General features: G+C 65.0%; 53 protein-coding genes, 2 pseudogenes and 2 riboswitches (1 of these 57 cut by a window edge). Of the genes and pseudogenes, 30 read left to right on the forward strand and 25 right to left on the reverse strand.

The window, feature by feature from the left end:
- Window positions 1–71 precede the first annotated feature (71 nt).
- The 20 genes and pseudogenes from DEM25_RS12400 (at window position 72) to DEM25_RS12490 (ending at window position 18784) form a co-directional block, all read left to right on the forward strand.
- Entirely contained in the window at window positions 72–1001 is a 930-nt protein-coding gene (locus tag DEM25_RS12400) for a flagellin N-terminal helical domain-containing protein (protein ID WP_109766048.1), read from the forward strand.
- 148 nt (window positions 1002–1149) lie between these two features.
- Window positions 1150–2781 (forward strand): flagellar basal-body MS-ring/collar protein FliF, encoded by a 1632-nt coding sequence (gene fliF, locus DEM25_RS12405; protein ID WP_109766049.1) that lies wholly within the window; start codon window positions 1150–1152, stop codon window positions 2779–2781.
- Window positions 2774–3604, forward strand: coding sequence for a hypothetical protein (locus tag DEM25_RS17805; protein ID WP_158585258.1), 831 nt, complete (start codon window positions 2774–2776; stop codon window positions 3602–3604). Before fliF ends, DEM25_RS17805 begins: the two co-directional genes overlap by 8 nt.
- Window positions 3601–4920 carry a MotB family protein gene (locus DEM25_RS12410; protein ID WP_158585259.1) on the forward strand — a complete coding sequence of 440 codons (1320 nt, stop codon included), beginning with the start codon at window positions 3601–3603 and terminating at the stop codon, window positions 4918–4920. Before DEM25_RS17805 ends, DEM25_RS12410 begins: the two co-directional genes overlap by 4 nt.
- Entirely contained in the window at window positions 4920–6347 is a 1428-nt protein-coding gene (locus DEM25_RS12415; protein ID WP_109766051.1) for a MotC family chemotaxis protein, read from the forward strand. The genes DEM25_RS12410 and DEM25_RS12415 overlap by 1 nt, the downstream gene beginning before the upstream one ends.
- On the forward strand, window positions 6344–7780 hold the full coding sequence (locus DEM25_RS12420) for a flagellar hook-length control protein FliK (protein WP_109766052.1): 1437 nt from the start codon (window positions 6344–6346) through the stop codon (window positions 7778–7780). The genes DEM25_RS12415 and DEM25_RS12420 overlap by 4 nt, the downstream gene beginning before the upstream one ends.
- Window positions 7781–7972: 192 nt before the next feature.
- Window positions 7973–8641 (forward strand): annotated as a pseudogene (locus DEM25_RS12425) (response regulator transcription factor); the annotation flags it as partial.
- A gap of 104 nt (window positions 8642–8745) precedes the next feature.
- On the forward strand, window positions 8746–9996 hold the full coding sequence (locus DEM25_RS12430) for a flagellar hook protein FlgE (protein WP_109766054.1): 1251 nt from the start codon (window positions 8746–8748) through the stop codon (window positions 9994–9996).
- 104 nt (window positions 9997–10100) lie between these two features.
- Complete coding sequence (gene flgK, locus DEM25_RS12435) at window positions 10101–11564, forward strand: flagellar hook-associated protein FlgK (RefSeq protein WP_109766055.1); 1464 nt, start codon at window positions 10101–10103, stop codon at window positions 11562–11564.
- Window positions 11565–11568: 4 nt separating this feature from the next.
- Window positions 11569–12612, forward strand: a complete 1044-nt coding sequence (locus DEM25_RS12440) for a flagellar hook-associated family protein (protein WP_109766056.1) — start codon at window positions 11569–11571, stop codon at window positions 12610–12612.
- A 20-nt stretch (window positions 12613–12632) separates the two neighbouring features.
- On the forward strand, window positions 12633–12980 hold the full coding sequence (gene flaF, locus DEM25_RS12445) for a flagellar biosynthesis regulator FlaF (protein ID WP_109766057.1): 348 nt from the start codon (window positions 12633–12635) through the stop codon (window positions 12978–12980).
- Window positions 12977–13432 (forward strand): flagellar biosynthesis repressor FlbT, encoded by a 456-nt coding sequence (flbT, locus tag DEM25_RS12450; protein ID WP_109766058.1) that lies wholly within the window; start codon window positions 12977–12979, stop codon window positions 13430–13432. Before flaF ends, flbT begins: the two co-directional genes overlap by 4 nt.
- 4 nt (window positions 13433–13436) lie before the next feature.
- A complete protein-coding gene (gene flgD / locus DEM25_RS12455) occupies window positions 13437–13835 on the forward strand; it encodes a flagellar hook assembly protein FlgD (RefSeq protein ID WP_109766059.1) in 399 nt (132 codons plus the stop codon).
- Between the two features lie 28 nt (window positions 13836–13863).
- On the forward strand, window positions 13864–14130 hold the full coding sequence (locus tag DEM25_RS12460) for a flagellar biosynthetic protein FliQ (RefSeq protein WP_109766060.1): 267 nt from the start codon (window positions 13864–13866) through the stop codon (window positions 14128–14130).
- 133 nt (window positions 14131–14263) lie between these two features.
- Window positions 14264–16351 (forward strand): flagellar biosynthesis protein FlhA, encoded by a 2088-nt coding sequence (flhA, locus tag DEM25_RS12465; RefSeq protein ID WP_245412895.1) that lies wholly within the window; start codon window positions 14264–14266, stop codon window positions 16349–16351.
- On the forward strand, window positions 16348–17103 hold the full coding sequence (locus DEM25_RS12470; protein ID WP_109766062.1) for a flagellar biosynthetic protein FliR: 756 nt from the start codon (window positions 16348–16350) through the stop codon (window positions 17101–17103). The genes flhA and DEM25_RS12470 overlap by 4 nt, the downstream gene beginning before the upstream one ends.
- A 1-nt stretch (window position 17104) precedes the next feature.
- Window positions 17105–17518, forward strand: a complete 414-nt coding sequence (locus DEM25_RS12475) for a hypothetical protein (RefSeq protein WP_109766063.1) — start codon at window positions 17105–17107, stop codon at window positions 17516–17518.
- Between the two features lie 8 nt (window positions 17519–17526).
- The gene (locus tag DEM25_RS12480) at window positions 17527–17925 is read left to right on the forward strand and encodes a hypothetical protein (RefSeq protein ID WP_109766064.1); all 399 of its coding nucleotides are present in this window, start codon (window positions 17527–17529) and stop codon (window positions 17923–17925) included.
- Window positions 17922–18314 (forward strand): hypothetical protein, encoded by a 393-nt coding sequence (locus tag DEM25_RS12485; protein ID WP_109766065.1) that lies wholly within the window; start codon window positions 17922–17924, stop codon window positions 18312–18314. The genes DEM25_RS12480 and DEM25_RS12485 overlap by 4 nt, the downstream gene beginning before the upstream one ends.
- The gene (locus DEM25_RS12490; protein WP_109766066.1) at window positions 18311–18784 is read left to right on the forward strand and encodes a hypothetical protein; all 474 of its coding nucleotides are present in this window, start codon (window positions 18311–18313) and stop codon (window positions 18782–18784) included. The genes DEM25_RS12485 and DEM25_RS12490 overlap by 4 nt, the downstream gene beginning before the upstream one ends.
- Before the next feature lie 13 nt (window positions 18785–18797).
- Here DEM25_RS12490 and DEM25_RS12495 read toward each other — a convergent pair whose 3' ends face one another.
- Complete coding sequence (locus tag DEM25_RS12495) at window positions 18798–19226, reverse strand: hypothetical protein (protein WP_147393319.1); 429 nt, start codon at window positions 19224–19226, stop codon at window positions 18798–18800.
- Window positions 19227–19293: 67 nt separating this feature from the next.
- Complete coding sequence (locus DEM25_RS12500) at window positions 19294–19770, reverse strand: Lrp/AsnC family transcriptional regulator (RefSeq protein WP_245412896.1); 477 nt, start codon at window positions 19768–19770, stop codon at window positions 19294–19296.
- 120 nt (window positions 19771–19890) lie between these two features.
- On the opposite strand from DEM25_RS12500, the gene hppD reads away from it, so the two are divergent.
- Window positions 19891–21015 (forward strand): 4-hydroxyphenylpyruvate dioxygenase, encoded by a 1125-nt coding sequence (gene hppD, locus DEM25_RS12505; RefSeq protein ID WP_109766069.1) that lies wholly within the window; start codon window positions 19891–19893, stop codon window positions 21013–21015.
- Window positions 21016–21024: 9 nt separating this feature from the next.
- Here hppD and DEM25_RS12510 read toward each other — a convergent pair whose 3' ends face one another.
- From DEM25_RS12510 to DEM25_RS12525, 4 genes are all read right to left on the reverse strand, one after another.
- Entirely contained in the window at window positions 21025–22077 is a 1053-nt protein-coding gene (locus DEM25_RS12510) for an ABC transporter ATP-binding protein (protein WP_109766070.1), read from the reverse strand.
- A gap of 10 nt (window positions 22078–22087) precedes the next feature.
- Complete coding sequence (locus DEM25_RS12515) at window positions 22088–24535, reverse strand: MGH1-like glycoside hydrolase domain-containing protein (RefSeq protein ID WP_120222732.1); 2448 nt, start codon at window positions 24533–24535, stop codon at window positions 22088–22090.
- A complete protein-coding gene (locus DEM25_RS12520) occupies window positions 24535–25863 on the reverse strand; it encodes a carbohydrate ABC transporter permease (RefSeq protein ID WP_109766073.1) in 1329 nt (442 codons plus the stop codon). Before DEM25_RS12520 ends, DEM25_RS12515 begins: the two co-directional genes overlap by 1 nt.
- 57 nt (window positions 25864–25920) lie before the next feature.
- A complete protein-coding gene (locus DEM25_RS12525; protein ID WP_109766187.1) occupies window positions 25921–27264 on the reverse strand; it encodes an ABC transporter substrate-binding protein in 1344 nt (447 codons plus the stop codon).
- Window positions 27265–27581: 317 nt separating this feature from the next.
- On the opposite strand from DEM25_RS12525, the gene ade reads away from it, so the two are divergent.
- On the forward strand, window positions 27582–29408 hold the full coding sequence (gene ade, locus DEM25_RS12530; RefSeq protein ID WP_428981885.1) for an adenine deaminase: 1827 nt from the start codon (window positions 27582–27584) through the stop codon (window positions 29406–29408).
- A 3-nt stretch (window positions 29409–29411) separates the two neighbouring features.
- Here the strand turns inward: ade and DEM25_RS12535 are convergent, their stop codons facing one another.
- Window positions 29412–30866 carry a TrkH family potassium uptake protein gene (locus tag DEM25_RS12535; protein ID WP_109766189.1) on the reverse strand — a complete coding sequence of 485 codons (1455 nt, stop codon included), beginning with the start codon at window positions 30864–30866 and terminating at the stop codon, window positions 29412–29414.
- 131 nt (window positions 30867–30997) lie between these two features.
- Between DEM25_RS12535 and ilvA the strand changes: the two genes are divergently transcribed.
- Window positions 30998–32266 (forward strand): threonine ammonia-lyase IlvA, encoded by a 1269-nt coding sequence (ilvA, locus tag DEM25_RS12540; protein WP_109766190.1) that lies wholly within the window; start codon window positions 30998–31000, stop codon window positions 32264–32266.
- A gap of 9 nt (window positions 32267–32275) precedes the next feature.
- Here the strand turns inward: ilvA and DEM25_RS12545 are convergent, their stop codons facing one another.
- Window positions 32276–33445, reverse strand: a complete 1170-nt coding sequence (locus tag DEM25_RS12545; RefSeq protein WP_109766074.1) for an AI-2E family transporter — start codon at window positions 33443–33445, stop codon at window positions 32276–32278.
- A gap of 166 nt (window positions 33446–33611) precedes the next feature.
- On the opposite strand from DEM25_RS12545, the gene DEM25_RS12550 reads away from it, so the two are divergent.
- Complete coding sequence (locus tag DEM25_RS12550; RefSeq protein ID WP_109766191.1) at window positions 33612–34817, forward strand: MFS transporter; 1206 nt, start codon at window positions 33612–33614, stop codon at window positions 34815–34817.
- Here the strand turns inward: DEM25_RS12550 and DEM25_RS12555 are convergent.
- Complete coding sequence (locus DEM25_RS12555; protein ID WP_109766075.1) at window positions 34804–35829, reverse strand: alpha/beta hydrolase; 1026 nt, start codon at window positions 35827–35829, stop codon at window positions 34804–34806. The genes DEM25_RS12550 and DEM25_RS12555 overlap by 14 nt on opposite strands.
- A 145-nt stretch (window positions 35830–35974) precedes the next feature.
- Between DEM25_RS12555 and DEM25_RS12560 the strand changes: the two genes are divergently transcribed.
- Both DEM25_RS12560 and aroA read left to right on the forward strand, forming a co-directional pair.
- Window positions 35975–36286 (forward strand): HlyU family transcriptional regulator, encoded by a 312-nt coding sequence (locus DEM25_RS12560; protein WP_158585260.1) that lies wholly within the window; start codon window positions 35975–35977, stop codon window positions 36284–36286.
- 72 nt (window positions 36287–36358) lie between these two features.
- Entirely contained in the window at window positions 36359–37621 is a 1263-nt protein-coding gene (aroA, locus tag DEM25_RS12565; protein ID WP_109766077.1) for a 3-phosphoshikimate 1-carboxyvinyltransferase, read from the forward strand.
- Window positions 37622–37631: 10 nt separating this feature from the next.
- Here aroA and DEM25_RS12570 read toward each other — a convergent pair whose 3' ends face one another.
- On the reverse strand, window positions 37632–38105 hold the full coding sequence (locus tag DEM25_RS12570; protein WP_109766078.1) for an Lrp/AsnC family transcriptional regulator: 474 nt from the start codon (window positions 38103–38105) through the stop codon (window positions 37632–37634).
- Window positions 38106–38243: 138 nt separating this feature from the next.
- On the opposite strand from DEM25_RS12570, the gene ald reads away from it, so the two are divergent.
- Window positions 38244–39362: an alanine dehydrogenase gene (gene ald / locus DEM25_RS12575; protein WP_109766192.1), complete on the forward strand. Its 1119-nt coding sequence runs from the start codon at window positions 38244–38246 to the stop codon at window positions 39360–39362.
- Window positions 39363–39460: 98 nt separating this feature from the next.
- On the opposite strand, the gene DEM25_RS12580 is transcribed toward ald, so the two are convergent.
- From DEM25_RS12580 to DEM25_RS12600, 5 genes are all read right to left on the reverse strand, one after another.
- Entirely contained in the window at window positions 39461–40036 is a 576-nt protein-coding gene (locus DEM25_RS12580; protein ID WP_109766079.1) for an OmpA family protein, read from the reverse strand.
- Window positions 40037–40112: 76 nt separating this feature from the next.
- Entirely contained in the window at window positions 40113–40724 is a 612-nt protein-coding gene (locus DEM25_RS12585) for a GNAT family N-acetyltransferase (RefSeq protein WP_109766193.1), read from the reverse strand.
- A gap of 4 nt (window positions 40725–40728) precedes the next feature.
- Window positions 40729–41586, reverse strand: a complete 858-nt coding sequence (gene sseA, locus DEM25_RS12590) for a 3-mercaptopyruvate sulfurtransferase (protein WP_109766080.1) — start codon at window positions 41584–41586, stop codon at window positions 40729–40731.
- A gap of 18 nt (window positions 41587–41604) precedes the next feature.
- Window positions 41605–42345 carry an alanyl-tRNA editing protein gene (locus DEM25_RS12595; protein WP_109766081.1) on the reverse strand — a complete coding sequence of 247 codons (741 nt, stop codon included), beginning with the start codon at window positions 42343–42345 and terminating at the stop codon, window positions 41605–41607.
- 1 nt (window position 42346) lies between these two features.
- Window positions 42347–43378, reverse strand: a complete 1032-nt coding sequence (locus tag DEM25_RS12600) for a cysteine synthase A (protein WP_420578747.1) — start codon at window positions 43376–43378, stop codon at window positions 42347–42349.
- Between the two features lie 214 nt (window positions 43379–43592).
- Between DEM25_RS12600 and DEM25_RS12605 the strand changes: the two genes are divergently transcribed.
- Window positions 43593–44240, forward strand: a complete 648-nt coding sequence (locus DEM25_RS12605) for a ChrR family anti-sigma-E factor (protein ID WP_109766082.1) — start codon at window positions 43593–43595, stop codon at window positions 44238–44240.
- 116 nt (window positions 44241–44356) lie between these two features.
- Window positions 44357–45181, forward strand: a complete 825-nt coding sequence (locus DEM25_RS12610) for an SDR family NAD(P)-dependent oxidoreductase (protein WP_109766083.1) — start codon at window positions 44357–44359, stop codon at window positions 45179–45181.
- Between the two features lie 4 nt (window positions 45182–45185).
- Here the strand turns inward: DEM25_RS12610 and DEM25_RS12615 are convergent, their stop codons facing one another.
- From DEM25_RS12615 to DEM25_RS18520, 6 genes and pseudogenes are all read right to left on the reverse strand, one after another.
- Window positions 45186–46529: an MFS transporter gene (locus DEM25_RS12615; protein ID WP_109766084.1), complete on the reverse strand. Its 1344-nt coding sequence runs from the start codon at window positions 46527–46529 to the stop codon at window positions 45186–45188.
- A 78-nt stretch (window positions 46530–46607) separates the two neighbouring features.
- Window positions 46608–47888 carry an SAM-dependent methyltransferase gene (locus DEM25_RS12620; RefSeq protein ID WP_245412897.1) on the reverse strand — a complete coding sequence of 427 codons (1281 nt, stop codon included), beginning with the start codon at window positions 47886–47888 and terminating at the stop codon, window positions 46608–46610.
- 78 nt (window positions 47889–47966) lie between these two features.
- Window positions 47967–48821 (reverse strand): DUF1365 domain-containing protein, encoded by an 855-nt coding sequence (locus DEM25_RS12625; protein WP_245412898.1) that lies wholly within the window; start codon window positions 48819–48821, stop codon window positions 47967–47969.
- 9 nt (window positions 48822–48830) lie between these two features.
- Complete coding sequence (locus tag DEM25_RS12630; protein WP_245412899.1) at window positions 48831–50192, reverse strand: NAD(P)/FAD-dependent oxidoreductase; 1362 nt, start codon at window positions 50190–50192, stop codon at window positions 48831–48833.
- A complete protein-coding gene (locus tag DEM25_RS18430; RefSeq protein WP_369406359.1) occupies window positions 50189–51064 on the reverse strand; it encodes a cryptochrome/photolyase family protein in 876 nt (291 codons plus the stop codon). The genes DEM25_RS12630 and DEM25_RS18430 overlap by 4 nt, the downstream gene beginning before the upstream one ends.
- Window positions 51065–51071: 7 nt before the next feature.
- Window positions 51072–51648, reverse strand: a pseudogene (locus DEM25_RS18520) (deoxyribodipyrimidine photo-lyase).
- A 183-nt stretch (window positions 51649–51831) separates the two neighbouring features.
- Between DEM25_RS18520 and DEM25_RS12640 the strand changes: the two are divergent.
- A complete protein-coding gene (locus DEM25_RS12640) occupies window positions 51832–52767 on the forward strand; it encodes an L-lactate dehydrogenase (protein WP_109766088.1) in 936 nt (311 codons plus the stop codon).
- Window positions 52768–52770: 3 nt separating this feature from the next.
- Here DEM25_RS12640 and gcvP read toward each other — a convergent pair whose 3' ends face one another.
- The 4 genes from gcvP to DEM25_RS12660 all read right to left on the reverse strand — a co-directional run.
- Window positions 52771–55614, reverse strand: coding sequence for an aminomethyl-transferring glycine dehydrogenase (gcvP, locus tag DEM25_RS12645; RefSeq protein ID WP_109766089.1), 2844 nt, complete (start codon window positions 55612–55614; stop codon window positions 52771–52773).
- A gap of 10 nt (window positions 55615–55624) precedes the next feature.
- Window positions 55625–55984 (reverse strand): glycine cleavage system protein GcvH, encoded by a 360-nt coding sequence (gene gcvH / locus DEM25_RS12650; RefSeq protein ID WP_109766090.1) that lies wholly within the window; start codon window positions 55982–55984, stop codon window positions 55625–55627.
- 15 nt (window positions 55985–55999) lie between these two features.
- Entirely contained in the window at window positions 56000–57109 is a 1110-nt protein-coding gene (gene gcvT, locus DEM25_RS12655) for a glycine cleavage system aminomethyltransferase GcvT (RefSeq protein ID WP_109766197.1), read from the reverse strand.
- Between the two features lie 71 nt (window positions 57110–57180).
- A riboswitch (glycine riboswitch) is annotated at window positions 57181–57241 on the reverse strand.
- Window positions 57242–57244: 3 nt separating this feature from the next.
- Window positions 57245–57332, reverse strand: a riboswitch (glycine riboswitch).
- A gap of 68 nt (window positions 57333–57400) precedes the next feature.
- Window positions 57401–57671, reverse strand: partial view of a citryl-CoA lyase gene (locus DEM25_RS12660; RefSeq protein ID WP_109766091.1) — the final stretch only. Its footprint extends 560 nt past the window's final position; the window shows 271 of its 831 coding nt (coding positions 561–831); its start codon lies off the right edge, out of view; it ends in the stop codon at window positions 57401–57403.

The raw sequence follows: 57671 nt of genomic DNA on the forward strand, positions 1-57671 counted from the left end.
TGAGGCTACGTCGTCGTACCGGTCGAAAGCCGGGATGTCGCAATGGTGCGGAGTGTGAGAAGGGGCCTTGTATGTCCAGCTTGATGACCAACGTTTCTGCGATGACGGCGCTGCGCGCCCTGCAGAACACCAACGATTCGATTGAGACGACGCAGGCCCGGATTTCCACGGGTTTTCGCGTCTCCGAGGCGTCCGACAACGCAGCATACTGGTCGATCGCGACGACGATGCGTTCGGACAATTCCGCGCTTTCGACCGTTCAGGACGCGCTCGGCCTCGGCTCGGCCAAGGTCGATATCACCTACACCGCTGTCGATTCGGCCATCAAGGTCGTCGACGAGATCAAGTCCAAGCTGGTGGCGGCCCGCGAGCCCGGCGTCGACCGCTCGAAGATACAGACCGAGATCGACGAACTGCAGAACCAGCTCACCTCGATCGCCACCTCGGCCGCCTTCAACGGCGAGAACTGGCTGAACATCGATTCGAGCGCCGCCGGCTATTCGGCCACTGAAAGCATCGTTTCCTCGTTCAACCGCGACGCGAGCGGCGCGGTTTCCGTCGGCACGCTGACCGTCGACAAATCGACCATTGCGCTGTTCGATGCCAACGCCGCTGCGGACGGCATTCTGGACGATGACTCGGTCACCACCGGTGGCGCCGCCAACGTGGCCGCTTCGGTGTCCAACCTCGACCTGAACACCGCAAACCTGAACGATGCCGACATTGACGGCATGATCACCATCGCCGAGACCGCGCTTCAGGCGATGACGACCGCCGCCTCCGATCTGGGCTCGGCGCAAAAACGCATCAAGCTGCAAAGCGACTTCGTCGGCACCCTGATGGATTCCATCGAGCGCGGCGTCGGTCAGCTGGTGGATGCCGACATGAGCGCCGAATCGACGCGCCTTCAGGCCCTGCAGGTGCAGCAGCAGCTGGGCATCCAGGCGCTGTCGATCGCCAACGGCAACGCCCAGTCGATCCTGTCGCTGTTCCGCGGATAACCGCGCAGCCATCCCACAATCGTCCTGATCGCGGGCCGTCCATGGGGCGGCCCGTTTTCGCTTTCGGTTCCGCAGCCGGTGGGCCCCTCATCACCTTCGCGCAAGTTTGAACCGGTAGGCTGGGCCCAGTCAGTTCCGGGGATGAGCCGTGCCAGAAAACCTCAAGATGCTCGCCGCCAATCTCAGCGCGCTTGGCCCGCGCCGGCTCATGTTGATGGCCGGCGTCTTCGTTCTTGTCCTGATGGCCGTCGGCATCGGCTCGGCATTCCTCAACCGCCCGGCCTACCAGCCGCTCTATGTCGGTCTTGAGCGTGACGATGTCACGCGCATGGGCATGGTGCTTGGTGAGGCGGGCATCGTCTACGACGTCAACGCCGAGGGAACCGCGCTGATGGTGCCGGCCGGCATGACCGGCCGCGCCCGCATGATTCTCGCCGAGAAAGGTCTGCCGTCCAGCGCCGGCGCCGGCTATGAGCTGTTCGACAATCTCGGCTCGCTCGGCCTGACATCCTTCATGCAGGAGGTCACGCGCGTCCGCGCGCTTGAGGGCGAGATCGCCCGTTCGATCCAGACGATCAGCGGCGTCAAGGGCGCCCGCGTCCATATCGTGATGGCCGAGCGCGGCAATTTCCGCCGCGCCGAACAGGTGCCGACCGCCTCGGTCATCATCCGCTTCGATCGCGCCGGTGTTGAAAGCCGGGCCAACGCCGTGCGCCATCTGGTCGCCGCCGCCGTGCCGGGCATGGTCGCCGACAATGTGACGGTGCTCGACTCCGCCGGCCGGCTGCTGGCAGCGGGCGAGGACCCGCTGACCAACTCGGCATCGAGCGCCATCGGCATCGAGGCGACGGTCGAAAACCAGGTTGCCGACGGCATTCACCGCGCGCTCGCCGCAACGCTCGGCGCCGCCAATTTCCGGGTCAGCGTCCAGGCCGACATCAACACCGACCAGCGGCAGATCGAGGAGACGATCTTCGACCCCGACAGCCGCATCGAACGTTCTGTCCAGATCGTGCGCGCCGAGGATGCGGCGACCGAGCAGCTTGCATCCGAGCCGGTGACCGTCGAGCAGGACCTGCCCCAGGACGCGCAGGCCGGCGCCGGCGGCGGCAGCACGAACGAGCGCAGCGAGCGCCGTGAGGAAACGACGAACTATGAGTTGAGTTCGACGAGAACTGCAACCATATCAAACGGTTACAATGTAGACCGGCTGTCGATCGCCGTCGTCGTCAACCGCGCGCGCTTGGTCGATGCCGAGGGTCAGCCGCTCAATCCCGCCGCTGTCGAGGAGCGGCTGGCGCAGATCCGGACGGTCGCGGCCGCAGCGGCGGGCATCGTCGAGGATCGCGGCGACGTGCTCAACATCACCGCGTTCGATTTCGTGGAAGGCGTGGCCGCCGAGGGCTCGTCGGCGCCCGGCGCGATGGCATCGCTCAACGAGCATCTTGGCACGGCCATCAACGCGTTTGCCTTCATCGCCGTCATTCTGGCGGTGATCTTCCTGGCGGTTCGTCCGATGATCAACGTGTTGCGTTCGGGCGAATTCGCCCAGCAGGTGGCGCGGGTCGAGGCAGGCGAAACGCCGCTTCTGGCCAATGAGGGCGCGGGCGGAATTGGCGATGGCAGCGGCGAGGCGCTGGCCGACATGGCCGCCGAATCCATCCGCTTGAAGCCCGCGCCAGAAGAGCGCCTGTCGCGGATCATCGACATGAACGAAGAGCGCGCCGCGCAAATCCTCCGCCGCTGGCTGAACAACGAGGCTGTGTCCAGCGATGCGTGAGGCGTTTCACGCCCTTCTGCCCGATTTCGGCGACAATGCGGTCCCGGCCCATGGCGCGCCGGCCGCCGCGCCGGCCGACGGGTTCGTGCCTTTCATCGGGGCATCGCGGCATCCCGCGGCTTTTGACGCGTTCGATGGACCGCATGTCGATGCGCCGCCGCGGGCACCGTCCCCCGAGTTTGCGGAGCCGGACACGCCGGGTGTGCCCGGCGATGCCGCGGCACTTCAGACCATGCTGTCGGCAGCCTTTTCGGCCGACATGGCGCCGGCGGCGGATGGGGAAACCATCGCCGGGCAGGCGGCGGCGCCGTCCGATACCGTTGTCTTGACGGAGCCGGAAGCGTCTGCCGTCCAGGATGCTCAGGTCGCGCCGCCGGCGGCCGATCCCGAACTTCTTGCCCGTGACGAAAGGATCGCCGAACTGACCGCGCGGATCGAAGCGCTGGAAAGCGCTCATGCGGCGGAAATCGCGCGGCTTGTCGAGCAGGCGGTTCCCGCCATGGCCGACGGAGTGTCCGCGGCCGTCCGGTCATCGCTCGGTTCGGTTCTCGCTCATCCGCTGATGGGCGTCATCGAGAAATCCTCTGTCGATCGTTTCTGTACGGAGCTGGCGACGATGGTGAAAGCCGGCGAGGGGGTTGCCGTACGCCTGAGCGGGCCGGAGCGCCTTCTTGAAGCCGTGCGCGAGGGTTGGCCGGAAGGTCTGGCGGCGCCGCAGATGCAGCCGGCCGAAACGGCCGAACTCGTGGCCATCGCCGACACCGCCGTCTTGTCCACCCGGCTCGAGGAAGCCCGCGCCCTGTTGTTTGGAGGTGGCCGGTGAGCGCCGCGCAGGACCATCAGGAAATCATCATCATCAAGCGCGGTCATGACGATCACGACGATCATCATGGCGGCGCCTGGAAGATCGCCTTCGCCGACTTCATGACGGCCATGTTCTGTCTGTTTCTGGTGCTCTGGCTGGTCAATGCGGCCAACGAGGAGACCAAACAGGCGGTCGCCAGCTATTTCAACCCGGTCAAGCTGGTGGACCGCAACCGGTCGGTGAAGGGCCTTTACGACGCCCAGGGCATCCAGGAGGTTGAAGTCATCGACGCCGAGGGCACCGGCTCGGGGGGCGGCGGCGAGACCGACGCGTCCGGCAGCGGGCAGGCCGAAGAGCAGGGCAACCCCACCGGCGATGCCGCCTTCTTCGCCGATCCCTATGAGGCGCTTGACCAGATTGCCAGCAGCTTCGAGGCGGGCAGCACCAGCGGGCTGGAACCGCAGAGCGGCGCCCGGTCCTGGTCCGCCGAGCAGACCGACGCCTCCATCGAGACCTTCTTCGACCCGTTCGCGCCCGAGCGCTGGTCCGACATGCCGCGCGAACCCTTGTCCGACGCGCCGCTTTCCGAAACCGGCGCGCCGCCGGCGCCCGCGCCCGGCGGGCAGACCGAGACGGCGCTGGCCGATATTGCCGCCGAGACCGAGATGCAGCCGTCCGAACCCGCACCGGAAGGTGCGCTTCAGGCGGAGCCGGAAGTGGCGATGGAAGCGGGCGAGCCGGTCGAGGCGGAACCCGCCACGGCCGAAGCAGCCGAGACGGCCGAATTGGCAGCCGAGACCATGGATTCGCCCCAGGCCGATTCCCTGGAAACCGAAACGCCGGAAACGGTGCCTCCAGCCAGTGAGCAGGCAGCCGAACAGTTGCGTACGGCGCTGACCGAGGTTTTGACAGAGGCGTTCGGCGCCGACAGCGTGCTCGTCGAACAGCTGTCCGTCGAGGCGCAGCCGGACGCGATCCTGATTTCGCTGACCGACAATCTGCAGATCCCGATGTTCGAGATCGGCTCGGCCGTGCCGTCGCCGCCGCTCGTCCTGGCGCTCGAAAAGGTCGGTTCGGTGATCGGCGAAAGGGCTGGCGGACTGCGCATCGAAGGTCATACCGATGCGCGGCCTTTCATCTCGGGCAGTTCCGACAATTGGCAATTGTCGGCGTCCCGGGCGCAGGCGGCCTATTACATGCTCGTGCGCGGCGGCGTCCCGGAAAACCGGTTCCGCGCCGTGACCGGCCGCGCCGACCGCGATCTTGCCGTGCCCGGCGATCCGTTCAGCGCCCGCAACCGGCGCATCGACATCCTGCTGGAGCTTGGCTCGTGATGGCTCTCGGCACGACACGTCCCGCCATGTGCCTGCCGCTGGCGGCCGCGATACTGGCCGGCATCGGTCTTCCGGCCCTTGCCGACCTGCCCACGCGCCCGCTCGGCGCGGTGCGGTCGTTGCACCACATACAGGACCAGATCGCGCGCGGCGATCCGTCCGCATTCCAGCTCCAGTCCAGTACGTTGCGTGTCATCGACGAACTGTTCGCCTCGCTCGACGCCGACGCGCTGGCCGATCCGGCCGAACGCCGCGCGGTGCTCGCCTATGCGGTCAGCGGCGGAAATCCGGCGACGTTCGCCCGGCTCTATGACACGCTGGCCCGGCAGTCAGATGAAGACGAAAAGGCGCTCGCCGCCGCGATTGCCGGAGCGCTGCTGGACAAATCGGTCAGCGACGAGGCGGCCGCCAGCCCGATGGTGCTCGGCGGCATGCTCGGCGCCGGTCTTGCCCTGATCAACGGCATCAACGCCGAAACGCCGCAGGAGCAGATCGGCTATCTCCAACAGGTCACGCTTCTGGCGCCGGGTACGCTGATCGAGGAATCGGCGCTCAGGCGCTTGATGCCGATCTTGTCGCAAGGTCATGATCACAAAGAGTTTTTGACGGCTGCCAGCCGCTATGCGCGAACTTTCGTCAACTCGCCCTACGCATCGGACTTCGCCGTCTCGCTGGTCAATGGCGGCATCGCGCTGACCCGATCGTCGGACCAGATGCGGCTTGCCGAGATCATCCGTTTCATGCCGCCGGCCCATCGGCGCAGCATCGTCGCCCGGCAGATGCGGGCTGCCACGATCGATGGCAATTTCGCACTCGTGCGCTTTCTGGAAGCCGAGTTCGTTGAAGAGATCAAGGCCGGCGAGGCCGCTGCGGCACGCCGCCGGGCGCCTGCCGCCGATCCGGTCGATGCCATGCGCCAGCGTCTTTATGTGCTGATGGCCAACATCGCTTCCGCCGACCACGAGGCGGTCGCCGCCGAACTCGACGCGATCGATGCCGGCCAGTTGTCGCCGGCCGACCGGCAACTGCTGGCCGTTGCACGCAATGTCATCCGCGAAATGACGCGATCCAACCGGCCAGAGCCCGCGCCATCGGCGCCGTCCGGTCAAGATACCGAAACGGCGGCGACAGACACCGATGAGGGCGGCGCGCAAGGCGGCCTCGGCCTGCCGATGCAGCCCGATGAGACCGAGGGCGTCAGAACCGTTCTGCCCGGTTATGGCAGCGCCGCACGGCCCGTCGAGCCGGCCGCGCTTCGGCCGTCGCCCGAGGCCGCGCCGGCGCGCCGCGAGAACGTTGCCGGCGATGCGGCGGCGTCGGGCAATGGTGAAGTCGAGGCGCTGGGCGACGAACATCGTGCGTTCATGTCCAGCACGCGTGACGTATTGCTGGAAATCGATTCAGTCTTGGAAGGAAGCGGCGGGTGACCCAGATTGCTGCCAATGCAAAAGCACCCCTCGATGCGGCGGCGATTGCCGAGCGCCAGGGCAACGCCAGGGGGCGGGACAAGGGCGAGGCCGACGGGGAGTTTGCCAGGCTCGTCAAGGATGCGGGAACCGGAACGCGCAAGCCGGCGCCGGACGCCGCGCACGAAAAGGCCGGGCGCATCGTCCAGAAAACGGGTCAGCCGGAGGGCCATGGGCCCGATGTGAAGACCGCCGGTGCGGTCGGCGCGCGCCCGCGCGAGACCGCCAAAGAAGGCGAACACGTCGCAGCCGACACCGATCGGACAGCGGACGGTCTATCCGGTGCGGGTGGATCCGAGACCGGAAACGGGCAGCCGATCCACGTCCCGCGTCCAGCCGGATCGTCGGCCGCTGCCAGGGAAAGCGAGGCGGCAATAAAACTTCAGGGCTCCGAACAGGCGCCGGAAGCGCAAGCGGCCAGACCGGCTGAGACGAACGGCAATGGACAGACCGACAAGGACGCCGAAACCGTTCAGTCTCCCGCCGCCGGTCCCGCGCCGGTCGTCGCGGTGATGGCCGTTGCACCCTATCTGACGGCGCGCACCATCTCGGCCGATATCGCGGCCAGGCCGGCAGCGCCACAGCCGTCGGCCATCGAGATCGATCGCGTTGCGAGCGCGGAGACCATCGACATGCCGGCGGGCAAGGGGCAGGCGGCATCGTCGAGGGCGGAAACGATCGACATGGCATTCGCCGCCGGCAAGGGCAGCAGGGAGGGCGGCACCGGCTTCGGCAACGCCCGGACCGGCGCCGGTCAGGCGCCCGCGGTCAAGTTGGGCGCGGCGTCCGGCGAAGGCCCCGCCATTCCGCCCGCCGGCAGCGCCGCTGCGCCGGCGGGCGGCGAAGCGCGGCCGTCGCAGCCCGTGGTCGTTCCGCTCGATCTCGGCCGGGCGCTTGCGGGCGAGGGCGATCTGCCCGCATCCATGCGCGAAGCGGTCTCCTCGCACGTCGCCCGCGTGATGGCCGTGCCGGCCGCGGCCGGGCAGCCGGTTTCCGTCTTGCGCATCCAGCTTCAGCCGGCCCATCTGGGCCAGATCAACGTGACAATGCGCATGTCCGGCGAGCAGATGACGGTCACCTTGACGCCCGACAGTGCCTCGGCGGCCCGCGCTCTCGGGTCCGATCAGGAGACGATCGCCACCGTACTTCGAGCGGTTGGCGGCTCGTTCGCGGGCGCCAACATCGAGATTGCCGGCGAAGGACAGATGCGCACCGGTGGCGACGACACCGCGTCGCGCAGCTTCGAGGGCCGTCAGGGCGACCGGTCCGGTGAGGGCGGTCGTGGCTCCGCATCGGGTGGTTCGGGCGGTTCGAGCGACGGCATCGAGACCGGCCCCGCCGGCGCCCACAACGGCGCACACCCGTCAAGCGCCGAGGGCCGAATCATTATCTGATGGTTAACAGCTCGTTAACGCGATCGTTAAGACTTGTCCGAGCCTTGCGGTTCAACGGCCCTTTGCCTTCAGTCAGCCCGTTTTTCGATTCGTTCCTGAAGTGCAATAGGTAAAAAACAGGGGGGTGAGAGGGGTTTCGGCTGGCCATACCAATAAGTCATCGTTTGGGGACTGATTTGGCGGGCAACACACATGATCGTAATTGTCGACGACCGGCGCGCCGTGCTGGACGCGTATCGGAGCATGTTTTCGCGTATTGGGTATTCCGTTTACGGGATGAATTCATCGGAAATACAGGACTGGCTTGAGTCGTCACCTTCGGAAGAAGTGCAGACGATCCAGTCTTTCTTGGTTGGACAAACAAACGACGAAGACACGCTGATCAATGCGCTGCGTGCCAAGACGCGCGTGCCGATCATCGCCATGCTCGAGACCGGCTCCCTTGACGAGACCCTGCAGCGCTTCGACATCGGCGCCGACGATGTGGTGCGCAAGCCCGTCCATGTCCGCGAGATACTCGCGCGCATCTCGGCCATCCGCCGCCGCTCCGAGCAGAGCAAGACCTATATCGACTGCGGCCGGCTGCGCGTCTTCATGGACGGGCGCGATCCGCTCATCGACGGCAAGCCCTTCCCGCTGCCGCGCCGGGAGCGCCGCGTTCTGGAGTATCTGGCCGGCAATGGCGAGCGCCGCGCCTCGCGCACCCAGGTCTACAACGCCGTCTACGGCGTGCTCGAAGACCATGTCGAGGAGTGCGTCATCGAGAGCCACATCTCCAAACTGCGCAAGAAGCTGACCCGCATTCTCGGCGTCAACGTCATCGATTCGCGCCGTTATCTCGGTTACCGGCTTTGCATGGATTCGCTGCGCACGCCGGTGCCGATCGCCCAGCCCGCCGCAGAGCAGCCTCAGGCAAGTTTGGTCGTGTAACCTTTCTCGCACAATCGCGAGAAGGGGGTCCGCCCATGAGTCTTTACGGTATGATGCGCACCGGCGTGTCCGGTATGCAGGGGCAGGCAAGCAAGCTTTCCACGGTCGCCGACAACATCGCCAACTCCGCGACGACGGGATACAAGAAGCTCGGCGTCGAGTTCTCGACGCTGGTCGTCAACAATCTTCCCAACAGCCACAATTCTGGCGGCATCGTCACCAATGTCCGCCAGCACGTCTCCCAGCAGGGCGTGCTGCAGTTCACCAGTTCGGCGCTCGATCTGGCCGTCGATGGCGGCGGCTTCTTCGTTGTCAAGGATCAGAACGGCAGTTCCTTCATGACGCGCGCGGGCGCTTTCGTTCCCGATGCCGAGGGCCGTCTGGTCAATTCGGCCGGCTATTTCCTGGCTGGTTACAGTTACGAGAACGGCGAACCGGCCGTGACCGCCAACAGCCTCGAAGGCACCGAGATCGTCCGCCTGGACAATACGGCAATGGACGCAACTCCATCCCAGTTCGGCACATTCCAGGTGAACTTCCCGTCCGGTGCGCCCGTCGTCACCGGTACGCTGCCGTCGGCCAACGCCGCCACCTCCGAATTCTCGCAGAAAACCTCGATTCTCGCCTATGGCAATCTGGGCGACTCCCAACTGCTCGACGTTTACATGACCAAGACCGCGGCCAATACGTGGGAGATCGCGGTGTTCGATCAGTCCCAGGCGGCCGCCGGCACCAACTTCCCCTATGGCGCCGGCCCGCTGGCGACCCAGACGGTCACCTTCGACGGCACGACCGGTCAGTTGAGCGGCGCGACCAGCTTCACCGTACCGGTCCCCAACGGCCAGCCGCTAGAGTTCGACATGACCAACTCGACGCAGCTTGCCACCGACTTCACGGTCGCCGAAGTCAGTGTTGACGGCAATGCGCCCGCGACCGTCAAGCAGCTCAACATCGGCGCCGATGGCACCGTCTATGCGCAATTCGAGAACGAGACGCTGCGCGCCCTGTTCCGCGTGCCGCTGGCCAATGTCGTCAGCCCCGACCGGCTGACCTCGCTTTCGGGCAACGTTTTTGTCGCCAATCAGGAAAGCGGCGATGTGCGCCTCGGCTTCCCCGGTGAGGACGAGTTGGGCACGCTGGTCTCCGGCGCGCTCGAATCCTCGAACGTCGATATCGCCGAGGAATTGACCGAAATGATCCAGGCGCAACGCAACTACACCGCCAACTCCAAGGTATTTCAGACCGGATCGGAGTTGATGGACGTCTTGTTAACACTCAAGCGTTAACCTTTGGCGTGTCGCGCTTTGTTGCGCGGCTTGCCGGCACATATGCCGCTCAATGATTGGGATGGGACGACGCCCGAACCGGGAATGTCTGGCAGGTAGATGAAATGACGCTGACAGCGGCCATCAAGATTGCGCAGTCATCGCTGTTCAACGTGTCTCAGCAGACACAGCTTGCCTCGCGCAACATCACCGATGCCGGCAACGAGGATTATGTCCGTCGCCAGGCGCATGTGTCGACCGCGCCCTACGGCGCCCGCACCTACTCGATCGGCCGCGCCGAACAGCCGGCCCTGTTCAAGAGTTCGCTCGCCGCCCTGTCCGACAGTGCCGGCCAGGCGGTGATCGGCGATGCCGCCTCTCGGCTCCAGACGGCGGTGAACGGCGTCGACAACCAGAATTCGGCGTCGGTCAAGATCGGCGCGCTGCGCGACGCTCTGCAGATCTACTCCGCCGATGCGTCCAATCCCATTCTCGGGTCATCGGCGATCGATGCCGCCCGCGACCTTGCGCGCTCGATCAGCAGCGCATCGCAGGGCATCCAGTCCTACCGCGCCGAGATCGACCGCGACATCGCCGCCGGCGTCGATGATCTGCGCAGCCTGCTCGACCAGTTCGAAACCGCCAACAGCCTGGTCGTCCAGGGCACCCAGCTTCGCACCGACGTCAACGACGCGCTCGACCAGCGTGATGCGCTGCTCAAGCAGATGTCCGAATATGTATCGATCTCGGTGGTGCAGCGCGACAACAACGACTTCGTGCTCTACGCCGGCCAGGGAATCACGCTGTTCGAAACGGTGCCCAGAAACATCAGTTTCGACCCGCAGACGGCCTATTCGCCGACGACGACCGGCAATCCCTTGCGGATCGATGGGGTTCCGCTGACCGTCGGGCAGGGCGCCAACACCTCCGCTTCCGGCAAGCTGTCCGCGCTGATGCAGGCGCGCGACAGTGTCGCCGTGCAGCAGCAGTCCCAGCTCGACGAGATCGCGCGGGGCCTCGTCGAGACCTTTGCCGAAACCGACCAGATAGGCGGCGGCGCGCCGGCGCAGGCGGGCCTATTCACCTATGCCGGCGGCCCCGGCATCCCGCCGGCGGGCACGCTGGTGCCCGGCATGGCCGCCTCGTTGACCGTCAGCGCCGCCTTCGATCCCGAGCAGGGCGGCGATCCGACGCTTCTGCGCGACGGCGGCGCCAACGGCGCGGCCTATGTCGCCAACACCACCGGCGGCGCGGCCTACTCCGACAATCTGCTGGCCCTTGTGCAGGGTCTCGACACGCCGCGCGCGATCGATGCGACCGCCGGCATTGCCGGAGACCGCTCTGTCAGCGGCTACGCCGATGCGTCGATCGGCTGGGTGGAGAATCTGCGCTCGACCGCGAACATGGCCTCGCAGAGCAAGAAGGCGCTGCACGACAAGCTGTCGGGCGACTATCTGGCCAAGACGGGCGTGTCCATCGACGAGGAGATGACCAAGCTGATCGCGCTCGAACAGTCCTATGAGGCGTCGGCCCGGATCATGAGCGTGGTCGACCGGCTGTTCGACACCTTGTTCGCGGCGGTGAGGTAACCCCATGAAGGTCACGCCGCACGTCGCCACCTATTCAATGTTCAACTCGGTGCGCAACGCAACCGCGTCGATGCAGATCGATCTGGTGCGCCTGCAGCAGGAAGTGGTGACCGGCAAGCTCGCCGACAGCGGGCTGGTCCTGGGTGCCCGCTCGGAGAACCTGGCTTCGTTCAAGTCGGACATTGCCCAGCTCAAGCGCATCATCGACACCAATGGCGTGACCGCTTCGCGCCTCGACATGACGCAGACCGCGCTCAGGCAGCTCAACGCGATCTCCGACGATCTGGTCAACACGCTCGGCCTGTCGCTGGGCGACGAGGCGCAGAAGAACGTCGTGCTGACGGAGTCGCAGAACGCCATCGAACAGATCACCAGCCTGCTCAACACCCAGGTCAACGGCGTGCACATCTTCGGCGGCGTGAACACCGCCAGCGCGCCGATGGCGGCCCATACGGGCGGCGCCGGGGAGGCCGCTTTCGACACCGCCTTCGCAGGCCATTTCGGCTTTGCCAAGACCGATGCCGCCGCTGCCGGCATCACCGCCGCGCAAATGACCGACTTCCTCGAAAACGTGCTCGAGCCGCAATTCATGGGCGCCGGCTGGACGACCGACTATTCGTCCGCCACCGACGAGACGATCAACGCGCGCATCGGCATCGACACGGTGGCCAGCGCTTCGGTCTCGGCCAACGAGGACGGGTTCCGCAAGCTCATGCTGGGCGCGGTCGTCGCCAAGGAGCTTTATGCCGCGCCGCTGTCGCAGGAGGCGCGTGACACGGCGGCCCTGTTCGCCATGTCCAGCGCCAAGACCGGCGGCACGGGCATCACCGGTCTCGAGAGCAGCGTCGGCCTGATGGAGAACCGCATCGACCGGCAGAACAAGACCATGACCAGCCAGATGGATGTGTTGACACGTCTGTCCGACAATCTCGAAGGGGTCGACCAGTATGAGGCGTCGACCGCGCTGACCAATCTTCTGACCCAGATCGAGGCGTCCTACGCCACGACCGCCCGCATCCAGCAGATGAGTATTATGCGCTATCTGTGACAAGAGCCAGGAAGGCCATCATGATCCGAGTAAGTTACGCCGAAATCGAGTCCGATTCCCTTGTTGGTTCGCGTGAGCGGGAACAGCAATTGCTCGACCAGTCCATTGCCCTGATGGATCAGGCGCTCAAGGACGGGCCCAACTCGATGGCGACGGTCGAGGCGATGCATTTCACGATGCGGCTGTGGACCCATCTGATGCAGGACCTGGCCGAACCGGAAAACGAACTGCCCGACGATCTGCGCGCCAGCCTGATCTCGATCGGCATCTGGATCCTCAAGGAGGCCGATGCGGTGCGCATCGGCGAACAGGGATCGATTTCGGAAATCCGCGACATCACGGCCATCATCCGGGACGGGCTGAAATGAAGGGCACGTTCAAACTTTTCCTCAAGGCCAACGAACGCGTCTTCATCAATGGCGCGGTGCTGCGGGCCGACCGCAAGGTCGGCATCGAACTGCTCAACGATGTCGACTTCCTGCTCGAAAACCACGTGCTGCAGGTCGAGGACGCCGACACGCCGCTCAAGCAGCTCTATTTCATCATCCAGATCATGCTGATGTCGCCGTCCGAAAAGCCTGCGGCAGCAAAGCTTTACAAGGATTCGGTCAAGGCGTTGCTGGCGACTTTCGACAGCGCCGAGGTGCTCAACGGCCTCAAGCAGATCGATGTGATGATCGCCGAGGAGCGCACCTTCGAGGCGCTCAAGGCGCTGCGCGCCCTTTTTGAGGTCGAGGCGGGCATTCTTGCACGCAAGCGTGGCGAAAGCCTGGGATGCGATAATCCTGCCCAAGAGGACCGACACGCAGCGGCAGGATGAAGCCATGACCGACGTCAGCGCAGTTACAGGTGTCCAGGGAACGACCGGCACATCGCAGACCGGCAGTGCCCAGACGGTGGACTATGACGCCTTCCTGAAGCTGCTGACGGCGCAGATGCAGAACCAGGACCCCACCGAGCCGATCAGCGACACCGAATACATCGCCCAGCTTGCGTCCTTCTCCAATGTGGAGCAGTCGACCAAGCTCAATGACAAGCTTGACTACCTGATCCAGATGACATCGTTCCAGCAGGCCGGCTCGCTGATCGGGCGGACGGTGACATCCGCCGACGGCCTGACCTCTGGCACCGTGGCCGAGGTGAAGATCCTCAGCCAGGGCACCGTCGCCATTCTCAGCGACGGCACCGAAGTGCCGGTGAGCGCGGGCCTGACCGTCAGCTGACCGCTCTGCGGCCACAAAAGGCATCAAGATGGCCGAGGCCGACGTCATTGAAATCGTCCAGCTTGCGATCTGGACGACGCTGGTCACCGCCGGCCCGTCCGTGTTCGCGGCGATGTTTGTCGGCATTGCGATCGCGCTGTTCCAGGCGCTGACCCAGGTTCAGGAAATCACGCTCACCTTCATCCCCAAGATCGTCGTCATCCTCGTGACGATCTCCTTTTCCGCCGCCTTCATGGGCGCACAGATCGGCCGCATGACAGAGGTGCTCTACGGCCGCATCCAGACCGGCTTCTGAGCCCGGATTTCCGGCTTTTGGGCAGCAGTTGACCGGCTTGCCGCCAGCCCCGTGCAAGCCCCGGATTCGATGATCGCGGATATGACCGGCGCACGGGTCACGCGCGCTGGACCTCTCGGTCTCGGAGACGGCTTTGGCCAACGTGCAAATCCCGGCGGCATCGGCGCCATCGTCCTACGGCAACGACATCACCTTCGCCATCGGCATCATGATGGTGCTGTCGCTTCTGTTCCTGCCGGTCCCGGTCTTCATGATCGATGTCGGACTGGCCGTGTCGCTGGCTTTTTCCGTCCTGATCCTGATGGTCGCGCTGTGGATCCCGCGGCCGCTCGACTTCTCGTCCTTTCCGACGATCCTGCTGATCTCGACCATGCTGCGCCTGTCGCTGAACATCGCGACGACGCGGGCGATCCTGTCGGACGGCCATGAGGGCGTCGATGCCGCCGGCAGCGTCATCGCCGGCTTTTCCAGCTTCGTGATGAGCGGCGATTTCGTCATCGGCTTGGTCGTCTTCCTGATCCTGGTCGTCGTCAACTTCGTCGTCATCACCAAGGGTTCGACCCGCATCGCCGAGGTGGGCGCCCGGTTCACGCTCGACGCCATTCCCGGCAAGCAGATGTCGATCGATGCGGACCTTTCAGCCGGTGTCATCGACGAAGCCGAGGCGCGCCGCCGGCGCAAGGAGCTCGAAGAGGAAAGCTCCTTCTACGGGTCGATGGACGGTGCCTCCAAGTTCGTGCGCGGCGACGCAATCGCCGGCCTTCTGATCACCGCCATCAACATCGTCGGCGGCATCATCATCGGCGTTACCCGCCACAACATGTCGATGGGCGAGGCGGCCGATGTCTTCACCAAACTGTCTGTCGGCGACGGGCTCGTTTCGCAGATCCCCGCACTTGTCGTGTCGCTCGCCGCGGGCCTGCTGGTTTCCAAGGGCGGCAACCAGGGCTCGGCCGACAAGATCGTGTTCGACCAGCTCGGCAACTATCCGCGCGCCCTGTTCGTCGCCGCCGGCCTTCTGACAATCCTCGGCCTGATGCCGGGCCTTCCGGCCGTACCGTTCCTTATGCTCGCCGCCGGCATGACGGCGATCGCCTATCTGCGGCCGCTGTTCCGCTCGGTCGAAGCCCAAAAACAGCAAAAGGTGATCGACGACGAGGAAGAGGCCAAAAAGCGCGAGACCCGCGATTCCGTCAAGAGCTCGCTCGCCGTGCCGGAAATCCAGCTTTCGCTGGGCAAGCAGCTCGCAACGCAGCTTCTGCCCAAGCAGAAGGACATGGCGCACCGGATGAAACAGATGCGCAAGCGCTTCGCTCAGGAGTACGGGTTCGTCGTGCCGGACGTGCAGCTTGTCGACGAATATGACGTGCCGCCCAAGGCCTATCGCATCAAGATTTACGGCACGACCGTGGTCGAGCATGAACTGCGTGTCGGCGAGCTTCTGGCGTTCGCCGATCCGCAGGCGATCCGCGGCATCCCCCACACGGCCGTGCGCGAGCCCGCCTTCGGAGGCGAGGCGCTGTCTGTGATGGAAACCTTCCGTGACGATCTGCGGCGCATGAACATCGCCACCGCCGACAATGTCAGCGTCATCCTGACCCATCTGAGCGAGGTGGTGCGCAACAACCTGCCGCAGCTCTTCTCCTACAAGGCGATGAAGACGCTGATCAACGACATGGAGCCCGAATACCGCAAGCTCGCCGACGAGATCTGCACCACGCATGCCACCTATCCCGGCTTCCAGGCGGTGCTCAAGCTGCTTCTGGCCGAGCGGGTTTCGATCCGCAATCTGCCGCTGATCATCGAGGCCGTGGCCGAGATCGCGCCGACCACGCGCAAATCCGAGACCATTGTCGAGCATGTGCGCGCCCGCATGGCCCAGCAACTGTGCGGGGATCTGACCGTCGACGGCGTGCTCAGCATCGTCCGGCTCGGCAATCGCTGGGAGCTGGCCTTCCGCGAGGCGCTCAAGCGCGACTCCACCGGCGAGATCGCCCAGTTCGACATCGACCCCCGCCAGCTCGAGGAATTCGGCACCGAGATCGGCAGGGAGATCACCGAGCAGAAGGCCCGCCACGACCGGATCGCCATCGTCACCACGCCCGAGGCGCGTCCCTATGTGCGCATGATCGTCGAACGCATGCACCCCGATGTCGCGGTCATGTCGCATCTGGAGATCGGCAAGGGCATCGAGATACGGATCGTGGGCACGCTGTCGTGAACGCGCTGATCGAAGCCAACCTGATGGCGGGCTTCCTTCTGTTCTGCCGCGTCGGCGCCGTCCTGATGATCATTCCGGGCTTTTCGAGCGCCCGCGTGGCGGTTCGGATCCGCCTCCTTGCCGCCGTCGCGCTGACGGTGGCGCTGTTCCCGCTGATGGCGGCCGATCTTCTGGGGCGGGTCGATCCCGACAGTCTCGACAATGTCTCCCGCGCCATTGTCTCCGAACTGATGATCGGCGCGGCCATCGGCCTTGTCGCGCGCATCTACATTCTGGCGCTCGAATTCATCATGTCGGCGGTCGCCATGTCGGTCGGCTATGGCGGCATGCTCGGCCCCAACATCGAGGGGCAGGAACCGCAGGCCGCTTTGACGACGCTGGTCTCGTTTACCGCGCTCCTGATCCTGTTTGCCGCCGACTTCCACCACATCGTCCTGCGCGCGGCGCTCGCCTCCTACGACATCTTCCCGGCGGGAAGCTTTCCCGACCCCGCGGTGCTGCTGGCCGATCTGGTCGACACGCTGGCGGTGACATTCTCGATCGCGCTGCGGCTGGGAAGCCCGTTCATCGGCTTTGCGATCATCGCCAACATGCTGGTCGGCGCGCTCAACAAGCTCGCGGTACAGATCCCGATCTATTTCGTCGCGCTGCCCGCCATGCTGCTGGGCGCGCTGGCAATGCTCTATTTCAACCTGCCATTCATTCTCAGCGTCTTTGGCGGCAATTTCGCCGCGCTCTACACGGGCAACTGACATGAAGCGATCCTCGTCCGACATCAAGCGGCTGATCCGCGCCCAGGAGGCGATGGCCGCCATGGCGCGCGTCGAGCATGCCGCAACCGCCGGCGCCCTCGATGCCAAGTCGGGCGAGATCGCCTCGCTTGAGCGCTGGGCCGCCGAGCCCGACGCGCGTACGCTGCCGCTGCTCGACTTCTATGTCGAGCGGGCCCGGTCGCTGAATGCGGAAAAGGCCGCGCTGGCCAGACGCGAGCAAACGGCTCGCGAACGGCTGGCCGGAGAAACCGCACGCGTCAGGCCGCTCCAGCGCGCGGCCGCCAAGGCGCGCCGGGCCGAAGAGCGCTCGGCGTCCGAAAAGCAGTTGGGCGAGATGCTTGACCGGCAGTTTTCGGCAGCGAATCAAGTTTCCCGCAAGCCTCGCCGTCCATAGTCGACATCATGGATGTTGCTCCCCTGACACCAGCCGCCGCCACCGGCGATGCGGCCCGTCCCGATTCCGCCGCAGCGGCGGTAAGGCAGGCGGCTTCCGCCGGCGATGTGGCGTTCGCCAGGGCGGTCGATCAGGTCGCGGCGCAGGACGCGGCGTCAGGCGCCGAAACGGTTCGTGCGCAGCCGGCGGAAAAACCCGGCTGGAAGCAGCTTGAAACGCTGCTCGTCCAACAGATGCTGCAAAGCGTGATGACCTCCGAGGAGGGCGGCTTCTTCGGCGAGGGGCTTGGCAGCGACTATTACGCATCATTCATGGCCGAACAGTTCGGCGCCCGGATTGCCGAAGGCATCGATCTGGGCATCGCATCACAGCTTGAGGGGCATTATGGATCGGGAGATGGGACATGATCGCTGAACAGGCGGCGCCGGGCGGGGGCGCCGACACCGAGACGGTCCTGCGCATCGTTGCGCGGCTGACCGGGATCATCAGGGGCGAGTGCGCCGCGATCAGGGACAATCCCGCCGCCGACCTGTCGGGGTTCGTCGAGGCCAAGAACCGCTGTCTCTACGAATTGGAGCTTGCGGTTGGCGACGATCGCTCCATTCTCACTCACGCCCATGCCAAGACCGCGTTCGGCCAGTTGCGCGAGGCGGTTGCGCTCAACGAATCGCTGCTCCAGGCGCACATCGTTGCCGTGGGCGACGCGATCGGCGTCGTCGAGGAGCTGTCGGGCGCCATGCCGTCGGACGGAACCTATGGGAATCCGGCGCGCGCCAAACCGGCTGCCTATCTGTGATCGCCCGGTTCGCCGTCGTTGCGGTCGCAACCACCGCCTCGCTCGGCGGGCTCTATGGCGGCGCCACAATGGCGCCGGGCACCGATGGTGCCGTCAACGAAAAACACGCCGAACAGGCCTCGACAACGCTGCGCACCGACCTGATCGCCACGCCGCTGATCCTGCCCGGCCGGATCAACGGCTACATTATCGGCCGTTACGTGATCTCCTATGACGGTGCCATCGTCGACGAACGGCAGCTTCCGCTGACAACGGTGGTCACCCACGCGGCCAACATCTTCTTCTACCGCAACGCTGCCGAGACTTTCTGGGTCGGCGGTCCGATGGGGGTGGACGAACTGGCGGACGGGCTGAAAGTGGCGATCAACGAAACGGCCGGTGCGCCGCTGGTCAGCGCGCTTTCGGTGCGGCAGCTCGACTATCTGCAATCGCCGGAAATCCGGCAGCCGGTGATTTCCTTCGACAATTGATCGGATCGGATCGTCAGGACGCGCCGGGAACGGCACGCACGGTCTGGAAATATTCAGACTTGACGATCGTGTAGGCGTCCGGCGCCTGGTCGAGTTGCGCGGCGCAAAGGGCAGGAACGTCTTCGCCGACAGCCACGACCGACAATTTGCGCAGCATGGAGTCGGCGACGCTGGTGACCGCCATCTGGAAATCTTCATCCGAATAGCCGTTCGGCAGGTCCACCGATGCGGTTACCACGCAATAGCCGACCCGTGCACGGTCTTGATAGATGGGAACCGAGACCGGCGGCAGTTCGACGGTTCGCGTCAGGGCGATGACCGGCGCCGGCGTGCCGCTGTCACCGAACAGATTGTCCCAGAAAGCGCCGAGATAGGCGCCGCCCACTGCGAGAAGGGCAACGGCAATCCCGGTTCCGATCGTGCTGACGGCCTGCATCGCCACTCCGCATCCTTTGACGGTGCGACCATGGCGTACCAGCCTTGCGCGGGGCGGGTGGCGGGAGCGCGCCTCACTCCGCCGCGAGCGGCAGTGCCGACGTGTCCTTCACCGTGTTGAGCACGATCGCGGTCTTGACGTTCTGCACCGCCTCGTGGGCGAGCAGCGTGCGGTTTATGAAGTCGGACAGCGCGTGCAGGTCTTCGGTGACGACCTTGATCGAATAGTCCATCTCGCCGGTCAGCGCGTGCGCTTCCAAAATGTTGGGCGAGGCCCGGACCAGCCGCGCGAAGCGCTCCGCATTGCCCTCGGTATGTGTCGCAAGCGTCACCGATATGATCGAGACCAGCGCAAAGCCCGCGCGCTCCCGGTCGATGACGGCATGATATCCAGAGATCAGGCCGGTCTCCTCGAGCCGTGCGCGGCGCCGCGAGCATTGCGACGGCGACAGCCCGATCTGGTCCGCCAGTTCGTTGTTGGTCAGCCTTCCGTTTTGCTGCAATGCCGCGAGAATTGTGCGGTCTTGGCGATCGAGTGCTGGATCGTTCACGCAATTCCTCCAATTCATGCAAACATCGTGCGTATTCTTATGCCTGGACGCGAAGTTTGCAAGCATCTTGCATCCCGATTGCGGTAGACTGGAGCAAAACAACCATTTGGGAGAAGTGTCATGGGTCCGTTTCCGCACGACGCGCAGACAGCCGAGATCACCGAAAAGAATCCTGCCGGCACGGACGGCTTCGAGTTTGTCGAGTTCGCCCACCCGGAGCCGGCCGAGCTGGAGCGGCTTTTTGCCAGGATGGGCTATCAGCCCGTGGCCCGTCACCGATCCAAGGCGATCACCGTCTGGCGCCAGGGCGACGTCAACTACATCGTCAACGCCGAACCCGGCAGCCACGCCATGCGCTTTGTCGGCGAGCATGGTCCGTGCGCGCCGTCCATGGCCTGGCGCGTGGTCGATGCCGAGCACGCATTCGCGCACGCCGTCAATCTGGGCGCCGAACCCTATAACGGCGCCGACAAGGCGCTCGATGTTCCGGCAATCGTCGGCATCGGCGGCTCGCTGATCTATTTCATCGACCGCTATGGCGACAAGGGTTCGGCCTATGATGCCGAGTTCGAGTGGATCGGCAAGCATGACCCCGCGCCCGAGGGGTTCGGCTTCTATTATCTCGACCACCTGACCCACAATGTCTATCGCGGCAACATGGACAAGTGGTGGGCCTTCTACCGCGACCTGTTCGGCTTCACGCAGATCCACTTCTTCGACATCGAGGGCAAGCTGACGGGGCTTGTCAGCCGCGCGATCACGTCGCCTTGCGGCAAGATCCGCATCCCGCTGAATGAAGGCACGGACGACAAGAGCCAGATCGAGAGCTATCTGCGCAAGTACAAGGGCGAGGGCATCCAGCACATCGCCGTCGGCACCGATGCAATTTACGATGCGACCGACCGGCTGGCCGACAACGGCCTTGAATTCATGCCCGGCCCGCCGGAGACCTATTATGCGATGTCGCAGACCCGCGTGAACGGCCATGACGAGCCGGTCGAGCGGATGAAGAAGCACGGCATCCTGATCGACGGCGAGGGCGTGTTCGACGACGCCAATGGTGACAGGATGACCAAGATCCTCTTGCAGATCTTCTCGAAGACGGTGATCGGTCCGATCTTCTTCGAGTTCATCCAGCGCAAGGGCGACGAGGGCTTCGGCGAGGGCAATTTCCGCGCCTTGTTCGAGTCGATCGAAGCCGAGCAGATCGCGACCGGCGAACTGGCTGTGGAAGCGGCCGAGTAGCGCCCAGGGTCAAACCGCCAGCTCGTTCTCGTCAAAAAAGTGCAGGTGGGCCGGATCGAACGCCAGGCCCACCGTCTTGCCGCGCAGATCGTTGTTGGCGCCGGTGGTGCGCACGACGATCTGCCCGAGTGCGCCGCAATCGACATAGAGGAACGTGTCGGCCCCCAGATATTCGGTCACTTCGACCCGGCCCGTCACGGTGCCTTCGGCGGCCCCGACGACCTGGATGTGCTCTGGCCGCACGCCCATCTTGACCGCGCTTCTGCCCGCCTCGCGCTCGAACGGTCCGGTGCCGTGGCCGTCGAGATGGTACAGATTGCCGTCGGTCTCGCAGTCGAAAACGTTCATCTTGGGCGACCCGATGAATTGGGCGACAAACAGATTGTCCGGCTTCTCGTAGAGGTCGCGAGGCGTGCCCACCTGCTTGATGACGCCGAAATCGAGGACGACGATCTTGTCGGCCAGCGTCATCGCCTCGACCTGGTCGTGCGTGACGTAGATCATCGTCGTGCCGAGCGTCTCGTGCAGCTTGGCGATCTCGAACCGCATCTCGACACGCAGCGCCGCATCGAGGTTCGACAGCGGTTCGTCGAACAGGAAGCCGACCGGCTCGCGCGTGATCGCCCGGCCGATGGCGACGCGCTGGCGCTGGCCGCCCGACAGCGCCTTGGGCTTGCGGTCCAGATAGTCTTCGAGCTTGAGGATGCGGGCCGCCTCTGCAACCTTTTGCCGGATTTCGGCACGCGGGGCGCCTGCCGTCTTCAGGCCGAACCCCATGTTTTCGCCGACCGACATGTGCGGATAGAGCGCATAGGACTGGAACACCATCGACAGCTTGCGCTCGGACGGCAGCCGGGAGGTCACGTCTTCGCCATTGATGAAGACCTGTCCGTGCGACGCCTCCTCAAGGCCTGAAATCAGCCGCAGAAGCGTGGACTTTCCGCATCCGGACGGGCCGACGAAGATGACGAACTCGCCGTCGCCGATCTCAAGGTCCACGCCTTTGATGACCTGCAGTTCGCCGAACCACTTTTCCACCTTGTGCAGCGTGATCGAACCCATGGTGCGTCTCCTATGCCGCCGCGGCCGCGCCGAATTCGTGCTCGAGCGCCAAGTGGATCGCCGCGGTCCAGGTGAACTCGGGCCCGCCCAGCCCTTCGCCCGTCAGCGGGTCGAAATATTCAAAAAAGCCCGACTGCGCGACGAGCTTCCGGCAATCGTGCCGCAGCCGCATCGCCAGATCCTGATGGCCGTTCATGTCCAGACCGGTGGCAATCATCCAGTTCATCATGTTCCAGACGGGCCCGCGCCAGTAGCGGCGGGATTCAAAACTGTCATGGCGCGGATCCCAGCTGGGAAAGGCGAACTGGCAGATGTCGAAAATGGCGCGCGCCTGATCGGCCATCTCATCGCGCTGCTCTCTTGTGCCCGCGCCGGCATACCAGGCCAGCATGGATGCATTGGTGATGGCGGTCGACTTGTACCCGCCATTGCGCAGATCGACCGCCACAAAGCCGCGCGCCTCATCGCTCCACATGGCCTGAGCGCCGTCGAAATCGCGGGCGATCCACTCCCGGATCATCTTCATCGCCCGGCCATGCTCGAACCGTTCGGCCAGCTTGAGCAGATCGCGGTCCGCCCGCATCAGGACGAACTGCACGCACGGATCGGCCATCAGGAACGGGCCGTCGCGCGTGATCTTCTCGTGGTCCCAGCCGCACTCGCGGCCGAATTTGACGATCGTCAGATAGCGGTCATAGGTGATCTTGGTCGGCCGTTCGGACGGATCGACCCAGTCGGTGTCGCGGCGGTGATATTCGCCCAGATCGTCCGGCACCGTGATCCGGTTCATGCCGATGTCCCAGTCCGGGCAGTTGTCGCGGCCTGATTCCCACGGATGGACGATGCCGACCAGCCCCGTGCCGTCGGGATCGCGATAGCGGTGCCACCAGTCATGCCAGGCCAAAAGCCGCTCGAACAGGTCGTGGGCGAGCTTGTCGTCGTCGCGGTCGCCGGTCTCCACGAGCCAGCGCATGACGGTTGCCGCGACCGGCGGCTGAGAGTGGCCCGATGTCTGCGGCACCGTGTCGGACTGCCACACATCGGGGCCGGGAAAATAGCACGGATCATGGTTGCGGAAAATGATGTGCGGCACCATCCCGTCGTCCCATTGCCCCTCAAACAGCGTCTCGATCTCGCGCCACGCCCGGTTCCGGTCGAAGGCGGCAAAGCCGAGCGCCGCGAACGCCGAATCCCAGTTCCACTGATAGGGATAGAGCCCCTTGGTCGGCACGGTGTAGCCGCCCCGGTCGTTGGCGTGGAGGATCGCGATGGCGTGTTCGGAAAGCGNCAGCACCAGCACCGGCACGGTCGCGATCACCGCGCCGGCCATCAGATGCTGGCGCGGCACCTCCGAGGAATCGAGTGAGTAGACGCCGCGCGCCAGCGTGAACAGGTCGATATTGTCGAGGAACATGAAGGCGAACAGGAACTCGTTCCAGGCGATCATGAAGACGTAGAGCGCCACCGAGGCGAGCGCCGGCAGCGACAGCGGCAGGGTGATCTTGCCGATGACGCCGGCGCGCGTCAGCCCGTCCATCAGACCCGCTTCCTCGAGCTCGGACGGAATGCCGCGGAAATAGCCCTGCAGCATGTAGAGCGCGACGGGGATGGTCGTCGCCGGATAGACGATCAGAAGTCCGGTCAGCGTGTTGCGCAACCCAAGCTGCGAGAAGACGGCGTAAAGCGGAATCACCAGCACGATCGCCGGCACCATGTAGATCATCAGGATCGAGCGGGAGAGGAACTCCTGGCCCGGAAAGCGCAGCCGGGCCACCGCATAAGCGCCGGGCACGGCAAAGGCGAGCGTGATGATCACAGTGCCGACCGCGACAATGGCTGTATTCAACAGGAAGGTGCCGAAATTGTAGATGGTGAACAGTTCGATGTAGGAGCGGAACAGCCCGGCAAAGCCTTGGCCCAGGTCAATCGAGAAATCGAGCGGGTTGGCAATCAGTTGCGCCTGGTTCTTCAGGCTCGTCATCACCATCACGTAAAAGGGCAGGGCCACCAGCACCGTGAAGAAGACCAGCCCCAGCCCCTTGGCGAGCCGGATCACGATCACCTCGAACTGGTAGCGGGTCAGCCGTCCGGACGGTTGCCCGTGCACGCTGGAATGAACGCCCAGCCAGGTCAGGCCGACAAAGGCGGCGAACGCGACCAGTTGCGCGATCGGCGCCGTGCCGAGCGGCAGGCCGAGCGGAGCACCGAAGGTGAAAAGGACCAGCACGATCCCGACCGTGGCGATCGCGGCGATCGTCAGCCCCGGCGTGCGTGCATCGGTCCGGAACGCCATGATCAGCGCGCCGCACGCGGCACCCGCCAGCATCGCCGCGCCGACCGGTGGCGCCGTGATCGCTCCGGAGACCAGCATGAAGGTGACCGCGATCACGATCATCCAGACAAGGCCCCAGATGGCGCCCGCCACGAGTCCCGTCAGCGTGCCGAACCCCGGTGCCATCAGCCCTCGTCCTGCGGCGAATATTTGAAGATGATCAGCGAGAAGCACAAAAGGACGAGGAAGACGACCACCGCCACCGCAGCGCCGGCGCCCAGGTTCGAGACCGCAAAGGCCTGCTCATAGACATTGACCGTCATGGTGCGAGTGCCGGCCGCGCCGCCGGTCAGAAGGAAGATGTCGTCGAAATTGTTGAACGTCCAGATGAAACGCAAAAGGAACAGGATGGCCAGAATGCCGACGAGCTGCGGCAGCGAGATGTACCAGAACTGCTGCAGCGGCGTCGCGCCGTCCATCTCGGCTGCTTCGTACATGTCGGACGAAATCGACTGCATCCGCGCCAGGATGAACAGGAAGGCGAGCGGAAAGCTGCGCCACGCTTCGATGCCGATCACCGCCGATAGCGCCACGGGGAAGTTGATCGTCAGGCCGAAGAAATCGAGCGGCACCGCCCGCTGGCCGAGGAAGTTGATCGGCGTTTCCAGCACGCCCATCTGCCGCAATATGGCGTTCAGCGTGCCGGAGAACGGATCGAGCAGCAGCACCCAGGTGAAGGCGACGGCGATCACCGGCGCCACATAGGGGAACAGGAACAGGCCGCGCAGCACGGTGCGCCCCCGGAAGGCGGTGTTGAGCATCTGCGCGGCAAACAGGCCCAGCACCAAAGCGCCGAGCGTGGCGAAGATCGTGTAGTAGATCGTCACGCGCAGCACGTGCCAGAACTCGGCCGCCGAAAACACCTTGGTGAAATTCTCGAACGTGAACTCGAGGCTGGTCAGCACATTGTCCGATGTGGCGCGGCTGGCCGCTTCGCTGTCGCGCGGCCGGACAGGATTGTCCAAGTAGGCTTGCGTCGCCGTCACCTCGATGCGGATCCGGTCGCGAAAGCGCGGTTCCACCTCGCCGAGTGCACAGTCCAAAAGCCGGCCGTCCAGCGTGCATCGCGGATCGAGATCGCCGGTTGGCGCGAGCCCCTCGGGGATCGTGTCGGAAAAGCCGGCATCGCGCAGCGGCGCATCCTGCGACGAGTTGCGGACGCGATATTCCAGCGTCGCCACATCGCCCGCCGCCTCGAGATCGCCGCGCAGGCGCTCATTGACGAACAGGCTTGCGGGCCGCAGATCGCCCAGCCCGACCGGTTTGAAGGATATCCAGAAATTGGCGAGCAGCGGCATGAGCACGACCGCCATCACGATGCCGAAAGTCGGCAGCAGCATCGAATAGGCCAGGTTCCGCTCGCGGCGTGCTAGCGGTCCGAGCGTTTTGGGCGGCGCTGCCGCTGACGATGGCGCTGCGGTCGTCACCTGATCGGCGTGGTTGGTGGTTGCCATGGCTGGGCTGCCGGCGAACGGCCGGGCGGATTCTGGTCCGCCCGGCTTTGAACGCGCTTAGTCGATGGCGCCGAGCTCTTCGTTCATCTGCGCGACGGCGGCCGCGCCGTCGAGCTCGCCGTCGATGTACTGGCGCACGATGCGGTTGATGATTTGGCTGTTGATCATCTTGGACGCGAGCGACAATTGCCCCTCGGTGACGCCCCAGCGCGCCGCGGTTTCAAGTCCGCCGGTGATCCGCGCCACCGTTTCGGCCGGATAGACGTCCGACAGCGGCGCCTTGCGGTCGACGCCGACCGGCAACTGCGCCCAGCCGTCAACGAACTTGTTGGGTTCCTCCGCCGTGCCGGTGCGCACCGGAAACTTGCCCTCGGGCGCGATCGACAGCGTGTCGAGATAGCCTTCGTCCATCGAGAACTTGACGAACTCGGCGGCGACATCGGTGTTTGCGTCGGCCGTCACGCCGAAATAGCGTACGTCGGCCCATGCCGCGCCGTCCGGATTGGACGGGCCGGAGAAGGTCGTCACCACATCGGTTTTGGACGCCAACTCGGCCGAGGTCGGATCGTCGTTGATCGTCGGCGGCGCCGAATCGCGCAGGCCGGCGAGCTCGTCCAGAATGAAGGGCGACCAGATGATCATCGCCGCATTGCCGGAAAAATAGAGTTCGCGCGACTGCTGCCAGAACAGTTCGCCCGGCGGGGAGGCTTCGGCCAGCGCCTTGTAGAAGTCGAGCACTTCCAGCGTCGCCGCCTCATCGAGCGGTGCGAAACCGTCCGCGCCGACCGGCGAGACGCCGTTGGCCAGGAACACATGCTCGAGCACCTGGCTCATGAAGTTCTCGTCCACCTTTGTGGCCGCAACGAAGCCGTACATGTCCGGCGGATTGTGCAGCGCGTCGATGGCCGCCGTGATGTCGGCGTAGGAGTCCGGCGCTTCCAGACCGGCTTCGTCGAACAAATCCTTGCGGTAGACGATCATCTGCGTCCAGCCGTCCACCGGCACGGCGGCGGTGGACCCGTCGAACTGCGCCATCGCAACGGCGCCGGCCTGGAACGTGTCGGCGCCCAGTTCCTGGACGATCTCGTCATTGGTCTCGACGTCCAGAATGCCCGCTTCGGCCCAGGGCAGGACATATTGCAGCGTGTGATAGATCACGTCCGGCAAATCGTTGGCGGCGAAGGCCGCCGTGGCACGGGTGCCCAGCTCGGATTCCGACACCGGAATGACTTCCACCTCATGGCCGGTCTGTTCGGCAAAGGTCGCCGCCATCTGTTCCTGGATCGCCAGCCGTTCGGGCTGCTCCTCGGTCGTCCAGAAGCGGATCGTATCGGCACTCGCCATCGCGGTCATCGAGACCGTGACGAGAAGGGCTCCGGTCAGTGTCGTCAGGTTTCTCATTCGCTTACCTCCCAGTGCGAAAGGCCCGTTCGTCAGCGCAGCAAAAGGCTCTGCCGCGTCTTCGTCGGGGCTGGACAGCTCAAATCGTGGATGCGGGAGAAACATGTGCGGCTCGACCGAACGGCCCGGCAAGGCAGGCAACGGCGCTGCAGCATATTGTCATCCTCCCAGATAGCCATTTTGTATACTTAAAGCGCTTTGGAAATCAAGGTTCGATAGCCCCGATGACCCCGGATCGGGTGGTGAATACCGGTCGTGATCCTTGCCACGTAGCGCTTTGCAGGCGCCCCGAGGCGTGACACAGTGGGCGTGAACCGATGACGAAGAGGCCGCCGATGAATGCCGAAATCCGCGACACGCTCAAGCCCTGGCAGGACAGCCAGCGCGATCTTGTCAATGTCGCCATGGGCCGCAAGCCGGCCGATCTGGTCGTGCGCGACGGGCGCTGGGTGAATGTCCATTCCGGCGAGATCATCGACGGCACGGATCTGGCCGTCATCGACGGGCGTTTTGCCTATTGCGGGCCCGATGCAGGCCATTGCATCGGTGAGGACACGGTCGTGGTCGACGCGGGCGGACGTTATCTGGTGCCTGGCCTGTGCGACGCGCACATGCACATCGAGAGCGGCATGCTGACCGTGACCGAATTCGTCCGCGCCGTGGTCCCGCATGGCACCACGTCCATGTTCGTCGATCCGCACGAGATCGCCAACGTCCTCGGGCTCGACGGCGTGCGCATGATGCATGACGAGGCGCTGGACATGCCGGTCAATGTCTTCGTGCAGATGCCGTCCTGCGTGCCGTCGGCGCCGGGGCTCGAACATGCCGGCGCGTCGCTCGGCCCGCAGGAGATCGCCGAGGCCATGGCATGGCCGAACATCATCGGCCTTGGCGAGGTGATGAACTTTCCCGGCGTCGCCGCCAACGACCAGACCATGGTCGGCGCGATCGCCGCCACCGTCGGCGCGGGCAAGACAGTCGGCGGGCATTACGCTTCGCCCGATCTCGGCATCCCGTTCCACGGCTATGTTGCCGGCGGGCCCGAAGACGATCATGAGGGCACCCGCGCCGAAGACGCCATCGCCCGTGTGCGTCAGGGCATGAAGGCGATGCTGCGGCTTGGCTCGGCCTGGTACGATGTCGCCGAACAGATCAAGGCGGTGACCGAACACGGGATCGATCCGCGCAACGTCATCCTTTGTACCGACGACTGCCATTCGGGCACGCTGGTGCATGAAGGGCACATGGACCGGGTCGTACGCCATGCGATTGCGCAGGGTCTGAACCCTGTCACCGCGATCCAGATGGCGACGCTGAACACGGCGCAGCACTTCCGGCTGGAGCGCGAACTGGGCTCGATCACGCCGGGCCGACGCGCCGATTTCCTGATCGTTTCGAACCTCGCAGACCTGGCGATCGACGAAGTCTGGGCGCGCGGCGTGAAGATGGCTGTGGACGGCAAGCTGGCCGGCGAGATCGCGCCCTACGACTATCCGGCGGCGGCCAGGAACACGGTCCGCCTCGGCAAGGGCCTTTCCGCCGACGACTTTGTCGTCGAGGCGCCCGTCAATGAAGGCGCCGTCGATGTCCGCGTCATCGGGGTCATCGAGAACCAGGCGCCGACGCGGGCGCTCGAAGCCACCCTTCACGTGAAAGGTGGCGTGGTGCAGATGGACCTGCAGAACGATGTCTGCCAGATCGCGCTGGTCGAGCGCCACAGGGGCACCGGCGCGGTCACCAACGCCTTCGTCTCCGGCTTCGGCTATGCGGGCGACTGCGCCATGGCGTCGACCGTCGCCCATGACAGCCATCACATGATCGTCGTCGGCACCAATCATGACGACATGGCGAAAGCCGCCAATGTTCTCGGCGAAGTGGGCGGCGGCGTGGTCATGGTCTCGAAAGGCGAGGTTCTGGCGCTGGTCGAGCTTCCGATCGCCGGCCTGATGAGCGACGAACGCGCCGAGACCGTCGCCGCCAAGGCCGAAAGGCTCGGCGAGGCGATGCGGCAGATGGGCTGCACGCTCAACAACGCCTACATGCAGCATTCCCTGCTGGCGCTCGTGGTTATCCCCGAACTGCGCATCTCCGATGTCGGGCTGGTGGACGTGCGCACGTTCGAAAAGGTGGATGTGTTTGTGTGAGGGTCAATCCCGCCAGAACGCCGGGGACAGCAGCACCAGGACCGTGAACAGTTCCAGCCGGCCCAGCAGCATGCCGAAGGCGAGGATCCATTTGGCGCTGTCTTCGAGCGGGCCGAACGTGCCCGTCGGGCCGATCACGTCGCCCAAGCCGGGGCCGACATTGGAAAGCGCCGTCAGGGCGCCCGAAAAGGCGGTGACCAGATCCGCGCCCGTCATTGCCACCAGCACCGTGCCGATGCCGGCCAGCATGAAGAAGGTGCCGAAATACATCATCGTCACATATTGCGTCTGGTCCGGGATCGAGACCGAGCCCGAGCGCACCGTGCGGATGGCGTGCGGATAGATGAAGGTCTCCAGCGACCGCTTGATGATGCCGAACAGGACGATCCAGCGTGTCGCCTTGATGCCGCCCGTCGTCGAGCCCGCGCAGCCGCCCAGGACGGTCGCCATGAGGATCAACGCCACCGTGAAGGTGTTCCATTCCATGTAATTGTCGACCGCATAGCCCGTCGTCGTGACGATGGAGACGACGGTGAAGACCGCCTTGGTGAACCCCTCCCGGAACTCGATCGTGTCGGAGATGTCGAGCTGCATCGACAACAGGATCGCCAGGAAGAGCGTATAGCCGAGAAAGACCAGCACCTGATTGTCGCGGAACGCATCGAACCGCGCCCGCAATGCCAGAAGGATCAGTGCGGTGAAGGGCAGGGCGGCGATGATCATGAAGACGATCGCGACCCAATGGGTCCATGGGTTGGTGAAAAAGGCGAACGACCTGTCGTGGGTCGAAAAGCCGCCCGACGCCATGGTCGTCATGGCATGGTTGATCGCGTCGAACCCGCTCATGCCGGACCATGCATAGAGCGAAGCGCACAGCAGCGTCAGCGCCGCATAGATGCCCACCACCGAATAGGCATAGGTGGAAAAACGGGCAAACGGCCGGTCGTAGCGGTCGGACGATTCGATCTTGAAGAAGCTGGCGCCGCCGATTTTCAGGAACGGCAGGATGAACAGGCCCAGGACGATCACGCCCAGACCGCCGATCCATTGCAGCATGGACCGCCACAGCAGAATGCCCGGCGGCATCGTGTCGAGGCCGGTCAGGACGGTCGACCCCGACGCCGTGGCGCCGGAGACCGCCTCGAAAAAGGCGTCGGCGATGCTGATGTCGATGGTGGCGAACATGAAGGGCACGGCGGCGGCCGCCGAAAAGGTCAGCCACAACAGGTTGACGACCAGGAATGTGAAGCGCGTCGAGACGACCGGCGGGCTGGAGCGCGTGGCCACGGCGACGAGCGCGGCGATGCCGCCGATCATTGCTGCCGAGGATGCGAAGACCTTCCAGTCCTCATTGTCGTAATAGAGGTCGACCAGGCCGGGGATCAGCATCATGGTCGCCAGATAAAAGGCGAAAATCGCACTCACATGCACCGCGCTGCGCAGCATGTTGGCATTCATTGGGCCGTTTGCTCCCCGGTCCGGTTCCCGCCATGCGCCCCTGCCATTGGCAAAGCGCGTCTGGCGCGTATACACGGTGCGTCGCGCCAATGCCAAAGACTTTCGGCGGCGCACAAAGGGGACAAGGCGCCATGCAGATCGACGACCCGGCCCATTTCGAAAGCGGCGTGCGTGCCGCGCGCGATGCCATGCGCGCATTGTTTCCGCCGACGCCGCTGCAGGAAAACGCCTTCCTGTCGGAGCGCTACGGTGCCCGCATCCTGCTCAAGCGAGAGGACCTGTCGCCGGTACGCTCCTACAAGATCCGGGGTGCGTTCAACTTCCTGCGCAAGCACATGGGCGCCGATGCGCCGTCACGTTTCGTCTGCGCTTCTGCCGGCAACCACGCCCAGGGATTTGCCTATGTCTGCCGCCATTTCGGCCGCCGGGGCACCGTCTTCATGCCGGTCACCACGCCGCAGCAGAAGATCGACAAGACCCGCGCCTTCGGCGGCGATTTCGTCGAGATCGAACTGGTCGGCGACATTTTCGATGTCTGCAACCAGGCCGCGCTCGACTATGCCGATGCCAATGACGCGATCATGGTGCCGCCCTTCGATCATCCCGACATCATCGAGGGGCAGGCGACGGTGGCGCTGGAGATCGTCGAGCAATTGCCGGCAGGCGCGACACTCGACCGCCTTCATGTCGCCGTCGGCGGCGGCGGGCTGGCGAGCGGCATGACGCTGCTGTTCCAAGCCCTGGATGTGGCGCCGAAGATGATGCTGATCGAACCGAAGGGCGCGCCGAGCCTGAAGACGTCCCTCGCGAAGGGCGAACGCGTCCGTCTCCCGCGGATCGACAGTTTCGTCGACGGCGCCGCGGTGGCCGAGATCGGCGCGCATACGCTTGACGTGCTCAAGCGCTACCGGCCGGACGATGTGACGCTCATCGACGAGGACCGGCTGTGCGCGACGATTATACAGATGCTCAATGTCGAGGGCGTGGTTCTCGAGCCGGCCGGCGCGCTTTCCATCGACGCATTGCAGGACGTGCCCGCGCGAGACCTGCGCGGCAAGACGGTGGTCTGCGTGGCATCGGGCGGCAATTTCGACTTCGAGCGGCTGCCGGATGTCAAGGAACGGGCGCTTCGTCACGCGGGGCTGAAGAAATACTTCATCCTGCGCCTGCCGCAGCGGCCGGGCGCGCTGCGTGACTTTCTCGATCTGCTGGGACCCGACGACGATATCAGCCGGTTCGAGTACCTGAAGAAGTCCGCGCGCAATTTCGGCTCGATCCTGATCGGCATCGAGACGCGCGACGCCGTCAATTTCATCGGCCTGATGGCGCGCATGACCGATGCGGGCTTTGTCTGGCAGGACATCACCGACAACGAGTTGGTCGCCGGCGTCCTGGTCTGACCGGGCAGCCTATTCCGCCGCGTCCCGGTCGGGCAGGATCAGATTGTCGCCGGGCGCGCCGGGCTTTCCTTGCACCTCGTCGCGGATCGGCCTGTCGTGGCGCTTGGGCGGAATGCGCCCGTTGCGCGACAACAGCACCGCGACCGGCCGCGTGCCGTCGAACTCCGACAGGATGATGACGAGGATCGCCATGATCGGCACCGACAGGAGCGCGCCCGCAATGCCCCAGAGCGACGCCCAGCTGGCCAGCGACATGAGGATGACGAACGGGCTGAGATTGAGCGAACGGCCCATCAGCGAGGGTTCGAGCACGCTGCCGACGAAGATCTGGCACGCGGTCAGGGCGAGAAAGATGCCCAGAACCGTGCCCCAGTCGCCGAACTGGACGATGGCGATGGCCACCGGCAACAGGACACCGAGAAACGAGCCGACATAGGGCACATAGTTCATCAGCGCGATCAGCACGCCCCAAAAGGCGGCGAAATCGAGCGCCATGAAGGCCATGATGAGGTAGCACATCAATCCAAGGATGAGATTGATCAGCGTCTTCGTCGCCAGATAGTCGCCGATGCGGGCATTGATCACCGAAACGATCTCGACGACGCGGCGCGAATCGTCAGGATTGTCCGTCATCCGCATCGACTTGCGCTCGAAAGCCTGCCGCTCGGCCAGCGCAAAGCCGGTATAGACGAACACCACCATCATCGTGCCGACGAGCACGCCGACCGACGTAACGGTCGAGCCGATCAGCGATTGCAGCGATACCCCGCCCAGAATGTCGCGTCGCAGCGTGTCCCAGGTCGGCTCGGTCTCGAAGCCGAACTCCTCGCCGAAGCTGCGCCACAGTCCCTGGATGATGCCGAGCAGGCGCTCCTGATAGATCGGCGCCAGCGCCAGAAGCTGGTTGATGTTGGAGATGATCAGCCAGACGAATGCGCCGACGATCAGCAGGATGACCAGGATGGAAATCGCAAAGCGAAGCGGCGAGGGGATCAGCGGCCCGATCGCCGGAATACGTTTCATGTATTGGGCGAGTGCCGTGACGATATAGGCCAGAATGATGCTGGCGATGACCGGGATGATGATGTTCTGGCCGATATACAAGATCCAGCCGATCATCAGCGCGAGCGCGAGCCCGAAGACGAAGTTGCGGAACCGGTCGTGGCGTTCTGAGATCATGGATGCTCCTGCACGATCATCTTTCCAGATCGCCGCCTCTTTGTGCAAGTGCACAATCGTATCGCCCGCGCGGCCGCCGCGCGGGCGAACAGGTGGATGCCGCCCTGCGCTTGCCAAGCGCCGGCCAGACCCATAAGGGCGGTGGCTCGCGGTGGGAGGAATGAAGATGGCCGGACTGGCGGCACTGTGTCTTGCCTATGTTTTTTCTCAGTTCTACCGCAGCTTTCTGGCGGTGCTCACACCGGCATTGGGTGCCGATCTTGGCATGACCAAGGCGGACCTGTCGCTGGCGTCGGGCGTCTGGTTCGCGGCGTTCGCGCTGATGCAGTTCGCCGTCGGCGTCGCTCTCGACCGGTTCGGTCCGCGCCGCACCACGGCGCTCTTCATGCTGGTCGCGGCGGCGGGCGTGGCGCTGTTTGCTGTCGCATGGACGCCGACGGCCATCGTCGCGGCCATGGCGCTGATCGGCATCGGCTGCGCGCCGGTCCTGATGGCGTCCTATGTGATCATCGCGCGCGGCTACGATGCGGCGCGATTCGCGCTGATGGCCTCGGTCTTCATCGGTCTTGGCAATCTGGGCAACATCATCGGCGCCGCGCCGATGGCCACAGCCGCCGAGGCGTACGGCTGGCGCCCGGTGGTCGGCCTTCTCGGCGCCGCCACCGTGCTGGTCGCGCTGGCGATCCTTCTTCTGGTGCGTGATCCCGAGCGGATCGACGATCCCGACGGTCCGCCCGGCTTTGCCGGCTTTCTCGCCGTGCTGCGCATCCGTGCACTGTGGTTCATCATCCCGCTGACGCTCGTCTACTACGCCACCGCCGGCGGCATTCGCGGCCTGTGGACCGGTCCGTTTCTCGCCGAAGTCTATGACGCCGACACGATCCTGATCGGTCAGGTCACGCTTGCGATGGCTCTTGCGATGGCGATGGGCAGCTTTGTCTACGGCCCGCTCGACAACTGGCTGAACACGCGCAAATGGGTGCTGTCGGCGGGCGTGATCCTGGCCATCGGCGCCTGCATTTTTCTCGCCGCCGCGCCGCAGAGCGGGCTTGCCGCCGTCACCGCCGCACTGGTGCTGATCGGCGCGGCGTGCGTCGGCTACGGCGTGATGACCGCCCATGCCAAGAGCTTCATCCCGCCGGCGCTGATCGGCCGCGGCGTGACGCTGATGAACTTCTTCTCGATCGGCGGCGTGGCGCTGATGCAGTTCCTGACCGGCACGATCGTCACGGTCACCGCCGATCCTGCGGCGCCCGAGACAGCCTATCAGTGGCTGTTCGGCTTCTACGCGCTCACGCTGGCGCTGGCGCTTGCCGTCTACCTCTTCTCGCGTGATGCCAGGCCGCGCCCGGATGCGGTCACAGCGCGCTGACCCAGCGCGCGATCGTGTCGGCCATCATCTGGTTGTTGGAGGGCGAAAGCGCGTCGCCGGCGATGACGTGGTTGTAAGGGTCGTCCGATTCCGCAACGGCGACGATCTCGGCAGGTCCGCCCCACCGGTCCGCGATCTGGCGCGTCACCGTGTGATCGACCACCCGATCATCGTCCGAGAAGACGAACAGCGCCGGAATGTCGGTGTTCTGGTAGAATTGCGCATTGGCATGGGCCACCGATGCTGCCATCGGCAGCAGCGCGACGGACGGGTAGCGCTCGGTCCAGAACTTGGCATGCAGTTCGTTCTCGGGCTCGAAACTGCGCTCCGCACCGGCGACCAGCGGCACCAGCTGGCGCGCGAACGGCGCGGTCAGGATCTGGCTTCCGCTCGCCTGCACCTTGAAGTTGGGTGATACGAAGACGATGCCGGCGATCCGGTCCTTGAGGTCCGGATGAAGCGCCGCGATGGCCGCGAGCGTTCCGCCGGTCGACGTTCCGATCAGCACCACCCGTTCGCCCAGACGCTCGCCGATCGCAATCGCTTCGGCCACATCGTCGAGCCAGTCCTGAACGGTCGGTTCGGCCATCGCCTCGTCCGAGCGCCCGTGTCCGACGAGCCGCGTGTAGAACAGATTTGCGCCGAGAGCCTCGGCGGCCATGTCCGGCGCGGGCCGGATTTCGCCGGGCGACGCGGAAAAGCCGTGAATGTAAACGAGCGCCACCGGAGTCTTGGCCTTCGATGCGGGAAATGCCCAGATGAGCTGCATCTCGGCGCCCTCGACAATGTCGTCGAACTGGGCTTCATGCGCGGCCATATAGGCGTCGATGTCCTCGCCGATCGTCGCCGGATCGAAACGCAGCGCCGTATCGACCGGTTCGCGCGGGCCGAACACCCAAAGACCGGCCAGAACGATGATCAGGGCGATGATGATGTAAAGCACGGTCTTGATCCGGGAGCGCTTCCTGGGCGGCCTGTCGGCGCGCGGCGCCGGCTGCGGCGTGTCTGTCATGGCGATGCGGCTCCCTTGTACCGGTTTTCGGCTCCGATGTGGTAGCGCCGCGTCCGGCGCTTGGCAATCGCGCCCGGACGGGCGCGGCCCCCGCGTTGACAGCGGCGCTCCGAAACCCGATCTTCGCGCGCAAAGGGAGTGTGAAATGGCGGGTTTGTTCAAGCGCCTGTTCGGCGGCGGCGAAGCGACGGACGATCCGGCGGGCAGGGCGCCCGACGAAGAATACAAGGGCGTCGAGGTCCGTGCCGCGCCGGTCAAGGAAAGCGATGGCCAGTGGCGTATTGCCGGCACGCTGACCCGGACCGCCGACGGCACCACGATCACGCGCCGCTTCCTGCGCGCCGATCTTCTGGCCTCGCGCGATCTGGCGGTGTCATCGACGCTGGCCAAGGCACGGCTGATCATCGACCAGAACGGAGACGATCTGTGGAAGGGCGACACGGGCCGCCCCGCCTGACCGCCGCTTGACGGCACGGGCGCGGGTCCTCAAAAGGACGCCACCCATTCGCTGTGCCATCCGGTTCCGTCCATGCCCGACCATCTCGCCGCCGAACGCCTGACCGTTCACCCCGTGAACGCGCCGCTTGTCGGCCGCGCGGCGGTCCCGGGCTCGAAGTCGATCACCAACCGCGTGCTTCCGCTCGCCGCGCTCGCCAAGGGTGTCAGCACGATCACCGGCGCGCTCAAGAGCGACGATACGCACCATATGGCCACGGCCTTGCGCGCCATGGGCGTGACGGTTGAAGAACCGGATTTAACCTCTTTTCGCGTAACGGGAAATGGCCGCTTGACTGCGCCGCCTCAACCGCTGTTTCTGGGCAATGCCGGCACGGCGACACGGTTTCTGACCGCGCTTGCCGCGTCGGTCGACGGCACGGTCGTCATCGATGGCGATCAGCACATGCGCAAGCGGCCGATCGCCCCGTTGGTCGACGCGCTGCGGTCGATCGGTATCGACGCCGAAGCGTCGACCGGCTGTCCGCCCGTGACGGTGCGCGGACGGGGGATGCTGCCCGGCGGGCGGATCGCTATCGATGGCGGCCTCTCCAGCCAGTATGTCTCGGCGCTTTTGATGGCCGCGCCGCTGGCCGATGCGCCCGTCGACATCGTTCTGACCGGCGATGAGATCGGCGCGCGCGGCTATATCGACCTGACGCTTGCGGCGATGGCTGCCTTCGGCGCCAGCGCGGAACAGATCTCCGAAGGCCATTGGCGCGTCTCACCGACTGGCTATGCGCCAGGCGACCATCATGTCGAACCCGACGCCTCGGCCGCGACCTATCTGTGGGCTGCCGAAGCCTTGACCGGCGGTGCCATCGACATCGGTACGGCGCCGGGTGCCTTCACCCAGCCTGACGCCAAGGCACATGCCGTCATCGCCCGCTTTCCGAACATGCCGGCGGAAATCGACGGATCGCAGATGCAGGACGCGGTGCCGACGCTGGCCGTCCTCGCCGCCTACAATGAAACGCCCGTGCGCTTTGTCGGCATCGGGAATTTGCGCGTGAAGGAGTGCGACCGCACCGCAGCGCTCGCCCAGGGCCTCAATCGTATCAGGTCCGGTCTGGCAACGGAGGAGGGCGACGATCTGATCGTCCATGCCGATCCGTCGCTGCGCGGGGCAACGGTGGCCGCCGGGATCGACAGTTTCGCCGACCATCGCATCGCCATGAGCTTCGCGCTGGCGGGTCTTGTCACCCAAGGGATCACCATCCTCGACCCCGGCTGCGTGGCGAAGACGTTTCCCGCCTATTGGGATGTGCTGGAAGGGCTTGGCGTAACGCTGAGCTAGGGCACCGCAGCTACGCCAGCGCCGGATCGATTCCGACATTGGGCCGGTCGATCACATCGCGCAGCGCGAACGAAGAGTTGATCTTCACCACATGGGGCAGGTTGGACAGCCAGTCCCGGTGGATGCGCTCATAGTCCGCCAGATCCTTGGCGGCGATGCGCAGCATATAGTCGTATTCGCCGCTCATCAGATAGCAGACCAGGACGTTCGGGCAGCGTTTGACCGCATCCTCGAACTCGCGCAGCGTCGTCTGGAACTGGCCCGACAGCGAGATGTGCACGACCGCCGTCATCTGGTGGCCAATCGCCTTGTTGGACAGGCGCGCGTGATAGCCGCGGATTGTGCCGGATTTCTCCAGCGCATCCAACCGCCGCGAACAGGCAGACGGCGACAGGCCCACCTTGTCGGCCAATGCCGCATTGGGCATCCGGCCATCCTGCTGGAGTTCGGTCAGAATCGCACGATCGATCGCATCGAGAGCCATGATTGCAAAAATATCCATTCGAACATCGGTTCGTTTGGATATTATTGCGCGAGCGTTCGCACGTCCAGCACTCTTTGCACGGACATTGCGCAACGTTTCTGCGATGCTTGCATTAACACGAAAATGGGAGGTTTCGCGATGCGTGTCGGCTGCCCGAAGGAAATCAAGAACCACGAATACCGCGTCGGACTGACGCCCGGCTCCGTGCGCGAATACATCGCCCACGGCCATGAGGTGATCGTCGAGACCGGCGCAGGCCTTGGCATCGGCGCCGATGACGGCGCCTATCGGGCGGTCGGCGCCAAGATCGCCGACACCGCCGCCGAAGTGTTCGAAAAGGCCGACATGATCGTCAAGGTCAAGGAGCCGCAGCCGTCGGAGTGGACGCAGCTGCGGGAAGGCCAGATTCTCTACACCTATCTGCATCTGGCGCCCGATCCGGATCAGACCAGGGGCCTGGTGGAAAGCGGCTGCACGGCGATTGCCTACGAGACCGTCACCGACGATCATGGCGGCCTGCCGCTGCTTGCGCCCATGTCCGAGGTCGCCGGCCGTCTGGCGATCCAGGCGTCGGCCACCGCGCTGCAGAAAGCCAATGGCGGCCGCGGCGTCCTGCTCGGCGGCGTGCCCGGCGTCAAGCCGGGCCATGTCACCGTCATCGGCGGCGGCGTCGTCGGCATCAACGCGGCGCGCATGGCGGTCGGCCTTGGCGCCAAGGTCACCATGCTCGACCGGTCGCTGCCGCGCCTGCGCGAACTCGACAACATCTTCCAGGGCCGCGTCGAAACCCGTTACTCGACCGTCGAGGCGCTCGAGGAGAGCGTGTTCGAGGCCGATGCGGTCGTCGGCGCCGTGCTGATACCCGGCGCTGCAGCGCCCAAGCTTGTCACCCGCGAAATGCTCGGCGGCATGAAAAAGGGCGCTGTCCTGTGCGATGTTGCCATCGACCAGGGCGGCTGCTTCGAGACGTCCAAGGCCACCACCCATGCCGAGCCCACATACGAGGTGGACGGCATCATCCATTATTGTGTCGCCAACATGCCCGGTGCCGTGCCGGTCACCTCCGCGCACGCGCTCAACAACGCGACGCTGCGGCAGGGTCTGGCGCTCGCCGACCATGGCCTTGAGGCGCTGACCGACGACCCGCATTTGCGCAACGGGCTCAACGTCCATCGCGGCCGCATCACCAACGGCCCGGTCGCCGAGGCGCTGGGCTACGATCTGGCGGCGCCGGAAAGCGCGCTCAAGGTCGCTTGAGGACAAGCATGATCATCTGCGCCGCGGTTCCTCCCGCCGCGGTGTGAGAAAGGGGCCGGTCACGCCATGCGTGCCGGCCCCGTTTCTTCCGGTTGTTGTCAGTAGCCGATGACGAGATCGGTGACGCGGCGCAGCGTCACGCGCCGGTTGCGCCAGTCGGCGCGCTGGGTCGGCACCAGAAGGTCTTCCTCGCCGTAACCGATCGTCTCAATCGCATTGTTTGGAATGCCGGACCGGGCCAGTTCATCGGCGACCGAGCGCGCCCGCGCCCGCGACAGGCGCAGATTGGCCTCGTTCGAGCCGACCGCATCGGTATGCCCTTCGATCAGGAACAGCTCGCGTCCGCGGCGGCGCAGAAGCTGGCGCATCGCGCTGGCGATCTCGTCGATCTTCCAGATCTCGCGTGGCGGAATGCGGGCCGAACCGAACGCGAAATTGATCGACTGGACATCGACCGACGGCGCGATCCGGCGCAAATCACGCCGGCGGGTGAGTTCGCGCACAGATACGCGTGCGTCCGGCGCGATCACCATGGATGGATCGGCGCCCAGCCGTTCGAGCAGTTCGGCGGCCGTCGGCGTCGATTGTGCCAGCGCCCGGGGCGGGGCGGCGAATGTGGCGGCGCCGCCGGCGAGGATGCCAAGGACGGCGCGGCGATCGAGAATGCGGGTCATGATCGTTCCCTTCACGAAAGACTGTGTCGGGAGCGAATTTCGACCATTGTGGCTGAATTGCCGATGAACGCGCCGTTCAGCCACCGGGCGCGCTAATGCCGTGCTGGGCGGCGAGGGCGGCACGCTCATTGGCCGACATCGGGCGCACGCGTCCCTCCGAGCGCCGGTACGGCCGGAAACCCATCTTCTGGTAGAGCGGCAGCGCGGCAGGATGATCGAGCGTGCACGTGTTGACGGTGACGCTGTCGGGACCGGCCGACCAGGCCGCCTCGACAGCCTGGCCGAGGAACCAACGGCCCAGGCCCAACCCGTGCACATGCGGCATCATGCCGAAATAGGCCAGATCGCTGAGCGTGGCCGTCTTGCGGTTGATCTCGAAGAAGCCGGCCGGCGCGCCGTCCACATGCAGCACGGTGATCTCGCATGTGTCGGCATGGACGGCCTTGCGCAGGTCCTTGTCGTTCATCCGCAGCCGCGCTTCCCAGTTCCAGTGAATGCCGACCTGGAAATAGAGATAGCGATAGAAATGCAGGGGCGGCCTGGGCACCGCGAGCAGCGCCGCATGCACATTGGCGGGTTTTGCCGGGTAGACGGCGGGCGGGCCGTCCATGCGCAGATAGGTGATCGTCGTCTCGAGCGCCTGGTCAGCGTTGCGCAGCGCCGTGCGGCCGGGAGAAAGCCAGCTCATGGGGTCACCCATCCGCCGGGCCGGTGACGACCGGCGTGTCGGGCCTGCCGCCCCATTCGCTCCACGAGCCATCATACAGCCGGTGGTTCTCGGCGCCGACCGAGGCCAGCGCCAGATTGATCACCGCCGCGGTCACGCCCGAGCCGCAACTGGTGACGACCGGCTTTCCCGGATCGATCCCCGCCTCGGCAAGCGCGGCGCGCAACCCGTCCAGGTCCTTGAAATAGCCATTCTCGGACAGTGCGCCGAAAGGCAGGTTGCGGGCGCCGGGCATGTGGCCAGACCGCATGCCGGCGCGCGGTTCGGGCTCCTCACCGGTGAAGCGTCCGGCACCGCGCGCATCGGCGATCTGCGCCGAACCATCGGCGACGATGGCCTGCATCGCATCGAGGGAGACGAGCTGGCCGGGGTCGAAATGCGGCACAAAGGCGGTGCCCGCAATCTTGGTCGGTCTGTCAGTGACCGGCCGGCCATCGGTCTTCCAGTTGTCGAACCCGCCGTCGAGCACGAACACCTTGTCCGCCCCCATGACACGGAACATCCACCAGACGCGCGGCGCGGTGAACATGCCCGGACCGTCATAGACGACGATCGTGTCGGTCCGGCCAATGCCCATCGCGCTGGCATGGCGCTCGAACTCGGTCGGCGAGGGCAGTGTGTGCGGTAGCGCGCTGTCAGGATCGACCACCGCGTCCTGATCGAAGAAGATAGCGCCGGGAATGTGGGCCGCATCATACTCGGCGCGCGCGTCGCGGTTCTGCGCGGGCAGATACCAGGAGGCATCGACCACCGACAGGCCCGGATCGTGCAGATGGGTTTCCAGCCAGTCGGGCGAGACGATGAAGGGGCTCTTTTCGGCCATCAGGCTCCTCGGCGGCGGTCAGGCTTGCGGCGGTGCGCCGAACCTTATCCGGAAGCGCCGGTTCTCGCGACCCTTCTTCTCGATCTTGCCGATATGGATCGACCCGATTTCGCCGGTCGTCTTCACATGGGTGCCGCCGCATGGCTGGCTGTCGATGCTTGCATCGTCGCCGATGCACACCAGCCGGATGCGGCCGGTGCCCGTTGGCGGACGCACATTCTTCGATTTGACAAGGCCCGGATTGGCATCGAGCGCCGCCTCATCGATCCATTGCGCATAGACCGGATGATCGGCTTCGACCATCGTCATGAGGACAGCGGTCACGTCCGCCTTGTCGATCGTTTCGGCCATGTCGAAATCGACGCGGCTTTCGGTTTCGCCGACCGCGGCGCCGGTGATCGGAAACGGGCAGGCGACCGTCAGCAGATGGCAGGCCGTGTGCATGCGCATGAGATTGTACCGGCGCTCCCAGTCGATGGCCAGCGCCACGGTTTCGCCCGTCTCGGGCAGGGCCGAACCTTCAGCCGGCACATGGACGATCTCGTCCTTGGTCTCGCCGGTCACGGTGGTTGCGATCGTGATGGTGCTGCCGTCGGCCCGGCTGAGCGTTCCGCTGTCGCCCGGCTGCCCGCCCGATGTGGCGTAGAAGATCGTCCGGTCGAGCACGATCCCGCCGCGATCGTTGACGTCCAGAACCGTCGCTTCGGCCCCGGTCAGATAGGCATCGTCGCGGAACAGCGCTTCGGTCACCGATGGCACGTCAGGCGTCCTCGAACGGCACGTCGATGTCGGCCGTGCGCTCCATCCATTCGGGCACCGGCAGGCCCTTTTGGCGCAGGAAGGCGGGGTTGTAGACCTTGGACTGGTAGCGGTGGCCATAGTCGCACAGGATCGTCACGATGGTGTGGCCAGGGCCCAGTTCCCGTGCCAGCCGCACCGCGCCGGCAATGTTGATGCCGGTCGAGCCGCCCATGATCATGCCTTCCTCCAGCGCCAGCTTGAAGACCAGGTCGAGCGCCTCGGCATCGGAAATGCGCCATGCAAAGTCCGGGGCAAAGCCTTCCAGATTGGCCGTGATCCGTCCCTGGCCGATGCCTTCGGAGATCGAGCTGCCTTCGGACTTGAACTCCCCGGTCGTGTAATAGGAAAAGAGCGCCGCGCCATGCGGGTCGGCGAGGCCGATCTTGATGTCCGCATTCTTGGCGCGCAGCCCCTCGGCGACACCGGCGATCGTGCCGCCGGAACCGGCCGCGCAGATGAATCCGTCCACCTTGCCGTCCGTGTCGCGCCAGATTTCCGGTGCCGTCGTTTCCACATGCGCCTGCCGGTTGACCGCGTTGTCGAACTGGTTGGCCCAGATCGCCCCGTTCGGCTCGGTTTTGGCGAGTTGCTCGGCGAGGCGGCCCGAAACCCGCACATAATTGTTCGGGTTCCGGTAGGGGACCGCCGGCACTTCGACCAGTTCGGCGCCGCCCAGCCGCAGCGCATCCTTCTTCTCCTGGCTCTGGGTTTCGGGGATCACGATCACGGTCCGGTATCCCAGCGCCTGCGCCACCATGGTCAGCCCGATGCCGGTGTTGCCCGCCGTTCCCTCGACGATCACGCCGCCTGGTTTCAGCGTGCCCCTGCGCTCGGCATCCCGGATGATGGCCAGCGCCGCCCGGTCCTTGACCGATTGGCCCGGGTTGAGAAACTCGGCCTTGCCGAGGATCGTGCAGCCGGTTTCCTCCGATACGCGCCTGAGCTGCACCAAGGGCGTGTTGCCGATGAGATCGATGATCGATGAGTGCATGAAAATAGGCTCCAGTCTTTGCGCAAAGGCTAAAGGCGCGTCTCTGGCCCGGCAAGGTATTTGTGCTTTCGGATCAAGGCGGTTGACGAATTGTTTGCCATAAACCAATGACAATCGAAATTCGGTTTCGCCGGTGATCCGGATTGTGTCAGCCCGCGTAGACATGACACAAGAGTGACACGAAGGCGACGGCGGTCGCCCATTGGGGAATTTGATGTATCAAGGTCAATTCAGTTCGCTGGACGCGCTGGTGAGCGGCTATGTGGCAGGCAGCCTGCCCAAGCCGGTGCACGTGCTGATGGATGCCCATCTGGAACTGTCGCCGGACAACCGGGCCATTGTCGGCGGCCTGGAAGTCGCCGCCGGCGACGCACTGGAACATATCGCACCCGAGGCGATATCGGGCCGCGACGCCGCGCTTGCATCGATCTTTGCCAGCGATCCGGCGCCGCTCTCCGCCGGCGATGCGGTCAGGCGCTGCGGAACCATGCCGCGCGCCCTGCAGGACTTCGTTGGCCACACGGCCGATGATATCCCCTGGAAGACGAAAATGCCGGGCTTTCGCGAGTTCGACATGGACGATGTCGATGGCTGTCACGTCTCGATGTTCTGGATCAAGCCCGGCCGGACGGTGCCCGCCCATACGCACGATGGCATGGAACTGTCGCTGATCATCCAGGGCGCGTTCAGCGACGAACGCGGCCGGTTCGGCCGCGGCGACATCTCCATCGCCGATCCGTCCGTCGACCACCGCCCGACCGCTGAGAACACCGTGCCGTGCATCGGCTTTGCGGTCACCGACGCGCCGCTGCGCCTGACGGGGTCGCTGCGGCAGAGGCTCGGAGACATTCTGTCGATCTGAGCCTTCTTTCGGCTCGAAGGTGTTGCAGGGCAACCGATTGACCCTCTGATGCGTAGTGCATCAGAGGGTTTTTTGTCAGCCGGGCCGTGCTGCCCGGCATCACATGGAAGAAATTGATGGGACTTTACAGGGTCAGAGCCGGCGACGGCGTCGTCTGGATCACCGGCGCGAGCGCGGGCATCGGCAAGGCACTGGCGCTGCAGATGGCGCGCCAGGGCTATGAGGTCGTCGCAACGGCGCGCAGCGCCGACAAGCTCGAAGCGCTGGCGGCCGAAAGCGCGGGCATGGCGGGCACCATCCATGCCCGGCCGTGCGATGTGACCGACCGCGATGCGATGGCCGAGGCTGTCGCCGACATCGAGGCGACGCACGGCCCGATCCGTCTGGCCGTGTTCAATGCCGGCAATTACTGGCCCGCCAGCGGTGCGCGGCTCGAGATCGACAATTTCGCCAAGACCTACGAGATCAACCTGTTCGGCGTGCTCAACGGGCTCGTGCCGGTCGTCGAGCGCATGAAAGATCACGGCCGCGGCCAGCTCGTGCTGGTTGCGTCCGTCTCCGGCTATTCGGGGCTGCCGGCGGCTTCGGCCTATGGCGCCTCCAAGGCCGCCATCAACAACATGGCCGAGTCGCTCAAATTCGACTTCGACCTGATGAACATCCGTATCCAGGTGGTCAATCCGGGCTTCATCGACACGCCCCTGACCGAGAAGAACGACTTCGAGATGCCCGCCCTGATGCCGGTCGACAAGGCTGTCGAACAAATGATCAAGGGCATCGAGGGCGGCGGGTTCGAGATCACCTTCCCGCGCCGCTTCACCTATCTTCTCAAACTCCTGCGCATGCTGCCGCATCCTGTCTATTTCGCGCTGATGAAAAGGGCGACGGGCTGGGACCGCAAGAATTTGAAGACCGGCAAGGCGCCGGACGAGGCCGGGTGATCGGTCAGTCCCGCTCGATCGAGGCGCGCAATTCGGACTGGCGCGTTTCGTCGAGCGGGAAGTTCCACATCAGCGCAATGGCGCCCGATTTCAGCGCAACGGGCACGAGCGCGTAGGTCACCGCCAGCGCGGTCAGCGCGCCAGGGTCTTGCGCCGGCCCGGCGCCAGCCTCGAAACCGAACAGATCGAGCAGCGGGAAGGCGAGGCCGACCGCCAGTGCCAGCGAGAGCTTGGTCGCAAGACTCCAGGCGGCGAAATAGATGCCCGAGCGCTGTTCGCCCGACGCCGCCGTGTCGACATCGATGACGTCGGCCTGCATCGCCGGCGGGATCGCCAGATCGAAGCCGACCAGCAGCCCGGTTGCAGCACAGATGACAGCGAAGGCGGCAATGTCGCCCTCCGACAGGAGCGGCACGGTCGCAAAGATGATGCAGGCGGCGATCATGCCGAGCGCCCAGGCGCGGTGCTTGCCGACGCGCCGCGAGGCCCAGGTGGCAAGCGGAACGCCTGCGACGCCGCAGGCGAAATAGAGAAACAGAAGCGGCCCCTGCAGCGCTTCGGCACCCAGATAGTCGCCGACAAAGAACAGGAACAGCGTCGCCGGGATGCCATTGGCCATCCCGTTCACGAAGAAGGCCGCGATCAGCCGCAGGAAGGGCGTGTTCTGCCGCAGATGGCCCAGCCCGACCCGCCAGTCGACCGCCTCGCGCGTATGCTCGTGCGGCTCGGGCACCGCAAACACCGTGACCGCGCCCAGCGCCGGAAGCGCGATCGCGATCGCAACCCCGAGAAGCGCCAGACCGTGAAAGCCCGACGCATCGTCGAAGCCCAGCGTGAAGGGAAGGGCGATGGCGATCAGCGTGCCGGTCAGCGTGAACCCCTCGCGCCAGCCGGTGATCGTTGACCGGCTGCGATAGTCGCCGGCCATTTCAGCGCCCCAGGCAAAGAACGGGATGACGGCCGCCGTGTAGCCAAGCGACAGCAACATGCCCCAGCCGGCAAGATAGAACGGGCCGGCATCGACGGGCGGCCAGAACAGCATGAAGGCAGCAAGCGCGCAGACCGGCAGCGACAGCGCGAACAGCCGGCGCCTGCGGCCGAACGGTGTGCGCCACTTGTCGGCGACAAGGCCGATCAGCGGATCGTTGACCGCATCGAAGATACGCATGGCGACCAGCGCCGCACCGGTTGCGGCCAGCGAAAGGCCCACCGCCTCGCTGTAGAAGGCCGGCAGCAGGATGTAGAGCGGCAGCGTCAGCGCCGCCAGCGGGATCGCCGGCAGGGCATAGGCAACGACGCGCGCAAGCGGCGTCTTGTCAGAGGTGCCCGACGGGTCCGGCGCGCGCATGGAACAGCTTTCGGCTGGAGGAGCGATATCGGGGTTACGCATCGCCGCGGGCAGCGGTTCAGCACGGCGACTGCGGCGTCAGGCGGCGCGTTGGTAGGTCAGTTGCCGCACATCGATGAACTCTGCCCGGAAACCGGCCTCGCAATAATAAAGATAGAAGTCCCAGAGCCGCTTGAAGCGGTCATCGAAGCCCATCTGGCTGATTTGCGGCCATGCCTGCCAGAACCGTGCGCGCCACTCTGCGAGCGTGCGGGCGTAATCCTGCGGGAAGATACGCTCGCCGAGCAGCGACAGGCCATGCCGCTCGCCCAGATCATGAAGGGTCGAGGGCGGCGGCAGCATGCCGCCGGGGAAAACGTAGCGCTGGATGAAGTCGGGCTGCTTGCGGTAGATCGGAAAGGCCTTGTCCTCGATCGTGATGATCTGCAGGCCGGCCTTTCCGCCAGGTTTCAGGACATCGTGGACCTTGGAAAAATAGGTCTCCCAATACTCCTCGCCGACCGCCTCGAACATTTCGATCGAGACCACCTTGTCATAGGTGTGCTTCTCGTCGCGATAGTCCTGGAACTTGATCGTCACCTTGTCGCCGAGACCGGCCAGCCGGATGCGTTCGCGGGCGAAATCGAGCTGTTCGCGGCTGATCGTCAGGCCGGTCACCTTGCAGCCGATCTCGCGCGCGGCGAACTCGGCGAACCCGCCCCAGCCGCATCCGATCTCCAGCACATGGTCGTCCTTGGTGATGCAGGCTGTCTGCGCCAGCGCGCGGTACTTGGCCGTCTGGGCGCTTTCCAGATCGTTGGCCCCGGTCTGGTAGAGCGCCGACGAATAGGTCATCGAGGGATCGAGCCACAGCCCGTAGAAATCGTTGCCCAGATCGTAGTGCGCGGCGATGTTCTTCTGCGCGCGCGTCTTGGTGTTGCGGTTGAACCAGTGCCGGACGCGCGAAAAGAACCGCATGGTCGCTCCGGCGGTCGCCAGCTTGTGGCCCAGTTCCTCGTTGACGACGAAAAGTTCGAGAAAGGACGTCACGTCCGGGCTGTCCCAGTCGCCGGCTATGTAGCTTTCCGCGGCGCCGATCGTCCCGCCGGAGATGGCCATGCGCGGCAGGTTCCAGTTGTGCAGGATCACCACGCCGTCCGGCCCCGGCGCCTTGCCGTCGATCTTGACGACGCGCTTGTCCGGCAGCCGCAGCGTCAGCGTGCCCTTGGGCAGGTGCAGCGCGGCGCGCAGCGCCAGCCGGGCCTTGAACGGCAGGCCGCGCACATGACGCCCGATATTGTTGGGGGTCAGCGGTTCGGCGGCCGCGATCAAATCGCGCACCAGCTTGCTCGATCCGCCCATCGTGTCCGTGGATGCCATCTTACTCGTCCGCCTCAACAGGGTGCAGGCCATCGGCCTGCGCGCGGGTACCAACTGGCCGGCCGCGCGTTCCGGCCATCATTCGGCGGGGCCGGGCGCTGCGTCTTCATAGGAGACCGGATGCGGCGGCGTGCCCCGCGAGATGAATTTCGCGCCCTTGAGCCATAATTTCAAGGCTTGCCAGTGAATTGCGGCGACAACCCGAAGTGTCATGAACGGCTGACGCGCGATGAGGCCTGCCAGAACCGGTGTCAAAAATGGTTTTGCCGAACCGGCGAATGTCGCCGACAGGAGCGGATCGGCGCCCTCGGTCTCGAGGATGCGCAGCCGCACATTCTCGCCCGGCGGCACGATGCGGAAATGATAGCGCATGCCCAGATCGATGAACGGCGAGACGTAGAAGATCTTGGTGCGTTCCTGCCGCAGGCCGGCCGGGCCGAGCTGTCCGTCCTCGACCGCACAGACATAGGTGTGGCGTTCGCCGAACGTGTTGCGCACCTCGTAGACGGCGGCGGTCAGCGCACCTGCATCGTCATAGCAGAAATACACCGACAGCGGATTGAACACGAAGCCGAACATGCGCGGATAGGCCAGCAGCAGGATGCGGGCGGGCCGGGCAACGCCCGCCTCCTCGGCAAGTGCCGTCGCATGGGCGCGTAGTGTGGTGTGGCTCGCATCCCTCGGCAGATGGTCGGCTTCACGAAATGAAACGAGATTGCGCCGGTTGACGGAAAACAGCGCCGACAGGCGGTCGGCCTCGTCCAACCGGTCGAGATCGAGCAGCGCCGTAAAGACGCGGTAGGTGAAGCGGTGGCCGAAAGGCTTGAGGCGCGCATGCATCACCGTTCCCGGATAGAGCAGGGCAGGTTCTTCCGGCGGCGCGAACATCGGGGCGCCGTCTTCGATATGCCGTTCTCGAACGTGCAATGTCATGGCCAGAGCCTACTCCGCCGCGATGGGCAAGGGCAATTCGTCAGGCCCGGCCGCTTCGTCGCCGCGCCACGGCACGACCGCGCCCAGCGCTTCGGCGGCGTCGAGGCCCGAGCGCAGCCCGTCCTCGTGAAAACCGTACCCGGTCCACGCCCCGGCGAACCATGTGTCGCGCCGGCCCTGGATCAGCGGCAGACGGGCCTGGGCCGAAAAGGCGGCGGCATCATATTGGGGGTGATCGAACGACCATTCGCCGAAGATCGTGCCCGGTGCCGGTTCGCGCGTCGGGTTCAGCGTGACGAACAGCGGATATTGCGGATCGATGTTCTGCAGCCGGTTCATCCAGTATGTGACGCAGATTTCGCTGCCGTCTCCGCTGCCGCTTTCGCGCAGATAGTTCCACGCTGCCCATGCGCCGGGGCGTTTCGGCATGAAGCTGGGGTCGCGATGCAGGATGACGCGGTTCGGCTTGTAGGGGATCGCCGACAGGATATCGGCCTCGTTGGCGTCGGCGTCGGCCAGCATGGCAAGCGTCTGGTCGGAATGGGAGGCAAGGACGACGGCATCGAAATGCTCGGCGGGGCCGCCTTTGGCCTGAACGATCGCCCCGCCGGTCGCCGGCCGCTCGATGCGCGTCACGGGTGCGCCGGTGCGCACATTGTCGCCAAGCGGGGCCATGAGCTTTTCGAGATACGTTCGCGATCCGCCCGACACGGTCTGCCAGACCGGCGGCCGGGTTTCCAGCAGCCGGTGGTTTTCGAAGAACTGGACGAAGGACCGCGCGGGAAAGTCGAGCATCTTGATGCGTGGCGTCGACCAGATCGCGGCTGCCATCGGGATCAGATAGTCGTCCCGGAACCGTCGCGAGAACCGGCGAAATCGCAGATAATCGCCGATCGACAGCCGGTTCAGCACACCCTCGTCACGGTCGATCCTGGCCTGCTTGTTGAACCGGAAGATCTCGCGCAGCATCCACAAAAAGCTCGGAGAGACGAGGTTCCGCTTCTGCGCGAAGACGGTGAGGTAATCCTGCCCGCACCATTCGCGGCGGCCGGCATCGAGCGACATGGAAAAGCTCATGTTCGTGGTTTCGCGGGCAATTCCGAGATGATCGAACAGGGCGCACAGGTCCGGATAGTTGCGCTCGTTGAAGACGATGAAGCCCACATCGACCGGAATATGCGTGCCGTCATGGTCGACATCGACCGTGCAGGTGTGCCCGCCGGCCCGCCCTTCGGCCTCGAACAGGGTGACATCGTGCACCGGTGACAGCGCCCAGGCGGCGGAAACGCCCGACACCCCGCTGCCGACGATTGCCACACGTTTTCTCTGACCGGCGGCTGAAAACTGCCCCGGAGCCGGTTTGATGTTCACGCGGCTTGCCCCTTCATGGTCTGGTAGGCGTCGAGCGCGCGGTTGCGCGCCTGCTGATGATCGACAATAGGCGCCGGATAGGTGCTGCCAAGGCTAACATTCGATTTTTCAAGCACTTTTTCCGGAGCCTCCCAGGGTTTGTGAACGTATTTGTTGGGCAGGCCGGCGAGTTCGGGCACATAGGTGCGGACATAGTCGCCGTCCGGATCGAACTTCTCGCCCTGAAGGATCGGGTTGAAGACGCGGAAATAGGGCGCGGCATCGGCGCCCGACCCGGCCACCCATTGCCAGCTTGCCGTGTTCGAGGCGGGATCGGCATCGACCAGCGTGTCCCAGAACCAGTCTTCGCCTTTGCGCCAATCGGTCATCAAATGCTTGATCAGGAAGGAGGCGACGACCATCCGCACGCGATTGTGCATCCAGCCGGTCTGCCACAATTGCCGCATGCCCGCATCGACGATCGGATAGCCGGTCAGGCCGCGCTGCCACGCCTGAAGCTGCGCATCCGTGCCGGCCCAGGGAAAGGCGTCGAAATCGCCGTTGAAATTCTCGCCGCCCAGGTTCGGAAAATTGACCAGCAGATGATAGGAGAATTCGCGCCAGACCAGTTCCTTGTGGAACTTTTCGAGCTGCTTTTCGGGCACACTGTCTGCATTGGCTGCCGCATGCCAGATGTCGGCCGGCGTGATCTCGCCGAACGCCAGATGCGGCGACAGGCGCGAGGTGCCGTCGATGGCCGGCAGGTCGCGTTGCCGGGCGTAATCGGCCAGCGCTTCGTCGCAAAATGCCTTCAATTGCTGTTGTGCGCCCCTTTCACCGGGCGTCCAGGCTTCGGCCAGCCCGCCGGACCAGTCCGGCTTGGTCGGCAGCAATGCCCAGTCACCCAGATCGTCGCTGTCGNGGCGCGTCCTCCAAGGCGGTCAGCGATCGCGGCACAGGCAGGGGTTCTGCCGGCTCGCCTTCGCCGACGAAGGCGCGCCAGAACGGCGAATAGACCTTGTAGAAGCCGCCAGAACCGGTCTTCAGCTTGGTCGGCTCGTGCATCAGCGCGCCGGCGAAACTGGCGACCGTCAGACCGCGTTCGCCGAGCGACGCCTTGATCTCGCTGTCGAGCGCGATGGCTTCGGGATCGTAGCGGCGGTTCCACAGGACCGAACCCGCGCCCGTCTGTTCNGATGATGTCGTCGAGCACCGCGCGCGGATCACCCCGGCGCAGCACCAGCGGCACGCCGAACTCGTCGAGGTCCTTTTGAAGGGCGGCAAGCGAATGATGCAGCCACCAGCGCCGGGCGCCGCCGAGCGGGCGTCCCGAAGCGCCGGTGTCGTCAAGGACGAACAGGCAGATGACGGGGTGGCCCGCCTCGGCCGCCGCCGTCAGCGCGCCATTGTCGCGCAGACGCAGGTCGGACCGGAACCAAACGATGATCGGGGCATCAGGCAATTGTGTCGGGCGCATGAAGGGGCGTCGGGCACTCAGTTGGATGAAATTTGTGTGGGAAATGAAAGCGATAGTGGGCGGGTCATGTGTCGTGCTACGCGCGCCGGGAACGGTTGGATCAACAGCGGGGCCGATAAATCTTGCGCGTGCCCGTGGAGCCGATACTTATGGCGAAGCAGCACCAAACGCAGGAGGCAAGCGGTGAAGATCGGTATCGTCGGATCGGGCATGGTGGGCAGTGCGGCCGCCTACGCGATGGCGCTTCGCGGCAGCGCCAGCGAGATCGTCCTGGTGGACCGCAATGCGGACCTTGCCTCGGCGCATGCGCAGGATATTTCCCATGCGGTGCCCTTCGCCGATCCCATGGTCGTGCGCGCCGGCGATTATGCCGATCTGGCCGGCGCCGGCATCGTCGTGATTTCCGCCGGCGTCAACCAGCAGCCCGGCGAGACGCGGCTTGCGCTTCTGGGCCGCAACGCGGCGGTCTTTCGCGAGGTCGTCGGCGCGCTGATGAAAGTCGTGCCGGACGCTATCTATCTCGTCGCCTCCAACCCGGTCGATCTGATGACCTATGCGGTGCAGCGCTTTTCGGGCCTGCCGACCGAGCGGGTCATCGGTTCCGGCACGATCCTGGACACGGCGCGCTTTCGGGTGCTTCTGGGCGACTATCTGGGCATCGCGCCGAGCTCGGTGCACGCCTATGTTCTCGGCGAGCACGGCGACAGCGAAGTGGCGGTCTGGTCGAGCGCCATGGCCGGCAACGTGCCGATTGCCGAGTTCGCCACGCAGACCGGGCAGCACCTGACCGACGAAAAGCGGTCGGAGATCACCGACGCCGTGCGCAACGCGGCCTACACCATCATTTCGGGCAAGGGATCGACCTATTACGGCATCGGCGCCGGTTTGGCCCGCATCGTCGAGGCGATCGCCGGCGACGAGCGCGCGGTTCTGAGCGTGTCCACGGTCACCGAAGAGGTTGAGGGCGTCAATGCGGTTCCGCTGTCGCTGCCCCGCATCGTCGGCGCCAAGGGCATCATGGCCGAACTGCGCCCCGATCTCGACGAAGGCGAACGGGCCGCCTTGCGCAAGAGCGCCGAGACGATCGCCGGCCTGAAGGGCGCGATCGACTCGGCCTAGTTTCTATTCGGCTGCGTCCTGGTACTCGGCCACCGGCGGGCAGGTGCATACAAGGTTGCGGTCGCCGTAGGCATTGTCGACGCGGCCGACCGGCGGCCAGTACTTGTCGACCCGGAAGCTGCCGGGCGGGAAACAGCCGACCTCGCGGCTGTAGGGCCGGTCCCACTCGGCGATCAGGTCGGCGGTGGTGTGCGGCGCGTTCTTGAGCGGATTGTTGGCCGCGTCCATCGCACCGCTCTCGATCTGCGCGATCTCGTCGCGGATCGACAGCATCGCTTCGCAGAACCGGTCCAGTTCCGCCTTGGTCTCGCTTTCGGTGGGCTCGACCATCAGCGTGCCCGCCACCGGCCAGCTCATGGTCGGCGCGTGAAAACCCGAATCGATCAGCCGCTTGGCGATGTCGTCGACATTGACCTTGGCGCTGTCGGCAAACGGACGCGTGTCGAGGATGCATTCATGCGCGATCCGCCCGGCCTTGCCCTTGAACAGGATGCCGTAGCCGCGCTCGAGCCGCTTGGCGATGTAGTTGGCGTTCAGGATCGCCACCTTGGTCGCCTGGGTCAGCCCGTCGCCGCCCATCATCTGGATATAGGCCCATGAGATCGGCAGGATCAGCGCCGAGCCGAACGCGGCTGCGCTGACCGCGCCGTCGCCGCCCACCGGATCGCCTGGCAGGAATGGCGCCAGATGCGCCTTGACGCCGATCGGCCCCATGCCCGGCCCGCCGCCGCCATGGGGGATACAGAAGGTCTTGTGCAGGTTGAGGTGGCTGACATCGGCGCCGATCTCGCCGGGCTTGGACAGGCCGACCATCGCGTTCAGATTGGCGCCGTCCAGATAGACCTGCCCGCCATGCTCGTGCGTTATGGCGCAGATTTCGCGCACCGTCTCCTCGAACACGCCATGCGTCGACGGATAGGTGATCATGCAGGCCGCCAGCCGGTCGCCGGCTTCGGTGGCCTTGGCGCGAAAATCGTCAATGTCGATGTCGCCATTCCCGCTCGACTTGACGACGACCACCTCCATGCCGGCCATGTGCGCCGAGGCGGGGTTGGTGCCGTGCGCCGAGATCGGGATCAGGCAGATGTCGCGATCCGTGTCGCCCCGCGACTTGTGCCAGGCGCGGATGGTCATAAGGCCGGCATATTCGCCCTGCGCGCCCGAATTGGGCTGCATCGACATCGCGTCATAGCCGGTGATGACGCACAGCTTTTCGGCCAGATCGCCGATCAGCTCGCGATAGCCCTCGGTCTGATCGGCGGGGGCCAGCGGATGGATGTTGGAAAATTCCGGCCAGGTGACGGCCATCATCTCGGCTGCGGCATTGAGCTTCATCGTGCAAGAGCCGAGCGGGATCATCGCCCGGTCGAGCGCCAGATCCCGGTCGGCGAGCCGCCGCATGTAGCGCATCATCTCGGTTTCGGCGCGGTTGAGGTGGAAAATGGGGTGGGTAAGATAGTCGGTCTGGCGCAACAGCGCGGTCGGCAGGCAGACAGCGCTGTAGGCCGCCAGATCGCCGCCCGTGACGCCGAACGCGCCGAGCAGCCGGTCGATCGTTTCCGGGCGGGTCGTCTCGTCCAGCGTGATGCCGATCCGGCCGCCTTCGATGCGGCGCAGATTGATGCGCCGGTCGCGCGCCGCCTGGATGATAACGCCCTGCATCGCGCCGGCATTGACGGTGATCGTATCGAAAAACGCGTCCTGCTCGACATCGAAGCCAGCCTCGCGCAGCGTGTCGGCGACGAAGGCCGTCTTGCGGTGGATGCGCTGGGCGATGGCCTTGAGGCCCTTGGGTCCGTGGAAGACGGCATAAAAGCTTGCCATCACGGCCAGCAGCGCCTGCGCGGTGCAGACGTTCGAGGTCGCCTTTTCCCGGCGGATATGCTGCTCGCGCGTCTGCAGCGACAGCCGGTAGGCCTGGTTGCCGTGACTGTCGATGGAAACGCCGACGATGCGGCCGGGCAGGGCGCGCTTGAGCGCATCGGTGCAGGCGATGTAGGCGGCGTGCGGTCCGCCAAAGCCCATCGGCACGCCGAAGCGCTGCGTCGAGCCGACGGCGATGTCGGCGCCCATCGCACCCGGCTCCTTGAGCAGCAGGAGCGCCATCGGATCCGCGATGACGATGCCGATTGCCTTGTGCTTGTGCAGCGCGTTCATCTCCACGCCGAAATCGCGCAAATCGCCATATGTGCCCGGATACTGGAAGACCGCGCCGAACACGGTCTCCGCGTCGAGCGCCTCGGGCGGACCGGTGACGATTTCGATGCCGAGCGGCTCGGCCCGCGTGCGGATGACGCTGATGTTCTGGGGATGGCAGTTTTCATCGACGAAGAAGGCGCGCGCCTTCGATTTCGATGTGCGCAGGGCCATCGCCATCGCTTCGGCGGCTGCCGTCGCCTCGTCCAGGAGCGACGCGTTGGCGACCGCAAGGCCCGTCAGGTCGGTCACCATGGTCTGGTAATTGAGCAGCGCCTCCAGCCGGCCCTGGCTGATTTCCGGCTGATAGGGCGTATAGGCGGTGTACCAGGCCGGGTTTTCGAGGATATTGCGCTGGATCGCCGGCGGCGTCACCGTGCCGTGGTAGCCCTGGCCGATCATCGAGGTGAACAACTTGTTCTTCTTGGCGATCTGCCGCAAATGCCACAGAAGCTCGTGCTCGGACTTGGCCGGCCCGAAATCGAGCGGTTCCGACTGGCGTATCGCCTCAGGCACGGTCTCGTCGATCAGCGCATCCAGACTGTCGGCGCCGACCGTCTTGAGCATCTCGACCATTTCCTCGGGCGAGGGGCCGATATGGCGCCGGTTGGCGAAATCATAGGGCTCGTAGTCGGTCAGGCTGAACGGCATCGGTCGGTCCTCAGGAAATCATGGCCTTGTAGGCGGCTTCGTCCATCAGCGCCTCGACGGCGCTCGCATCGTCGATCCGCATCTTGAAGAACCAGCCTTCGCCGAGCGGATCTTCATTGACCAGCGCGGGCGCATCGGCGAGCTTTTCGTTGACCGCGACGATCGTGCCGTCGAGCGGCGCCTTGATGTCGGAGGCCACCTTGACGCTTTCGATGACGACGATCTCGTCATCCTTTTTGACGTCGCTGCCGTCCTCGGGCAGTTCGACGAACACGACATCTCCGAGCTGCTCGGCCGCATATTCCGTGATGCCGACGACGAACACGTCGCCATCGGCGCGCAGCCATTCATGCTCTTCCGTGAATTTCATGGCGCAACTCCTTGATTATCGTTTGAAATTTGCCGGCGTGAAAGGAAGATCGGCGACGGTGACGGGCATTCGCTTGCCGCGCACCTCGCCAAACAGGCGTGTGCCGGTTTCGGCCATGGCGGTCGGTACGTAACCCATCGAAACGGGCCGTTCGACGGTCGGGCCGAACGCGCCGGATGTGACGTGGCCGACCGGTTTGTCCGCCGTTTCGCTGTCGAACAGTGGCGTGCCGTCGCGCATCGGGGCCCGGCCTTCGGGCAGAAGGCCGACGCGGCGCCGGGAGGCGCCATTGTCAAGTTCCGACAGGATGCGCTCGGCGCCGGGAAATCCGCCGGCACGGTCGCCCCCGGTCCGCCGCACCTTCTGGATCGACCAGGACAGGCCGGCCTCCACGGGCGAGGTGCCGGTGTCGATATCGTTGCCATAAAGATAGAGCCCGGCTTCCAGGCGCAGACTGTCGCGGGCACCCAGGCCGACCGGTTCCACATCGTCGCTCGCCAGAAGCGCGCGGGCCAGCGCGACCGCCTGGTCATCGGCCACCGAAACCTCGAACCCGTCCTCGCCCGTATAGCCCGAACGCGAGATCCACACCTCGCCAAACGCGCTGTCGGTCACGATCACGTCCATGAACCGCATGGCGGACACCCCGGGCACGATGTCGGTCAGAACCGCTTCTGCTGCCGGCCCCTGCAATGCCAAGAGAGCCCGGTCGTCCACCACTTCGACCGGGCACGACAGGTTCGCCCGCATGTGTGCGATGTCGGCGTCCTTGCAGGCGGCGTTGACGACGAGGAACAGATGATCGCCGCGATTGGCGATCATCAGATCGTCGAGAATGCCGCCATCATCGTTCGTGAACAGCCCGTAGCGCTGCCGGCTTTCGCCCAGACCGGCAAGACTTGCCGGCACGAGGGTCTCGAGTTGGGCGGCCGCGTCGGCACCGCGCACGATGACCTGGCCCATATGGCTGACATCGAAAAGGCCGGCCGCGCGCCGTGTGTGCAGATGTTCCTTCATCACGCCGGGCGGATATTGGACCGGCATCTCATAGCCCGCGAACGGCACCATTTTGGCGCCAAGCTCCTGGTGAAGCTCGTAAAGGGCGGTGCGTTTCAGGTCCGGCATGCGCGCCTCGTCGGTTCTGCCGGGCACGCCGGCATCATCGTTGGGGCGCGACCCGCGCCCGATGATGCCCTCTCTGTCCGTTTGCCTGAGATCGTTATCCCGTCGGCGGGCCGTAACGGCCTCTCTCCAGAGTCCTATGCCGCGATGGTCCTTGGGCCTGAGAGTTTGCCAGGGCGGTTGCTCCTTCGGCACCGGCAGAGCCGGATTCTCCCAACGCGACGATCCAAGTGCTAGGGCGAATCGGCCATCGCGGTCAAGTTGCAAAGACGGCGCATATCTTGTCCGCCCGCATCAGCGGTCGAGCCTGCGCGGGCCGGCGCCCGTATAGGCGGGCAGAACATCGCGCGGGATCGGGCCCTTGTTGCGCACACCTTCGCCGGTCTGTTCCCAGGCATGGGCGATGATGCCGACCGAGCGCGACAGGCAGAACAGGCCACGGGCCAACGGCGCGGGAAAGCCCAGTTCGGCATAGATGACGGCGGTCGCCCCGTCGATGTTCATCGGAATGCGCTTGCCCTTGCGGCGCATGAGCTCGTCTTCGACGGCCCGGCCGATCTCCGCG

Origin of the sequence: Oceaniradius stylonematis, assembly GCF_003149475.2 — a bacterium.
Taxonomy (GTDB): domain Bacteria; phylum Pseudomonadota; class Alphaproteobacteria; order Rhizobiales; family Rhizobiaceae; genus Roseitalea; species Roseitalea stylonematis.

Excerpts from the sequence above, each read along its gene's own strand:
- DEM25_RS12400 (WP_109766048.1), top strand. The coding sequence starts at position 72 with ATGTCCAGCTTGATGACCAACGTTTCTGCGATGACGGCGCTGCGCGCC.
- DEM25_RS17805 (WP_158585258.1), top strand. The coding sequence starts at position 2,774 with ATGCGTGAGGCGTTTCACGCCCTTCTGCCCGATTTCGGCGACAATGCG.
- DEM25_RS12415 (WP_109766051.1), top strand. The coding sequence starts at position 4,920 with ATGGCTCTCGGCACGACACGTCCCGCCATGTGCCTGCCGCTGGCGGCC.
- DEM25_RS12430 (WP_109766054.1), top strand. The coding sequence starts at position 8,746 with ATGAGTCTTTACGGTATGATGCGCACCGGCGTGTCCGGTATGCAGGGG.
- flgK (WP_109766055.1), top strand. The coding sequence starts at position 10,101 with ATGACGCTGACAGCGGCCATCAAGATTGCGCAGTCATCGCTGTTCAAC.
- DEM25_RS12440 (WP_109766056.1), top strand. The coding sequence starts at position 11,569 with ATGAAGGTCACGCCGCACGTCGCCACCTATTCAATGTTCAACTCGGTG.
- flaF (WP_109766057.1), top strand. The coding sequence starts at position 12,633 with ATGATCCGAGTAAGTTACGCCGAAATCGAGTCCGATTCCCTTGTTGGT.
- flbT (WP_109766058.1), top strand. The coding sequence starts at position 12,977 with ATGAAGGGCACGTTCAAACTTTTCCTCAAGGCCAACGAACGCGTCTTC.
- flgD (WP_109766059.1), top strand. The coding sequence starts at position 13,437 with ATGACCGACGTCAGCGCAGTTACAGGTGTCCAGGGAACGACCGGCACA.
- DEM25_RS12460 (WP_109766060.1), top strand. The coding sequence starts at position 13,864 with ATGGCCGAGGCCGACGTCATTGAAATCGTCCAGCTTGCGATCTGGACG.
- DEM25_RS12475 (WP_109766063.1), top strand. The coding sequence starts at position 17,105 with ATGAAGCGATCCTCGTCCGACATCAAGCGGCTGATCCGCGCCCAGGAG.
- DEM25_RS12480 (WP_109766064.1), top strand. The coding sequence starts at position 17,527 with ATGGATGTTGCTCCCCTGACACCAGCCGCCGCCACCGGCGATGCGGCC.
- DEM25_RS12485 (WP_109766065.1), top strand. The coding sequence starts at position 17,922 with ATGATCGCTGAACAGGCGGCGCCGGGCGGGGGCGCCGACACCGAGACG.
- hppD (WP_109766069.1), top strand. The coding sequence starts at position 19,891 with ATGGGTCCGTTTCCGCACGACGCGCAGACAGCCGAGATCACCGAAAAG.
- DEM25_RS12510 (WP_109766070.1), bottom strand. The coding sequence starts at position 22,077 with ATGGGTTCGATCACGCTGCACAAGGTGGAAAAGTGGTTCGGCGAACTG.
- DEM25_RS12520 (WP_109766073.1), bottom strand. The coding sequence starts at position 25,863 with ATGGCAACCACCAACCACGCCGATCAGGTGACGACCGCAGCGCCATCG.
- DEM25_RS12525 (WP_109766187.1), bottom strand. The coding sequence starts at position 27,264 with ATGAGAAACCTGACGACACTGACCGGAGCCCTTCTCGTCACGGTCTCG.
- ade (WP_428981885.1), top strand. The coding sequence starts at position 27,582 with ATGACGAAGAGGCCGCCGATGAATGCCGAAATCCGCGACACGCTCAAG.
- DEM25_RS12535 (WP_109766189.1), bottom strand. The coding sequence starts at position 30,866 with ATGAATGCCAACATGCTGCGCAGCGCGGTGCATGTGAGTGCGATTTTC.
- ilvA (WP_109766190.1), top strand. The coding sequence starts at position 30,998 with ATGCAGATCGACGACCCGGCCCATTTCGAAAGCGGCGTGCGTGCCGCG.
- DEM25_RS12545 (WP_109766074.1), bottom strand. The coding sequence starts at position 33,445 with ATGATCTCAGAACGCCACGACCGGTTCCGCAACTTCGTCTTCGGGCTC.
- DEM25_RS12550 (WP_109766191.1), top strand. The coding sequence starts at position 33,612 with ATGGCCGGACTGGCGGCACTGTGTCTTGCCTATGTTTTTTCTCAGTTC.
- DEM25_RS12555 (WP_109766075.1), bottom strand. The coding sequence starts at position 35,829 with ATGACAGACACGCCGCAGCCGGCGCCGCGCGCCGACAGGCCGCCCAGG.
- DEM25_RS12560 (WP_158585260.1), top strand. The coding sequence starts at position 35,975 with ATGGCGGGTTTGTTCAAGCGCCTGTTCGGCGGCGGCGAAGCGACGGAC.
- aroA (WP_109766077.1), top strand. The coding sequence starts at position 36,359 with ATGCCCGACCATCTCGCCGCCGAACGCCTGACCGTTCACCCCGTGAAC.
- DEM25_RS12570 (WP_109766078.1), bottom strand. The coding sequence starts at position 38,105 with ATGGCTCTCGATGCGATCGATCGTGCGATTCTGACCGAACTCCAGCAG.
- ald (WP_109766192.1), top strand. The coding sequence starts at position 38,244 with ATGCGTGTCGGCTGCCCGAAGGAAATCAAGAACCACGAATACCGCGTC.
- DEM25_RS12580 (WP_109766079.1), bottom strand. The coding sequence starts at position 40,036 with ATGACCCGCATTCTCGATCGCCGCGCCGTCCTTGGCATCCTCGCCGGC.
- DEM25_RS12585 (WP_109766193.1), bottom strand. The coding sequence starts at position 40,724 with ATGAGCTGGCTTTCTCCCGGCCGCACGGCGCTGCGCAACGCTGACCAG.
- sseA (WP_109766080.1), bottom strand. The coding sequence starts at position 41,586 with ATGGCCGAAAAGAGCCCCTTCATCGTCTCGCCCGACTGGCTGGAAACC.
- DEM25_RS12600 (WP_420578747.1), bottom strand. The coding sequence starts at position 43,378 with ATGCACTCATCGATCATCGATCTCATCGGCAACACGCCCTTGGTGCAG.
- DEM25_RS12605 (WP_109766082.1), top strand. The coding sequence starts at position 43,593 with ATGTATCAAGGTCAATTCAGTTCGCTGGACGCGCTGGTGAGCGGCTAT.
- DEM25_RS12610 (WP_109766083.1), top strand. The coding sequence starts at position 44,357 with ATGGGACTTTACAGGGTCAGAGCCGGCGACGGCGTCGTCTGGATCACC.
- DEM25_RS12615 (WP_109766084.1), bottom strand. The coding sequence starts at position 46,529 with ATGCGCGCGCCGGACCCGTCGGGCACCTCTGACAAGACGCCGCTTGCG.
- DEM25_RS12620 (WP_245412897.1), bottom strand. The coding sequence starts at position 47,888 with ATGGCATCCACGGACACGATGGGCGGATCGAGCAAGCTGGTGCGCGAT.
- DEM25_RS12625 (WP_245412898.1), bottom strand. The coding sequence starts at position 48,821 with ATGACATTGCACGTTCGAGAACGGCATATCGAAGACGGCGCCCCGATG.
- gcvP (WP_109766089.1), bottom strand. The coding sequence starts at position 55,614 with ATGCCGTTCAGCCTGACCGACTACGAGCCCTATGATTTCGCCAACCGG.
- gcvH (WP_109766090.1), bottom strand. The coding sequence starts at position 55,984 with ATGAAATTCACGGAAGAGCATGAATGGCTGCGCGCCGATGGCGACGTG.
- gcvT (WP_109766197.1), bottom strand. The coding sequence starts at position 57,109 with ATGCCGGACCTGAAACGCACCGCCCTTTACGAGCTTCACCAGGAGCTT.